This is a genomic window from Pedobacter sp. (genome assembly GCF_037719805.1).
Classification (GTDB): Bacteria; Bacteroidota; Bacteroidia; order Sphingobacteriales; family Sphingobacteriaceae; genus Pedobacter.
In genome coordinates this window covers 57,672-115,342 of the sequence record NZ_JBBJLZ010000005.1, presented here as the reverse complement: position 1 = coordinate 115,342, position 57,671 = coordinate 57,672, and the positions used below count along the sequence as shown (strand labels likewise).

The following is a 57,671-nucleotide window of genomic DNA, read 5'->3' as shown; positions in this document are numbered from 1 at the left end:
TTACCCAGCATCATAAACTTTATTATCATAAGCTCGGTACGCCTCAAAATGATGATGAGCTTGTTTTTGGCGGGAGCCAAACACCGCGACGGTACATTAGTGCTGGGCTGACGGAAGATGAACGCTTCCTGATTATCACTGCTGGTAACTCAAGTTCTGGAAGTGAATTGTATATCAAGGATTTAAGCAAGCCAGGATCAGCAATTATTGCCGTGGTTGATAATTTTGATAAGGATCACTACGTATTGGACAACGTTGGCAGCAAGCTTTATATTTATACTAACCTTCAGGCTCCTAACGGAAAAATTGTTACGGTGGATGCTGCTCAGCCTCAGTCATCGCAGTGGAAAGACTTCATCAAGGAAACTGAGAACGTCTTGACTCCAAGTACTGGTGGAGGAAAAATCTTTGCCAATTACCTGAAGGATGCCGTATCGATCGTTTATCAGTACGATATGAATGGCAAAATGGAAAGGGATATCCAACTTCCCGGACTGGGAACTGCAGCAGGTTTCAGCAGCAAGAAGGCAGAAAAAGAGCTTTTCTATATCTTCACCAGTTACGTGTACCCAACCACCATTTTCAAGTTTGACCCCGTAAGTGGGAAGTCTGAGGTTTACAAGAAACCGGGTGTCGATTTTGATCCTTCCAAATATGAGTCTAAGCAGGTATTTTATCCTTCAAAGGATGGAACTAAAATCCCGATGATCATCACATATAAGAAAGGGATTCAGCTTAATGGCAAGAACCCAACGCTGTTGTACGGATACGGCGGCTTCAATGTAAGTCTCACACCTGCCTTCAGTACTTCCGTTGTGGTGCTTCTAGAACAGGGTGGTGTTTATGCTGTGCCGAACCTCCGTGGTGGCGGGGAGTACGGTGAGAAATGGCACCTGGCTGGAACCAAGTTGCAGAAGCAAAATGTATTTGACGACTTCATCACTGCCTCGGAATACTTGATCAGCAACAAGTACACCTCGAAAGATTATCTTGCCATCATGGGTGGATCTAATGGCGGCTTGTTAGTAGGCGCTACAATGGCACAGCGACCTGAGCTTTTTAAAGTAGCATTTCCTGAGGTTGGCGTTATGGATATGTTGCGTTACCATCAGTTCACTGCAGGGGCGGGCTGGAACTTCGATTATGGAACGGCCGACGAATCCGCGGAAATGTTCCAATACCTTCATCGGTATTCACCGGTACACGCATTAAAGGCTGGCGTTAGCTACCCAGCGACGTTAATTACTACTGCCGATCATGACGACAGGGTAGTGCCGGCACATTCCTTTAAATTTGCTGCAACTTTACAGCAGAAGCAGGGAGGTGCTGCGCCTGTGCTGATAAGAATTGAAACCAATGCAGGACATGGAGCAGGCAAACCTACAGATAAGGCTATAGAGGAAGTCGCTGATAAATGGGCCTTCATGTTACATCAAATGGGTATTGGTTATCGCCCGGTAAATTAATTATGCGACGGATGATTTGGTTCGCCAAGGTTCGGCAGGGATTACAATAATTTATTTTTGTTATGCGTACAAGATAACGTACATTTTAGCGTACATATGACGTGGCTATGAAAGCAGTAACAATTTCCTCCTTAAGAACAAACATGAAAGCCTACTTTGATGAAGTAAGTGAGACAGAAGATATCCTGATTGTTCCACGTAACAATAATGAGGACGATGCCGTTGTGATAATTTCTATTAAGGAATATAACGCCCTTGTAGAAACATCGCACCTGATGTCAACAAAAGCAAATCGTGAACGACTTGAGAATTCTATGGAAAGTCTAAAGAAGGGTGATACAAAGTTGTTTTCTCTTGATGAGAATAGTAATGTGAAAGCATAACTATGAATATTGTATTTACCCCTGAGGCTTGGGAGGATCTTGAATATTGGATGGATAATGATCAAGATCCAGAGAAAAAAGTCAGAGACTTATTGAAAGAAATAAAAAGGACGCCATTTCATGGATTAGGATTGCCCGAAGCGTTGAAGCATAATCTAAGAGGCTTCTGGTCCAGACGTATAATCGGTGAGCATCGCCTGGTTTATCAGGTTTCAGGATCCAAAGGTAAAGACCAACAATTCGCTGTTATTCAATGCAGGTTTCATTATGATGATAAATAATAGATAAGTGTGTAGGTTATCCATGGTCTCAAATGCTACTCTGGAATTCAGAAAACATAACGCCAGTTTATAATTTAACTTTGCTTACGTACAAATTTGGTTAGAATTACAATGAGCTGACCTTCAATCTTGCCTTCTATATGCTCTTTATTATCTTCAACCAGTTTAATGTTTTTTACAACAGTGCCGAGTTTTGCGCTTAGACTTGATCCTTTAACATCCAAAGTTTTAATCAAAACCACTGAATCACCGTTCTCTAAAACATTATTATTACAATCTTTGTGAAATTGAACTTCGGTATCATTCTCATGATCTCCGGTGGCTTTGGCCCAGGCAAGTGTCTGTTCATCAAGATACATCATATCCAGGTTGTCTATTGCCCAGCTTTCCTGCCTTAATCTATTCAATAAGCGCCAACTAACGACCTGTACACCTGGAATCTCACTCCACATACTTGCGCTAAGGCATTGAAGATGTATACTGTCTAAAACTTCTTTCTTCTCAATTTGTAACAAACATTTTCCACAAACCAAAACGCATTCATCTGGTGAATTATTGGTTTTAGCAGGCACCTCATAAACACTTAAGCTGTCTGTTGATCCACATAGTTCACATTTATTTTCGCTTCTCTTCAATAGCGTTTCTTCGACCGTCATATAAGCGCCGAATGTACACATTTAAATACGCCTCCTACCTATAGATGGGTTTTTTGAAATCTAGAGCACTAAGCTGAACACGTTAGTGCTATATTAAACTTTTGATGTAAGCGTTGACTTGTGATATATAGAGATTACTGTCCCTATCTTTGGTCATTTTATAGAAGCACTCAAGATGGTTACAATACCAGGTTACTAGTTTAGATTTTGCATTAAGGTTCATGAATGATGAATAATCTGACGATTTGGTAACCTAGTCAATAAACCTGCAGAGTTTCTTTTTCAATCAAAAAATCTTTGGCGTTTGTTTCTGTTCGGCAAGCGCTACTATTTCCGTAATTCGCTTCAATCTAGTTTCTGATCGTTTGGCAAGTACAACCCATTGTAAAATCCCTTTTCTAGTAGATTTACTTAAATTCAGAAAATAGTCTTTCGCCGCTACGTTGTGTTCAAGTGCAGTTTCCAGATCCAATGGAAGGATCAATTCTTCCACTTCGTCTAAAATTGTCCAAGAACCATTTTGTTTTGCAGTCTCAACGCACTTGTAACCTGCATCTGTCATTAGTCCGGCTTCGGTTAAGTGCTCGACTTTTTGTTTATTAATTTTTGACCAAGTGCTGTTTGGTTTTCTTTTACTAAAAAACTGATGTGATATTTCTTCATCAATATTTATTTTCTTGCTGTCTATCCACCCAAAACAAAGCGCTACATCTACGGATTCGCTCCAGGTAACAGATGGCATGTTGGAGTTTTTTCTATAACAAACAAGCCATACAGACTGCTGTGATAGATGGTTCATGACTAACCATTCACGCCAGGCTGCAGGGCTTGAAGGATAAAATATTGATGTTTCTTTTTTTTGCATCTTACTTTACAACAGTGGCTTCCAGCTCTACTGTTAATGTTGCAAAAAGCGCTTTTACTTCAAGCAAAGTAGTTGCTTGTTGGATGCCGTGTTTGTTAATGAAAGGTACATAAATATCCATACAGCTGGTAAAAAAATCCATTGTGGATGTCGTGTAAACGTTCAGTCTGACAATGTTTTTGCATTCATATCCGGATTCGCTAATTAGTTGTTCCAGGTTTTTAATCGTTTGGATCAGTTGTGAACGCATATCTGCATCACTAGGAATTCCGTTGACATTTAATGCTACTTGACCCGAGCAGTATAGCGTTCCCAATACGTTTTTCACTTCAACAGCTTGTACCGAATTCGTGTTTTTACCCCAAGCCCAAGGGTCAAATGCTTGCTTTTCCATTTCTTATTGTTTTAAGTTTAACAATGCAAATATGGGACGGGCTTGTGACAGCCCTATGTCAGGGGTTTAAAATTAATAATACTTATCAAAATACTCTTGTAAGGTCATCGTATGCTGCTTAAACTTCTCCGTTAGAACATTTGTCTTGGTTATTCTATCTAATCTGAAGTATCTAAACTCTTGCCGCAAACGACACCAGGCTATTAGAAGCCAATTCTCCGTTGTGCTTAATAGGGCAAATGGCTCAATAATTCGACTTGTTTCTTTATTTAGCTCGTTGGTGTAGTTGATTTCTGTTAAATAGAAGTTGGTCAGCGCAAATTGCAGCTAAGGCATAACCTTTTCCGTCTTCTATTAAAATGGGTACGCCTGCATGTTCTAAAGCTTTGATGTCGCGGTATATGGTTCTCACACTAACATTAAACTTGCCAGCTAGATTGGGCGCTGTAATCAGTCGCTTTGTTTGTAACTGTATTAAAATAGCGGTTAGACGCGAAAGTCGTTTTATATCGTTATGGTCCATATTCCTGATAGGCAGTTGCACGCTTGCCGAAAGTATTCAGCAAAAGCTATAAATATAGGTTGTTTTTCAACCTCCGTCAGTTAATTGCCTATCTTAGAATATATATTAAGAAAAAGTTAAGATGCAACATAAAGCCAAATCTATTCGGTCATTTTTAGGGTCTAAAGACTTTGACACTTCACGAAGCTTCTATCGGGATTTGGGTTTCAAAGAAACAGCCCTATCGGCGAACTTATCCGTTTTTAAAACCGGCGACCTGGCGTTCTATTTGCAAGATTATTATGCCAAAGAATGGATAGAAAACACCATGATTTTTTTATAAGTTGAAGATGTTAATATTTTTTGGAATGAACTTGTCGCCTTAGATCTAACCGGTAAATACGAAAACGTAAAACTAACACCTGTTCGCACAGAAGTGTGGGGTAAAGAGTGTTTTGTGCATGACCCAGCCGGCGTACTTTGGCATTTTGGGGAATTTTTTAATTAACTTTTCGTTTTCGCTAAGATTTTCGTTTTTTTAGTATTTCCTGCTACAATACGATTTACTAAGGCGCTCTCAACAATACCCTCACAGCATTCATTACTTGTTTGATAGTGGAATAGCGGAGAAATGTTTTAAATGGATTTTTGACGACTTTGTCTTTTGATGTAAAAGGGGTAAAGTATGCTTGATAGCCGAAAAATGCTTTCCTGGAAAGGCAAGTACCTAGTTGAATCGATATGGCTTTTGCCAATGCTATCCGTTCAGTCGACAGCCTCTTGAAAAACATAAATTAATCGCAATTCAGCAATGCTCCAAATTGTAAATTGATCCCCAAAGCACAGGAGTCCAACTTCTCTTGGCCAAAGAAATGCCGAAAGATTATATTATCTTGAGGATCTCCTAAATTCAAATTATGCAACTCATTTCACGGTCGCTTACGGCACTCTGCTTAGGTTCGTTAATTACTGTTACGAGTTTAAATGCTCAGGTTTTAACCTCAAAGCAAATAGATAGTGTAGCAGAAAAAACACTGAGCACATTTAATGTGCCCGGAATCGCGGTTGCTGTTATTAAAGATGGGAAAGTCATTCATGCTAAAGGTTATGGCGTTCGATCTATAAAAACCAATCAAAAGGTTGATGAACAAACCCTTTTTGGTGTAGCCTCTAACACCAAGGCAATGACTGCTGCGGCACTAGGGATGCTGGTAGATGAGAAGAAAATTACCTGGGATACAAAGGTGACAACTATTATTCCGGACTTTAAGATGTATGATCCTTATGTGACTGCCGAATTTACAGTAAGAGATTTACTTACCCACAGGAGCGGGCTGGGCTTAGGTGCAGGAGACTTAATGATCTGGCCAGATTCGTCAACCGTAACAAAAAGCCAGTTAATTCATAATCTTCGCTATCTAAAACCGGTGTCTTCTTTCCGTACCAAATACGATTATGATAATCTGTTATATATTGTTGCTGGTGATTTGGTATCGCGAGTGTCTGGTATCTCTTATGAAGAATTTATTGAGACCAGGATTTTTAAGCCTTTAGAGATGAATAAAACCGCCGCATCATGGTATCGGCTAAAGGATAAATCTAACGTTATTGACGGGCATGCTCCATTCCAGGGCAAGTTGTTGCCGGTGGGTTTAAGTTTTGGAGAAGTAGCTAATGCCGCAGGCGGAGTTTACAGTAGCATAAACGACATGAGTAAATGGGTGATCGCAATGTTAAATGCAGGAAAGTATGGTGATCAGCTAGATAAACAGTTGTTTAGTACTGCAGTTCATAGGGAACTCTGGACTCCTCAGACTATAATTGCAGGTGGCAACCCTGCCGGCTTTAATAGCTATGGTTTAGGTTGGTTCTTGAGTAATGTGAATGGAAAATTCCAAGCTATGCATACCGGTGGCCTGTCTGGTATCGTAACACAGGTAACGCTATTGCCGGAGTTGAAATTGGGTATCATTGTGCTTACCAACCAACAGTCTGGCGCTGCATTTAGTTCGATTACAAATTCCATCAAAGACGGCTACCTAAACATTACAGGGATGGACAGGATTAAAACTAATAATGAGAACCGATTGAGAAATGAGAAACAGGCTGATGAAATTGTAGCAAAAACCTGGGCAGATATAGGCGAAGCGCAAAAAGCAAATAGCGCGAAGCCGAAACTTGAAAATTTTTATGGGACCTTTAAAGATGCCTGGTTCGGTGAGGTTACCGTAAGCAAAGTAGCTGGAAAGATGCATTTTCAAGCCAAGAATTCACCGAAATTAAGGGGTGATATGACATATTATAAAGGCAATACTTTCATTGTTAAGTGGTACGACAGAAGTTTTGACGCAGATGCTTTTGTCAATTTCAATTTAAATAGTAGTGGCACAGCCGATGGATTTAAAATGGTAGCGATCTCTCCGTTGACGGACTTTAGTTTCGATTTCCAGGATTTAGATTTTAAGGTAATTAAATAAACACGAAGATTTCTCGTATAATAGAACAGCCTACCGACCACTTAAAATAATCCTTTCGAAACAAGCTTTACGCTGGCCCGCAAGTTATCGTAAGCATTTTGCACTATACCGTTAAATAAGGGAGGTCAGAAAGTTCAAAGTTGAAGGCTATTACAATAGCCAGGGAAAGAAAGTTCAGTAGGCAGATCGTTCTCATTATTTCGGATTAGGTTTATAAATTTGATAAGGCAAAGTTAGTTCGGTAACTGAAGCTAGTATTGTAAGAAAACGCAAGGAGTAATGGAACAAAAGGATGTAAACGGTGCATTATTCTCGGTAGAAGCACCATTAGAAGAAGTAATTAACAACTTTTATCATCTGTTCGTACCCTCAGACGGGGTGCCTATAACCAGGCATGTTTGTCCGAATCTGGAAATGATGCTGGTTTTTAACTTTGGGGTTCCTCCTCGTATTTCTTTTCATAATAATGTTCTCAAAACTGAAGTTGTCAGACGTACCGCTGTGATTGGGCCACTCCGCCAGATGCTGAACTATGAATTATTGCCAGGTGCAGACGCACTTCTTATCAACTTTAAGTTCAATGGCTTTCAGCGCTTGTTTAGCATGCCTTTATCAGGACTGACTGGCAAGGACCAGACAGGTGCAGAAATGCTAATAGATAGCGATCGTTATGATAGGCTCTGGGAAGAACTAGCAGCCCTACCTACAGTAGAGGAAAGAGTGAGTTTATTAGCGAAGTCAGCCAAGGGCTTACTAAAAGCAAATGATCAGGTAGTGCAGACGATAATTGGCAACCTGGCCCAGTTTTTCAATCCATGCATTGACCCGGTCAAGGCCATAGCAGCTGATACCCGCCTTTCGGAAAGAAGTATCCAGCTAAAGTTTCAAAAGCATACGGGGTATTCGGTTAAAGAGCTACTACGCTTTTTGCGCTTTAAGGAGGTTATTGCTTATATCCTCTCGCAGAGCAATCAGAAAATTGCTATTTTCGAATTAATTGCAAGGTTCGATTATCATGACCAGAGTCACCTGATTAAAGATTTTCAGTATTTCTTAGGTTTGCCGCCCCAGCAATTTATTAAAAACCTAAACAATGGAAGTTTCTGCGTAGTTTCTGATACTTACCCTGCTCAACGATAAACGCTGAACACCCTTCGTTTTCTTACAATTTCACCTGAGTTTGTCCTTCTACATTTGTATGGTTCATTCATACTAAATAGAGACAAAGATGGAATCACTTATCAGTTTAACTACAACAGAAGTAATCATGCCGGGTATCGTTGAGCCAGATGGATTACTACTCAGAACACGTACATTAAATAGCCCTGGCTTTGGGCAGGTAAGGGTAAAGGTGGAAGCCAGTGGTATATCCTTTGCCGAGCAGTCCATGCGCCGGGGGAAGTATTACGAGCAGCCCAAGTTTCCTTTCGTTCCTGGCTATGACCTGGTTGGTACAGTCGTTGAAACGGGTTCCGGCGTTGATCAAACCTTGGTAGGCAAACGCGTTGCTGCCTTAACCAAAACTGGCGGATGGGCAAGCTATGTGCTACTTTTGGCCAGCGACCTGCTACCTGTCCCTGAAGGTATGGATCCTCTGGAAGCCGAAACGCTAATTGTTAACGGCATTACGGCTTGGCAAATGCTACACTCCCAAGCTCGCATCAAGTCGGGACAAACGATTCTGGTTCATGGTGCAAATGGCGGAGTCGGGACAATCCTGACACAACTGGCTCTTTATGCTGGGGTCCGGGTAATTGGAACTGCTTCACCTCGTCACCATGAAGCCTTACGGGCACAAGGTGTGCAGCCAATCGATTATAATGACATTGACTTAGCCGGCAGCGTACTCAGACTTGCGCCTGAGGGGGTTGATGCGGTTTTTGATCATCTAGGCGGAAAAAGCTTTGCCAGATCTTTCGGTCTTCTTGCCAAAGGTGGCAAACTTATCTGTTATGCAATTGCCTCAGCACTCAACGACAGTGGAAATGTTCTGATTCCCTTTTTAAAAGTAATAGCACAGATAACCTGGTGGAATATACTGCCAAACGGCCGTCAAGCATTTTTCTATAACATATGGTCCGGCAAAGGCAGTGAAACCTTTCAGACTCAGTTAAAAGAAGATTTTACGCAGGTCACCACCTTATTGGGCAGCGGAGTACTCAAACCGCAGATCGCTGCCCGGTTTCCGTTAAGTGAAATCATAGAGGCCATGAAATTTGCTGAATCGCGGACAGCTTATGGCAAGGTTGTTCTTGTGCCTTGATTGGTTCTATTTCTGTTACTTCTTCGCTTTTTTACCAAACTGTCTTGGGTAGTAAGACAGTGTAGTCATGAAGTATTGTCTCAATACATTTTGTGTGCCTACGGTAAAGCTGTTTGAACCCGTGTAATTAATTACACTCGTATTCTGCCTTAACAAATCCAATGCTGCAAACTTAAGTTCGCCATTATTACCCTTTAGGAAACGGTAAACCATGTTCGCATTCCATATCGTATAGACAATATCATCTGCGTTAGATGATGAACTGTTGTTGTTACTGATACTGCTGTTAAGCGTAAGTTTCTTGGTAATGTTGTAGCTGGCAGTTAGCGTGGTGCCTACATTTAAAGCGGTGTATTTCGTGTTAAATGCCTGTTGCGTTGACTTTGAAGTACTCCATGATTGGCTAAGCGCGACTGCTAAGTAACTCTTGTAGGTATAATTGACACCACCCGTAGTGTAGGTGTTAAAATTGCTCGAATAGGTAAACACACTATTGGTATAACCCGGGTTTCTGTTGACGTTAAAGTTGTTGTATACATTCAATTGGAGCTCGGAAGTTTTTAATTTAAATGCTTTCCTTATACTGGCGTTTCCGCTTATATACTGATGGCCATCGGCGTTCACCAAAAAAACGGTACGCCTGTTTTGATCGTCAATAAGTAAACTATCAACAATATTGTCGTCGATTTTCCCTGCCGTAACTGATAGATTATAGTTTAATGTGTTTTTGTTGGTTTGGTCGTAATGGTAAAAGCTAAATGCAATTTCCTGTTGGACAGATTTCTTTAAATTAATGTTTCCGCGCTGCAAGTAATATAAATTGGTACTATCTGTAAGAGGAGCCAATTGTTGTATCGTCGGTATGTTAATCTTTGTATAGTAGTTTATATTATAACTCCTGTAATAATCTCCATACTGACTGTCTGAATAATCAATCCCTGCATCGGGTACTAATTTGCTGTAATTGCGTTTGATATTTTGGAAAGAGCGGTCAGATTTATTGTCTTGTGAAATTAATATCGCCTTTGGATGAAACCTGAATGTTAAAGTTTTATAAAATCGATTTGAAAGACTTTTGGTAATTGATTTTTGAAATCTTAACCCGGGAGTTTCTTGTACAATACCTGTCTGAACCTCATTATCAAGGTAACGGTTTGTGCGGTAGACATTCGTTAAAGTGTCCAGATCTTGAACACGATTTATGTTCTTATCGGTCCTTAATAGCAACTCATTTGTAAACTCAAAGCCAATATTAGCAAGTTTCACATCTCCAAATATTAATCTTTTTAAACCCGGCAAAGTGAGATTAATCTCCTGGTTAAGCCCGTCATTATTTATGTCGTATTTACGGTTAAACTTTCTGTTTTGGCTAGTCCCAGTAAAAGATTTGAATTCCGTTAAGTTTAACCTTTGGCTCTCATTATTATAGCCGTTCACGCGATAATCCAGGTTAAAACCTGCAAAGCGCGTGCGATCGGTAGTAATATACGGGGAATAGCGGTAACCAGCTCTGAGGTTAAAATTCTTATTCGTGTAATTATTTGTATTTAGTGAGTTGTTGGTGCTGGTTAACTCATTTTGCAAGTTCTGCGCAGTGCGGAAAGATTGATCGGTACTTTCTCCATTATTCATGTCAACACTCTGTGAAAACGATACATTGTGCCCCTTTTTTGTCAACTCATAATTAGAATCGAAATGCTGCGTGACAGTGTTGGAAGTATTGTCATTGACGCTATTCTCGATTACTTTATCGGTGCTGCTTATAGATGTGGTTGTAGTTGTTTCAGATGAATTGTCTGTGTCCCTATCCCGTAGAAAGAAATTAGACTTAAGAGTGTTCTTCTTATCGTAGGTAGGTTTTTCGATAAAGTTATAAGTGAAATTTGCTCCCAGTGCGCTGTGTTTATTTATACCAGATTCCCGAAAATCAGGTTGGTACTCCACATTTGTTCCCTGGCCTTTAAACGTGCTATTCTCCAACATGTCATTTACATTGTCCAGCCCCTTGTTAACATTATTTGCAGCGCCTACTATTGCCAGTTGCATTTTCGGGGAAAACATATTTATACTTGCATCAGATTCAAACCGTTTAGTGGTACCATATCCGCCGCCAAACTTACCGAAGTAACCGATGTCCTTTCCTTTTTTTAGCTTCAAATTCATCTCAAGAGTAGAATCAAGAGGATTTGTTGAGCCTTGAGTTTGTTTATAAACCTGAACTTTCTGTAAGGCATTCGCCGCTATGTTTTGAATAGCCACCTTAACATTATCACCAAAAAACGATTTACCGTTTACCTTCAAGCTTTTTACTTCTGCTCCGTTAACGGTAATTTGCCCATCACCCCATAAAGTAATGTTGGGTATCATTTTTAGCATGTCTTCTACGGTGGCATTGGTGTCAACTTTGAACGCAGCAGCATTAAACTCTAGAGTATCACCGTTCATACTCATTGGCGGTACAGATATGACCACATCATCAAGCATAATATCCCTACGGTTAACGATCAATGTCCCTAAGTCAACAGCATTTTTATCCCCCGGTATGGTAAAGGTTTTACTGGTTGGCGCATATCCAACATTGCTTATCTCTAACCTTAATAAGAGGTTTACGGGCAAGTTCTTAAAGCTAAACTCACCGTAATTATTAGTTACCTGGTAGCTTACTATAGTACTATCAACAGCCTTATAAACAGACACGGTGGCTGATTTCAAAACGTATTTTTGTGCAGTATCTCTGGCAATACCTTTCACTGTGCCAATACGTGTAGGATCTACTTTTTGCGAAAAAGCATTAAACGAGAGCATGCATAGCAGAAGGGCTATGGCATAATAGTAAAATTTGAACATGGAGCGTTAATTGTTTTTTGGTTTTAACAGGATGATTACAGGATTACTTTTTCTGTTTTGCGTTTTAAAATATTCAGTTAATAAGGGATCATATTTTCGGTTTTTACCCTCATTTAGCTCTTTGTAACCCAACATTGCCAAAGAAGAGTAACTGGTATAAAAATATCCCTTTTCAAACGTTAGAAAGCCCCTGTTTTCATATTCGTAACCATTACTGGCATCCGTAACTGGCAAAAACTGACTTAGCGTATCAGGCTCGATATCAGCAACAGAGGTCAGCATTCCAGACTTCAGGTTGTATATGAGTGATTCCTTGTCAGCCTTATTCCACTCAAAGTTCTTCATGTTTAAGTAGAGGTTATCCCCGGTCTGATAAACATTGTCCATCCTGTAGAAAGCCTTCTTATTATTGGTAAAGAAATCAGAACGTTTTCCCCTGTATTTCGGATTGGATCCATAATCAGCAGGCAGAGAATTTATTGCTGGAAAAATCAGGCGATATGCTAAGGAAAGCTTTTCCGGTGTTAGTTTATAAATATTGTATTCATAATTTCTGGTGTAAAAAAGCTCATCCGGTACACCATTATTATAAAATCTGCTACTGCCCCAATTCTCATCGTTTTTCGCACTATCCGGATGAAAAGGGAAATAGGCGGCAACTTTCTTTTTGTCTTTTACTAAACCTATATCGTAAAAGGTACTGTCTTTTGAGTCTTTTTCCTTCTTATCAACGTAGTACTCTTTAATAATTATGTCATTACTAAACTTCTTTTCGTTGCCGTAGGAAATACCTGGCTCGTTCCACTTTCCTTTTTTGTAGAGCTGACCCTTCAAATCAAAATAAAAAATGTTTCTGTTAGAAGATATCTGAATGTAATCTTGGTTGTTCTCTGTTTTTAATACATAACCATGAAACTCCGGAGTTACTTTGTCTTTCGGGTCCTTTGCAATTTTGCTTGAATTAACCTTCGCAATGTATTTTCCAGCTTTGTCAAATATCAAAACTGCCTTGGTATCATAGTCATAGATTACATAATTATCCTTAGTAACACTAAACTGACTGATGGAACCAAAAAGACTTTCTTTGGTAGTTTCCAGGGGGATGAACTTCACTTCTTCAAAAACCTGTGATGCTGCAGCACCTCTTGCAGTGGAGGGGTCAAGCCGTAAAGTCTTCATGCCGGCACTGTCTACCTTATTACGTTGGGCTAAAACTTGTGTGCAACAGATTACACAGAGAATGAGTGTGTTGAGAGCGTTTTTAAACATACTTGGTTTCAATTGTTCTTAAATATATAGATTAATCAAATAGCCTTAAAACTTTTAACACTTTTTAGGTTAGTTAAGTGGAAGCAAAATATGAGGTTGATGAAGAAGTAATAATTTTTGCGATATTCAAGCTTATGGAGGAAGAGTATAAATCTATAGACACTGAGCCTAAAGAACTCTCTAACGCGGCACTTTTATGGATTCTGGGCGTTATGGTGATAACCATAGCCCTTATGTTTGCTAGCATCTTGGGTAAAGGCTACTTATTTTATGGGGGAGTGGCTTTCGGCTTTATGACAGCAGTTATTACCCATATGACGGTCTACATTCTTTCAACGACCTCAAGAACAACTTACATATTATTTTTACATGGGATAACCTGGTTGATTGCAATTTCGGTAGCTATATTTCTGCGGTCAAGTCGCGAAGATCGGGAGTTAGCTCGCTTTGGTGTAGTTTACGCTGCGCCTGTTATAGATTTGTATACCGTAAGAGGTAAAAAACACAATCGAGAATCGCGGTTTAAGGCGAGGATCCGGTACGTGGTGCGAGGGAAAGTATACGTGAAAAGTGTTGTAAACAGCGATAGGATTCTCCAGATCTCAGACACGGTCCGGATCGTTTACTCATCAGAAGATCCTGTTTTGTTCGGTGTAACTGCGTTTATCAAACGCAAAATTCCAAGTAGCGCAGATACTGCGAAATTTAAGGGAATGGGCGGAGACAGTGTCTCTGTAACCGACCCACTTGCTAGAAATGGTGATCGGTTTCCTCAGTTTAGGGGTGGGCCTTCAGCATTCTATGAGTATGTTCGCAGCAACTTGATATATCCGGCGACGGGAATTGTGAACCGTCGAGCAGGGGAGGTCCATTTGTCATTCATTGTTGATAAAGATGGTACGGTGAAAGATGTTCGAGTAACCAAATCAATTGATCATTTGTATGATGAGGCAGCCGTTAAGGTGCTCAAAGAATCCCCTAAATGGCTACCTGGAATTAGAAACGGAAAACCTATTAAAGTAAAATACAACATCCCGATTAGATTTTCTTTATAAGTGCTTTGATATCACATACCAGACAATCTAAATTTTCTATCTTTTAGCAACCTGTTGGTTTTTCCGTAATAGTATTTTGGCAATCTCCCCTTCTTTCCAATAATCTAAAATATTCTTTTTCTGCTTTTCGGTAAGTTGTACTTTTTCATTGAGCTGTCTGCCGTATGCATTTGCAGCTAAGATATCGTAATATTGGCCATCTTTAAATCCTACTACATCCGATAAGCTAGCTTTCACAATAACTAACCAGGAAGGAATGTCAAGCTGGGCAATTTCAGGAAGCGCTAACGTGCCATTTTTCAGCATTCCTTTTTGAAAATCGATGAAGTTTGAACAAATCAAATATTGCGGGTTATTGAGGTTAAATTCCTTCAGAAAACCAAAATAAGATCTGTCGATCTTTTGAATTTTAGGCATTCTGGTGCTATCCTTAACGAAGTACTGGAAATTAAATTTCATGGATCTTTCGTAATCAAAGGCCCCAACAGTATACCTCCATAAGGTAAATTCCTTAGCCAAGATCCCTTTGAGTTCTGTAGATAGTAGCGAATCCTTATTTAAGATTTCCGATTTCTCGGATACCCTCGTTTTGATATACCTCAGGTAAGCTTCAGGATTCTTATCATATAAGGGTATTTGTGGTTCAGGTACATTATCGTAAATGCCATGCATTTGATTGATAATAGGCAAGCTTTGCATCATATCATCTTCATTCATTTCAGGCTTAGTCTTAACGTCTTCAATATTAAGGTTCGTGTTGTAAGTGATATCGATATTAGTAACTTCTCCGCTTTTGACTCTGACAAGCAGAGAATTATATGGCTTCAAACTGGTGTATAGGGCAATAAGCGCAATATTTGTTTCAACATCAACGTCAATAGAGAATCTACCAGATTGATTGATGACCGCTTTATATTTTGAAATCTCTCCCGATATTGCATGTGTAACGAACATTTCAACAAAACTATTAGCTTTATGACTGTCATTCGGACTACTCACTTTGCCAGTGATTTTAGCGATACCTGCTTCTATTTTAGGAGTACCTATAACGGTAACAACCGGCTTGGTGCATGATAGCAGTAGAAAGAAGTTGAACAAGCAAATGAGATGGACTTTAAATCTTTTCATAGCGTTTCGTTTTTAGATTGGTTAGTAAACTGTTACCAAACACACAACAGAACAACAAGATAGCAGTATAATGGTAATACTTAGCGCTTTTACCGTGCTCTTTTACAGCTTCGTTGTCCATTTAAAGATCATCATGCATAAGAGGCAACCTTCCCTTGATACAAGACCTTTGGAACTACTTTAAAATAGAGAATTAAAGCCTTAATAACCACGCTTTTCTTCAATCAAGAGTATTATATTAGTGCAACTAAATATAAATATGAAAGCTAAATTGATTTCTTTGACAATAGCTCTGATCTTTCTTTTATGCCTGAATTTGTCGGCTCAAAAAACAAACATTGTCGGTAGCTGGCGTCTGATATCGCAAAAGATCATCAATTCTGAAGGTGGCATTACTACTGCCGACAGTGCTGCCCTCAATTCAATGAAAGTTTATACACATACCATGTTCGTTAATATTGGGGAAAGCAAGATACCTCAGTATGACAATCAAAAATTAGTGACTTCTTGTGCCGGCGGTCATTATACTATAAATGGCGACGTTTATGAAGAGTTTACAGAATTTGCTTCGTGGAAGGACTACAAGGACCTGAAAGTACAGTTTAAGCTGACTATAGAGAATGGAAAGATGCATACCGTAGGAACATTGTCTGGCGCTGATGGTATTAAAACAACTTACGATGAATGGTTTAGTAAAGTGGATGTTCCTGTACAAAGTAAAGAACTCATTGGAACTTGGAGGGTGGTATTACAAAAAGTGAATCAGCCTGATGGAAGCGTTTTCACCGCAGATAGCACCTCTACAAGCATGCGTAAAATTTTTACGCCCGGTATGGTGATAGTTATTCGGGACCAGGTTATTCCGAAAGCTGATAACCAGAGGCTGGTAGTCTCTTGTGCAGGTGGGTTATACACCTTAAAAGATGGTGCTTACAGCGAGCTAATCAGTTTCGCCTCTTATAAGGATTTTAATACCACGAAGGTGAAGTTCAGCCTGAAACTCGAAAAGGGTAAGCTGCATACTTTTGGTACTATAACAGATGCAAATGAGCAGGTAGCAGTTTACGATGAATGGTTTATAAAACAAGAATAGGCTAATCTGCGCAGAATCTTTGCGTTCTGCATATCTGTCTATTTGCTTTGCAAAAGCAATGGCAGGTAGGATAATCGATAAGAATACGATTAAACTGACGTTAAAAAGATTCCTTTAAGAGTCTTTCAATGATGGTAGTAAAATAATTGTCTTTCGATTCCAGTGCTATTGGTTTCCCCTTCTCACTTAATGGGTAGTTGCCCTGTACATATCTCAAGATACCTTTCTTATCAATGAACAGATTCTTAGGGATTGAACTTAGTTTAAGCGTTTTCTTATAAGCTTCGCCGCGGTCAAGCACCTGGTAGTTGAAGTCTTTATCTGCGAGAAAAGCTTTTAAATCATCCATAACGGCGTCGTTTTCGGTTATGGACAGGAAGTTCACCTGATCCTTATATTTTTCCTTCAACCGGCTCATTTCAGGCATCTCTGCAATGCATGGTCCGCAATACGTTGCCCAGAAATTTATAAGGGTAGGCTTGCCGGGTAGGGTGGAAGAGGATACTGTAGTTCCGTTCATGTCCGTGAGCTGGAAGGGCGGGAGCAGCTGATTGAGCAACAAAAACGTGGAGTCTTGCTCATAGGTAAAGACGCTGGCAACCGGTTGATCGGAAGGAGTTTTCTTTGCAACAACGAAGCGAATATAGTTAACAACAGTATCTTTTCTAAATACTTTATGATAGATAATAGGAGTTACCTCTGTCCCTGCTGGAATAGACTTCTTCATTGACTCTATAAATTGGCTCACTTATTTCTTTGGATGTAAGTCCCTGATATTGAAAGTGTAAAGTTCATGTTGGGAATAGCCTTTAACCGCCAATAGCAGAAAAAGCGAGAGGAACGTGATTGTTCTCATGAGATGCCGTTATATTTGAATAACTAAAATAGCTATTTATTCTGATAACTGCAATCGATTCATATAGATTACAGGTGCGTCCAATATGAATAGAACTCCATAGACAACTTCACTAAGTTCAAATTGGTCTTCACTTGTAGAAATTAGGAGTAAGCTGTAAAATACTTTATCTCGAATTTAATTATAGAAAATGAGCGTTGATGTTTTACAATCTTATTTTAGTCAATTCTAATCTGGTTGAGAATGCATCTACTTGTTCAGGTAGAACGGTCATCTTTCCACTAAAACTGATATCTCTTTTTTCGTACCGACTAAGTTCAACTGCTGCCGGCATATTACAAACCTCCAGAAGTAAATAGCCCGGTATATTTATGATATATTTAAATTCGTTCATTTCGGATGGGGCCGATATAGTCGGTGTAAATTAGCATTCCCTGTTTTTGATTAAGTATCTCGTACTTTTCACCGGCCGCTGGTACAGCTATTTAAGTACTACTCCATTAATCCTGAGCTTTGTCCAATTACCTGGGAAGCCTTGACCTTTAATGTAGGTAATTACAAATGGATGCCCTTTGAGATTGGGGTGATAAATAGGATCAAATGAAAAACTCATTTTATTATCAGATTTTTCAGTTACAGTAACTTCTTGATCAGTATCATCACCGTTGCCAGTGGTAAAAAACTTTTCACCTAATTTGGCTTTGAAGTCTGCACGGATGATGCGTGGGGTTGGGTATTCGGGATCACTAGCGATAAGTTTTCCATTATCATCAATCCGCATGTATGAAATGTCGACGGCATCTCCTCCTATTAGAGAATAGAACTTGTAAAAAAGATGGCTACCAATTAAAACGCTGTCCTGGATCTCGGTATAATTCTCTTTGTTTGCGTACCAGAGATTACCTACTTGCATAGGAAGAAAAGAATCATAAATTCGACGCTGAATTACACTGTCTTCCTTTTTACAACTATTAATAAGTGTAAAAAGAAGTATTGCTATGCTAAGTTTAAAAGTGCTGCTGCTCATGTTTGAAGGTTTAATTCTGTTAAACGGAGACAAGTTATATAGTGCTACAATTGATCAAGGAATTTGTTAAGGTAGAATTTTCACTCGTCAATCCAGCAGCGACTTACGCATCATGATGTCAGTCTGGTCATCATCACCCATTTTAAAGATATGTTTATCAAACGCCACGAAACCATTCTTTTCATAAAATTTGATTGCCCTGGGATTCTCTTCCCAGACCCCTAACCAAATTGACGTTTTACCACTCTGTTTTGCTATCTCCAGCGCTTTGTCGTAAAGCAACTGGCCGACTTTTTTCCCATGGTGACTTTCCTTGACGTAGATGCGTTCAATTTCCAGCGATAGGGAATCTTGCAACTCTGTTTGTGCTTGTCCGACTTTAACTTTCAAATATCCTACAGGCTTATTGTTATCGCATGCAATAAAGAAAAGTGATTCATCATTGGCCAGCTCTTGTTTTACTTTGTCATCACTAAAGGTCTTTGAAAGATATTTTTGCATATCGTCTTCAGAATTACTGGAAGCAAAAGTTTCGTAGAACGTTTCCCTGCCGATTGACTGTACTGATTTGTAATCTTTAATAGAGGCAGCAATGATTTTGTAATTATCCATGGTGTAAACTCATTCCTTTGTCGTCAAATCTCTGCATATTAGTGATATTAATTTGTTTCTTCTCAAATATCAAACATGACCCTTTTTAAACGTTTCTCAGTCATTACCTTGTTAAGCCTTTTAATATCACAATCCTGCTCTAAGAAAAATCCTATTGCACCTGAATTACCTCCAGTTTATCATCAGGATGGAGATGTTGCTAAAGTGATGTTCAACAGGCCTGACGGTGTAAATATTGTATTTCTGGGAGATGGCTTCACAAAAGAAGACTTAAAGGAGAATGGAAAGTATGACTCACTGGTAAGAAAGCTTACTAATTTCTTTTTTACTGCTGAACCATTTAAACAATATAAAAATTACTTTAATGTATATCAGGTTTACGCTGAATCTAAAGTCAGGGGAGCTGCTAATACCTACACACCTGACAGAACGAAGTTTGATGCCTATTTTGGAACTGTAAATGGTCGGGACCTGCGCAATGGCAATTTTGATGCGAGTCTCCAGTATGCTGTGAAGGCTGTATCTTTTTATGAAATATCGCTCTTAGTAATGCTGGTAAACGATGATCGATATGGAGGTACCGGGGGATCTATAGCAACAGTCTCCTCTGATCAATGGGCACAGTATACTTTTCTTCATGAGGCTGGACACACATTTGCGGGTCTTGCCGATGAATATGTTGAGGATTCCATTGCTAATAATTATCCAGTAAGTATGCTGCCTTATCTTCCTAATGTAGATAATACGTCAGATTTAGCTAAAATCAAGTGGGCTCACTTACTTGAACACCAAGCTTATCGGCCAGTAGTTGGCGCATATGAAGGTGCTTACTATCGCAAACAAGGTATTTATCGTCCTGAGGTGACCAGTATAATGAAAGATATCAATGTTGCCAGGTTTAATGCACCTAGCAGAGAAGCCATTGTAAGAACTATTCATTCAAGAATGGGTCTCCCTTTCGACCTAAATGCGTTTATAAAGGACGATGCGCGAAATGTGCAATCAATTTCAGCGGCACCCAGTTTACAGATCCCGCCCTTACAGCACGACTTCATTGATTTAAAGCAAAGAGTTACTGATTTACATAACCTGCGGCACCGGGATGCTTCGCGGAAGTAGCTTCCTCTATTACTTCATACTTTTTCATATATTGAAGACATGATAATTAGGACTACTTTAGTCATTATAGTCTTAATGAGACAAGTGACTATACATCCATCCAACAAAGTCAAAATAGTTAAGTAACTTTTCTTGTGAGATCGTCGTATCGATGCCATTCAGGCCTTCTTGCACTTTCTGTGCGAGACGCCGGTTTGAAGCCTTGCTGTTTCTTTTAGTTTCGACAAGCATCACCTCAAACAGAAACTTTTCGAATGGAATAACTTTGCTCTTTCCATGGAAGACACGCTTGTAAGCCCGGAGTTCATATGCGACAAACTCATTGTCACCTACCTCTGCATGTAGCACTAACTGAAACAACCAACAGGCTCTGAATATCAAAAGTTCCATTTGAGATCGGCCCACGTTGATTGCTTTCAAGATGTTTTCTTTAGCAGATTTTAGATTCCCGAGCTTAAAAAATGCGATAGAAACCTCAAGATGGTAAGCAATATATTTTTCTGGACTTATGGTTATCTCATTCAAGCGTCCTGTTTTCTTATTGATATCATGGACTTTTAACGCCTCTGCATATTTATGTTCTCCAATAATAGTGCTCATCTGAAATATGGCCATCGTTTGATCTGCCATATTTAGAAAATGCTCAGGATAAGGCTTGGATAGCAATCCTGCTATTTTACTAATGAAATATTGCATTTCATCAAAATATCTGATCTGGAGCAAACTATTGAGAATTCCTTCCAGCGTGTCCAAATAATCGTAAGGTGGATAATCAAGAATGGATTCATTAAGTTCCATCAAGCTATTGAGTTTCTTGAATAATTCTAATGCTGCGCCATATTCGCTTTTATGAATAAAGAAATATGCCTGAAAGAGGAGGTGGAGCTTCCTGGATTCGAAGCGATGGTTCGAGCCGCGAGTAATAATTCCGAGTTCACTTAGAACAAGATCGTCCAAGTTATCCTCTTCATTTAGCATGACACCTTTGCTCAATAGTTTATGGCTCAATATTTCATACAAGGAATGGTGTTCATGGGTCTGCCTGAGCACTTGCAACGTTTGCCTTCCTCGCATCTGCAAATCGATTAATTCCTGCTGTGTCATGTTAGCAAAACCTACCCTCGCCAACTGCGATAGTTCAATACGAGAACATAGATAGGAGAGCAAATGATCTTCTGAATTCTCGGCCTGCCGCTGCGTTCTCCTAACTTCCTTTAGTGCCCTGTCGGGCATGGAACGCTCAATAAACAGTTTTGCTTTCATTACACTAAAAAGTTGCGCAAACCGGGGGTCCTGCTGGATTCTACCCATTGTAAGCATCTCTGTTAACACTTTAAAAAGGTACGCTGCAGTGTTGTCGAACGAAGAAGTTGGGAACTTTAAGTGGAAACATTCTTCTGCCGGGGAGTTTCCTGATATAGCAGCCAGGTACATTTCAAAGAGCTGGCCATATTTCCCATCTCCATTTTGATTCTTATAATATATCCTAAAGCTTTTCTTTTCAGCAGCTGACAAAGAAAATATAAGTTTCTCCAGTTCAGCTCTCAGCATGATTCATAGCAAATGTAAAAAGTATTTGTATTAATATATTGATAAACAGAAGCATAGTGCTTTATTGATTGAAAATTGACTAATCGTCAATTCATAAATATAATATTATTTGGTAATGAAATGGTAGTAGTCCGTCCTATATTAGCTTGACCAAATTTTAAACTATGTCGGTAGATATTATTGTTACTGGAAGTATGAACATGGATATGGTGGTAAAAACCCATCACATTCCACAGCCCGGAGAGACTGTTCTCGGAGGAACATTCTTTATGAACCCAGGGGGCAAGGGAGCAAATCAAGCAGTCGCTGTAGCGCGTCTCGGCGGAGAGGTAGCATTCATTGGAAAGATTGGAGACGATATTTTTGGACGACAATCCAGTCAGCTTTTTGAGGAAGAGGGTGTAGATATTAGGGGACTGGTAGCGGATACAGATCAGCCGTCGGGAATCGCGATGATCACTGTTGATGAAACAGGTGAGAATAGCATTGTGGTGGCGCCAGGTGCAAATGCAAGACTTTACTCCAGTGATGTAGAAAATTCTTTCAAGCTATATGGAGAGGCGAAGATCTTGTTAGTTCAACTGGAGATCCCATTTGAGGCAGTTCACTTTGCTGCTAAGTTAGCAAAGGAAAATGGCATGAAGGTTATACTGAATCCTGCACCCGCTAACAACTCCATTTCCAGCCTATTTGATTTGGTAGACATTATCACACCTAATTTGACAGAAGCGGAAATGCTAACTGGCGTTAAAATCACTGATCCTGAAACTGCTCAGCTAGCTGCAAGGGCATTACAGTCTTTAGGAATTGCAACGGTGATTATTACACTTGGAAGTGAGGGCGCATTGCTTTTGGATGGAGATACATTTCATCATATTCCGGCTCCAAAGGTTACCACCGTTGATACCACTGCTGCAGGCGATGTCTTTAATGGAGCTTTGGCTGTAGCACTTTCAGAAAATAAATCCCTGATTGAGGCTACCACATTTGCCTGTCAGGCGGCCTCCATTGCCGTTACCAGGCTTGGCGCTCAGGATGCTATCCCTTATAGGAACGAGATTCTAATGACTCTTATTTAAACGGAGTATCACTTAAATTTTAATCTAATTTTTATTGTAGAAAATTATACTACTGCAGTTATTTGCTGCTTTGTTACAATGCTTTGTTGGGGTTCATGGGCTAATACACAAAAACTAACCCAGCAAAAATGGCGTTTTGAACTCTTCTATTGGGATTATGTAATAGGCATATTTCTTTTTTCTCTTCTAGGGGCCTTTACCCTAGGCAGCATGGGAGATAATGGACGTTCATTCCTAACTGACCTCGGCCAGGCAGATCTCAGAAATATCTTGAGTGCTTTGATCGGCGGACTAGTCTTCAACCTGGCAAACATATTACTTACAGCCGCCATTGCGGGTGCTGGAATGGCAGTTGCCTTTCCAATTGGTATCGGCCTTGCCCTGATCATAGGAGTTGTGCTAAATTATGCACTCGCGCAAAAAGGCGATCCCATGTTCATTGCACTGGGAGTCATTGCGGTCACTGTAGCAATCCTGCTAAATGCCCTTGCCTACCGGAGTCACTCCGTCAAAAATACCCCGCAAAAATCTGTTGGCAAGTGGATTGCAATTTCAATCGTCGCAGGGATTCTGATGTCCACTTTCTATCCTTTCATTGCGGCAGGCATGGATCTTGACAATTTCAGTAATCCGGCTCAAGGCAAAATGACCCCATATACGGCTTTCTTTATATTTGCAACAGGAATTCTTATTAGCAATATTATTTTTAATACCGTTCTAATGCGTAGACCTTTAGAAGGCTCCCCTCTTGATTACGCAGCCTATTTTAGCGGTAGAGCGAAATACCATGCCGTAGGCCTACTAGGCGGATGCATCTGGGGACTGGGGAATCTTTTTAATTTGATTGCCGCTGGAAAAGCCGGTCCTGCCGTATCTTATGGACTTGGTCAGGGAGCAACTTTGGTCGCTGCCTTCTGGGGTGTAGTCATTTGGAAAGAGTTCAAAGGAAGCAGTCGGAAGGTCGATCTCTACATTCTACTTATGTTTATCCTCTTCATTATAGGCATCGCCCTAATTATTGTTGGAGGAAAAAACTAACTATTAAATACATACGCCCAAATATGAAAAGACTTAAAATTTCCATTTTTACTACGCTCGCGCTAGCACTGCTCTCTTTGAGCACTTACTCACAGGTCTTACCTTTGTCTACATTAAAAGACAAGATAAAGGGGGGCTGGGCTGGACAGACTATTGGCGTAAGCTTTGGTAGTTACACTGAATTCAAATACAATGGAACCTTTATACAGGATGAGCAGACCATACCGTGGGAAAATGGTTACGTGAAAAAACTGATGATTGAGTGGCCCGATTTGTTTGATGACATTTACATGGACCTCACTTTTGTAGATGTTCTGGAAAAACGAGGCTTAGACGCCCATGTCGATTCTTTTGCAAATGCGTTTGCCCGGGCACCCTATAGCCTTTGGCATGCCAACCAAGCGGCACGTTACAATATTCTCAACGGGATAAAAGCCCCGGCAAGCGGACATTGGTTGAACAATCCTCACTCAGATGACATTGATTACCAGATTGAAGCAGATTTTGCAGGATTGATGAATCCGGGTATGCCTAACTCTGCCAGTAAGATGAGCGACAAAGTGGGTCATATCATGAATTATGGCGACGGGTGGTACGGAGGGGTGTACATTGGTGCGATTTATAGTTTAGCTTTTGGTTCAAATCATATTAACTATCTGGTAAATGAGGCGTTAAAGAGCATTCCTCAAAAAAGTACATTTTATCAGTGTATTTCTGACGTCATCCGATGGCATAAGAAATATCCTACGGATTGGAAACAGACGTGGTTTGAGGTTCAGAAAAAATGGAGTTCTGAAAATAGTTGTCCGGAGGGTATCTTTGCGCCCCTTAACATCGATGCAAAAGTTAATTCAGCTTATGTGGTGATGGGTTTATTATATGGAAAAGGCGACTTTGCCAAATCAATGGAGATAGCAACTCGTTGTGGCCAGGATTCAGACTGTAATCCATCGTCGGTGGCAGGGATTCTAGGTACCATAGTAGGATACAATAATATTCCCGAATACTGGAAGAATGGTCTTAAGGGAGCTGAAGATATGAAGTTTAAGTATACGACTCTGTCATTGAACGATGTTTATGAACTCAGCTATCAGCACGCAATAAAGTCGGTGCTTAAAAACGGAGGAAGAGTAAACGCGCAAGATGTGGTTATTACTACGCAAAAGATTCAACCGGTGGAACTGGAGCAGGGTTTTGAAGGCGTATTTGCTAAAGATAAAGTGGTCCTGAACAAAACAATGGGTGTCACTTACGAATTTGACTTCGAAGGAACAGGTTTTTCTTTACGAGGTGCGGCGAATAAAAATCAGACAATGCTTCCTGAATTTACTTATAATGCTAACGTTTACATTGACGGAAAACTAATAGAAACTGCTCACTTATCGACCTCTTTTCGATATAGGCGTCATGAACTTACCTGGAAATATGGATTGAAAGAGGGAAAGCATAGCGTGAAGATAGAGCTAACAAACCCTGACAACAATTATCACATTCGTTTGGCAGATTGCTTGATTTACAGCTCAAAAAAGCCGAATGGAGTAATAGCTCACATGTAGTAGGCGAACAATGATGATAAATTAGATCGAAGAATGAAGTCACGGAAATTACAAGTGACTATAAATTCGAATATAAAACTCTTCCCTGTGGATGTTATTAAGTTAGCGCTAACCTTAAAGAATATGTTTGATGCCGCTAATAATTTTCTATCATAAAGCTATGTTCAGAAAATGCAGGAAGATTTGCTTCGCCTTCATAGAAGTGCTGCACTTCGTCCTTGCTATCCATTAAACCCAAACTATACAGTACCGGCACAAAATGATCTGGCGTTGGCGCTGCCAGTTTACCCAATACATGGCTGGTGCGGTAATTAATAACGCTGCTAAAGTTCCGTTGGTCAATTTCATTTTTGATCCAATGTTCATAGTCAACTTCCCATCCAAAAGGACTCATATCACCTGTACGGAACCTTTCTCTTACCATCTGTAGATTATGAACTAATGAGCCGCTGCCAATAATCAAAACACCTTTATCCCGTAATGACTTTAGTTGCCTGCCTAATTGAAAGTGATAATCAGGAGCGGCATGGTAATCAATGCTCAACTGAAAAACCGGTATATTGGCCTCCGGGAACAAGTGCATTAGCATTGGCCATGCACCATGGTCCAGTCCCCACTCAGGCGTTTCAGTTACTGAAGGAATGATGTTTTTAATTTCTTTCGCAATATCGGGCGCTCCTTCTGCATGATATTTCACCTTGTAATACTCCTCCGGAAAACCGTAATAATCATAAATCTGCGTTTGTTGTGGAGATATGTTTACAAATGTGCCTTGCGTACACCAATGGGCCGACACGATTAGTGCTGCTTTGATCTCATATTTGTGCTGCAAATTCTTTCCTAATTCAAACAGGCTATTCCAGAAGGGCTTGTCTTCTTTCGACACAGGTATATCCATTGGGCTACCGTGCGAAGTAAATAACACAGGCATCCGTACACTTTGATCCAAAAGTGTGTCTGTAAATTTTTTAAAGTTGTTCAACGTTCCCATAATATTGGACTCAGATAACCATAGTAAATTAATGTAGAAGTTTTAAAAAGGTTTAGTCGATTTTTATACTATTAATCGCTTTCTCCATAGCAAGTTCTTTTACGCCGGGGACTTTTAATCCTTCGGCACGGAAGACCGTTAAATCTGTCATTCCTAAAAAGCCGAGGAAAGCCGTCAGGTAAGGAGCAACAAAGTCATTAGCTTTCCCGGGTCCTTCTGAATAAACACCACCCGAAGACATGGCAATATATATCTTTTTACCAATAACAAGTCCGACAGGTCTACCATCTTCACCGTAACCAAAAGTTATTCTTGGCCTTGTAACATGGTCAATCCAGGCCTTAAGCGAAGTATGGATAGTAAAATTAATTAATGGTGCACCTATAACGATGAAATCCGCTGCCAATAGCTGCTTTACCAGCTCATCAGAAAGGTAATTAGATTTTTTATCCTCATCCGTTAGCAGCTCTATAGGAGTAAATAATGTACGAAGGGTATTTGGGGTAAGGTGCGGAATTGCGCTATTGACCAAGTCTAATTCTTCTACCGTACTGGCCGGATACTTTTCCTGAATTTTACGTACGATCGCATCACCAAGTTTAATACTGTAGGATGCTGCACCTTGCAGACTTGATTTTAAATGAAGGATATGTTTCATAACATTACTTAATTGAATTGTTGGAAGCAAAGCTATGGTTACCAGGTGGTGAAAAGTGAGTACTTACCTAAAGGTAAGCGGTTACGTTGAGGTAAGTGGTTATCTTTGCCCTTATGAAGATCATTAAAAATGAACTGCTTCCAAGCCGTGCAGAATGTGCAGGTTCACTAAAGAACGTCCTTGATGCGCTGTATGTCCTTAATGGAAAATGGAAGCTGGCTCTGATCCTTTCCCTGGTTCAATCATCAAAGCGTTTTAACGAAATTCAGCAGGAACTTACCGGCATATCCTCGAAAGTACTAGCTAAAGAACTGAAAGATCTAGAATTCAATGACTTTATCAAACGTAACGTTTATCCAAGCACACCTGTCAGTATTATTTACGAAGCGACCGAATACAGCCGGACATTAAAAAATGTATTAGCTGAACTAAATACCTGGGGTGAACAGCACAGGGAAAAAATTAAACAAAGCATGCGGAGACAATCTTAAGATAAGTTCTCATTCTAACAGTTTTTTGATGTAATCGGAATACCCAGCTTGATTCACTCCTATAACTGAATGTAAGCGATTAAAGTAACTATTAGAGTCATTAAGCTCATAAAGTTTCTTTATGCCTTCGAATCCTACTTTGGTTTCTATATCTCTGCACACAAGCCCTCCAAAGATATAGGTTAATGATGTTCCTTCAGGTAAATAACTATTGAAGTCCAAAGCACTCGCCGTTATGTCAATATTTGGGTGAGCAGCCAAATATATCCTCGCTTTAGTCTTCAATTGATCTAATGTCAATCCGCCGGAACCGCCTAGGAATGTCGCATAACCTTCGTCCACCACCTTAATACAGTTAGGATAGGCTTTACGGCTATAAATATGAACAAATTCATGCTCGTACATCTCAGAATTATTACCAGAATAAATTGTGTTGTTCCAATACTTGGCCAATCCACCTACGGTAGAATTATACATTTCATCAATATAGTCAAGTCCAAGAATCTTAAAAACCTGTACCGGATCTTCACACATAAAATAAGTAACATTTGTTTCAGGCTGATTAAATCGCATGGCTATGCGCTTACTTTTCCGAGCCATTAGTTTGGCCTTTTTCAAATTGAGTTTGTTTGGAAATACATACTTAATAAAGCCAACCTGCCGTGTGGTCCAATTTCGCGTTGCATACTTCTCCATATTATAGAAATAGTATTTGTCCGCTATCCTTCTTACCATGAGTCCACCTAGTCGATCGAAATACGCTTTTTCTGATCCTTTCCGTGTACCTAACCAAGCTAGTTTGATGATCCACGAAGCGGAGTCCACTTGCAGCAATGCTAGTACTCTTGCTTTAAACAAGAAGCTTCCATCCGGCTCTTTATACTCGTTGTTTAAGAAGTGTTGAAAGGCTCAGCATCTTCCTTAAGATAATCAGGATGTATATATGGATTATATAAGGAACCTGCATTCTTAGCTTTTAGAAACCCTCTTAACGATTTCACAAGATCTCCATAAACAGTGGTATCAATGGCATAATAGGATGATTTATCCAGCACCGAAGTTGTATCGGATCCTATAGCATTTTGCTGAGCTTTGAGCGTAAGCGTAAATAACAATGAGCAGATAACTAATATAAGTATTCGAGTAGTAAGAAGCGGAAAATTGATCATTAACATGATTAGTAATTTTTTCATTCCAATAAGAGCGTTAGGTAATGAGAGTCTGGTGATCGCGTAAATATGATTTCAAGTTACTATATCTATCTTCCAAGTTGCTTTATCTATCTCGTATACAAAGTTTAGCTTAGGTGCTTCTCCAAAATACGTCACCTCTTGTTCAGCAACCTTTACAGCTCCTAAGCGGCCAATAGCAATTTGAGAACGAATATTGTCTGCACCAATATGGAAGCAAACTGTACTCACGAACTGAAAAACGTAATCAAGCATCATTGTCTTCACCGCAGGATTGATTCCTTTCCCCCAACTAGATACCGTGTAAAAAGTATAGCCAATAAAAATGCTGCTTTCGTTCTGGTTATAGTCATAAAAGCGGGTACTACCGATTACTTCACCCGTTGCCTTGTCTACTATCCTAAATGCACCCTTGCTTTGCATCGCCCCATCGAAAAAAGTTTGAAACACCTCTTTTTTCCAGCGGTCCTTATTAGGGTGTTGCTCCCATATCTTTGGGTCGGAAGCTGAGGCATAAAGAGCTTCAAAATCGTCTTCTTTTAGCGGGTAAAGGACTACGCTGTCATTTTGTAATAGTGGTTGCGTGTTCAGGCCATTAGTCAAGTCAGCAATTTCTTCTTTCATCAAAATAGTAGTTTGTTATTTATTGCCTAATTAAAGTGATGTTGGCCTAAAATTAACAAATTCATTTGTTATAAGAAGCAGATAGTCGTTGCTGTCAACCTTTACTTGTGTTTTGGGTGAGGCTGCCTTGAATGCAAGGTGCTTGCACGGTGAGGCCGCCTTTTCTCTAGCAAAAGGCGGCCTCACCGTGGCCTCACCGCGGCCGCATGGTGGCCTCACCCAAAGCGGAACCCGGGCAATACCAGACTAAGACTTAAGTTTTTTTGTAGCAGGTTCTAGTTATGACATCCCTTACAATCGAGCGTTTTCAGGTGGATTCGTAATGGAAGGAAAATGATATCTTAGAAATATGAACTCCGCTCTAAAATTAATTAGCTTTCTCCTTATTATTTCGTCGTTCTTTTTAAAAGCACAGACTGCTAAAGAGCTATTTGAAGATAGACTAAGCCCAGCTTTACTTTTGAAAGATGTGGATCAGGTTAAACCTTAATATAGGCGTGACTAAGGAGGTGATCCCATCTAATAGTGCTTATAAAGGAAAGATTTATATGCTTGTTAACGGCGGTACTTTCTCTGCTGCTGCAATTCTAGCGGCTAATTTACAGTCCGTGAACAACGATGTGACTGTTGTAGGTGAGGAGAGTGGCGGTGGGAGTGAGGGTTGCACTGGTGGAACCTTTAAGCATTTTACTCTTGACAACTCCACACTAACGCTGAGTCATGGTGAAATCCCACTTAGAACCCTCGGCAATTACCCGGTTAAAGGCCGCGGAATAATACCTGGCATCAACATCAAGTATACAATCAATGACCATTTAGCCAAACGCGATTTGGAAATGGAATGGGTAATTAATGATATCAAGAGTAAATAGCTTGATGAGTGTTTTATTCATGGACAGTTGAGATAAACGTTAGATCGGCTAATGTTTTTCGTTCAAATTGATCTGGCTGTTAATGCGTCTGATAGCAGAGTCAAGCTCTGCTGCTGTAGTCTCCAGGTGTTCAATAATTTCCCGATTTTCCTCATCAAAAACTGATTTATCGAGTAATTCTACCAGGCCTAGAATTGTTGCCACCGGCCGTCGAAGCTGATGAGAGTTGATCAGGGCAACTTCTGTCAGCTGTTTATTCTGCCTTAATATCTTTTGTTCTTTTTCCCGTCCTTCAGTCCGGTCGTGCATCGCGCCTACCATACGAACTGCTTTTTGATCCAGGTTCCTGATGATATAACCATGATCGCTGATAAAAGCGATGGTATGATCTGCTTTTAAAAAACGGTAATCTTCATGCCAATACTTTTTCTCCGGATCAGCTATGGCTTCCTTAATACTTTTTATTACCCGGTCTTTGTCCTCCGGAAAAATATAATCTTCCCAGGCACCGTTACTAGTGTCAGTTTCTTGTGTAGCGGTATAACCCAAGAGCTTTTCGAATGATATATCACGGGTTAACCTTTGCGTTTCCAGGTTCCAGTCCCATATTACATCTTTGGTGGCTTCAATCACTAAACGGTAACGCTCGTTTGTAAGGCTTAACTGCTCGGAGATAATCCGTTTATCCTGCTCCTCATTTATTTTACTGGTTACATTTTTCGCATTAATCACAATTCCCGCAATAGCAGGATCATTCAATCTGTTTGTAGCAATCGTCTCGATCCAGGCCCAATCGCCAGACACCATTTGGAAACGAAAAGGGGCAATATAAACAGGCTTTTCCGTTTCTAATACAGCCTGAAATTCAGCTCCTACCCATTCAAGATCGTCCGGATGAATAAATTGAAAAGTAACTTTACCTAAATAATACTCCGGGTCTGAGTTAAGAATTGTTTTAACAGAAGGGCTAACAAACTTATACACGCCTTCCGCATTTAAAATAAGAATAATATCATTGCCGCTTTCAATCAGGGAGATAAGCCTATGTTCTTTTAGCCGGAGCTGCTCTTTCTGTTTTTCGCTTTCGGTTGCATCCCGGGCGATTGCAAACATCAACTGCTCACCGGGAAGCCAGGTTAATGACCATATAACCGGCAGATAAGCTCCGTTTTTACATAATATCCTGTTTTCAAAATTGCTCTGGTTGTTACCATTTCTAATTTCTGACCTAATGTGCCTGCTTTTCTCCAGGTCATCAGGATGTACCAGGTCAGAACAAAGTTTACCTATCAGTTCCTTTTCTTCATACCCCCATAACATCAGGGATGCCTCGTTTACCTTGGTAAAACGCCCCGTCTTATCAAGCATGCAAAGGACGTCTAAAGAGCGGTTGAAAATCAGCTGATTATCACTGGTTGCTTTTGCTGATGTTTCCAGGGCAACTTTATAAAGCGTTATGTCCCTCGCAGATGCAAAACAGGTCTTGTCGGGTAGCTGGAAGGCGTTCCAGGAAAACCATTTATACGACCCATCCAAGCAGTGATAGCGATTCTCAAATTGGGAGACAGACTTGTCTCGGGCCAGGGCAGTAATTTGTTGGTTCGTTGCCTGCCAGTTATCAGGATCTACGAAATTAATAAAAGGCGTTGATAGCAGCTCTTTCTTAGTATAACCTAACGCATCTTGGAAGGCTTTATTTACCTTGATGAAATAGCCCTTTGAATCGATGAAGCAAAGTAAGTCTGGAGAAAGATCAAATAGCGCTTCTATATCGGTAACGTGTCCTGGTAGTTTCATTATACCAATAATTTGATGGGCGGTTTAAATTATAAGCAGAATGTGATGACATTAATAACAATGCCTTATAAATTTATTAAAATAAAGCAAACAATTGTTTCTGCGATGAATTTATACCTGCCAACGAACCTTTGTAACAGTTAAACTTTTATATAGTCAATCAACTTTAATGTGTAGAAATCGGTGATTTAATTCACAGATATTACCGGAAGACAATTGTTCACGAATAAATAGAAATAGCATTATAACATAGATATGAAATTATTTTACGAAGAGCTATTTCAATATAGTCACTACTTCAATCAAAAGTTAGGTGATGTATTTGTTGAAACTGCAGACAGAGTATCTGAAAAGGCAATTAAAATATATAATCACATACTTACCTTGTCACAATCCAGCTAAAAGAAAAGGTTCATTAGGGTATGCTCTAGCTAGATTCTAAGCGTTGCCTGTCGATTATATAGCGTAATATCTTCCAGGCACCGAAAGGAATTCTTTATCTACGCTCCTTTTTCAACCAGGCTTGATAGGCAGCTTTTCCACGTTCAAATTCTGCAGCCGTAGCATAAAATCTATGAGATTTATCTTGTTTCTCTACGTCTAAAACGTAATAAATATAGTTTGTGGTGGCAGGATGAAGAGCGGCTTTAATGGAGTTTTCAGAAACCGATGAAATAGGGCCTGGCGGAAGACCAACAACCTTTCTAGTATTGTACGAAGAGTTTGACTCCAAGTCGCTTTTGTTTATTATCCCATCCCAACGATTTTCCATTTTTGCTATATAGACAGCAGTCTGATCTATTCCAAGCGGCATTCCTTTATTCAGGCGATTATAGATTACTGAGGCTACAATGGGCCGCTCCTTGTTCAGTCGCGACTCCGTTTCAATAAGAGAAGCAATAGTGATTACCTTGTGTGGTGTAAGTTTCAATTCTAATGCCCGAGATGCATATTCCGGCTTCCAAACCTTTCTAAACTCCCCGACCATTTCATTTATGATGGCCTGAGTGGTAACAGAGCGTGGGAAATTATAAGTGTTTGGATACATATAACCTTCAAGATTGTTAGCTTCCGGAGCTATATCTTTAATAAGTGAAATATCCTCCATAAGTTTCAATACAGCATCTTCGCTTGTAAGTTGATTTTGAGGGAACTGCTTGGCTATTCTTTTAGCAATATCAAAGCGGGTAAATCCTTCGGGGATAATTAATTTCACAGTTCGTAGTCTTCCGCTACTCAGCTCGCCTAGTACCTCAAGCGGTGTAATTGGTGAATCGAACAGATAATCACCCGCCTGCATCTTACTGCCAGTACCGGTGATTTTCATATATATTTTCAGCGGGATTCTGGAAGAAAGGATTCCTTCAGAAGTAAGTTTATCCAGTATTTGGCTGGGAGATGAGCCATGTGCAATTTGTAGATATTGTTTATTTTTATGGTGCACATGGGGCGAATGCAAAGTTCTATAAATCCAATAGGAGAAAACGATGATTGCAAGAATCACTAAAACACCAAGTAATTTTAAAACTTTCATGGAATGAGTCTCTTTTACAAATCAGTGGTTACCTTATTTTTGTAAAGGCCTAAAATTATTTTGCAGCTTTTTTGAACCTCATCATCGGTACTTCACCAACATTCAAATTCAGCTTACCGTCATTGTCAATGGAATAATTGTCAACTTTTTTTATCATTTGTAAAAAAGTCTGTTCACCTCCACCATCACAAAACATCATTGTTGTTGGTCCAGGCTCTCCAAATGAAATTGTTTTACCATTAGAGGTATATTTCGCACTATATCCGTTACAACTTGATGTTCCACTAACTTCCTTTGTTGCTGTATTAAACTTAATTTGAGGTTTCTTATTTGGATACAGACCTTCAAAAGTAATTCGTGGCCCAGAAATAAACTCTAGTTCCCAGGTTGCATTAGAAAGACTATCCCCGGCTTTATTGTTCTTTGCAGTGGAACAAGCACTAATAAACAGTGCTAGAAAGGAAAAATATATTATTGCATTTTTTTTCATCGGTCGATTATTTAAAGATTATTATTTGTTTAATTTATGTTTAGAGAAGTTAAAGCACCCCATACTGGTAAAAAGCGTCACTTACTTCCCTTGCGAAGGTATAAACTTCTAATCATCTAATAGCAGATAGACTAAGATTGTCGAAAGTTATTAAACAAATATCTATTCTAGAACATTCCATCTTGGTTGTGGTGTCATAAAAACTCCTTGCTGCTGCCAAGCTAAGAAGCCTCCATGAATTGGTGATCAAAGAATTGACCAACATCAGATATAGTGAATCGCTTAATATACTAAACCCAATTCCCGCTTTGCATTTTTCAAGGTTTCTGATGGACCAAATCTGAGCCGGTGCATAAATAATAACTTTAGCGATAACGCAAGCTACCCAGAAGGTGGATGGCGTTACGTGCAAACCAATCTTTAGTTGGTTAATTCTTGTGTTAAAACGTTTGTCAGCTCCGCTTTTACGTAGTCAAAAGAAAAATCTTTTGAAGCATATGCTGCCACAGCATTACTGTAGGTTTGATAACTTTTATCATCTAAGCTTAGAACCCTGTTTATTGTTGCATCTAAGGAAGCTGTAGTAAGTTCCTCCATTTCAAATATGAACTCTTTCACGGGAAACCCACAGTAGCGGCTAACGATTGGAATAAGGCCAGCAGACATTGGCTCGATCGTTCCTCCGGGAAAGCCATCAACATAGCTAGGAGCGACGCTATAAGTACATTTCTCTATTATTTCTTGCATTTCAGCTGAATCCATGCTTAAGTTTTTGTGAAGAAAAACGTTAGGGCTTTGCAAGACATCTCGATAATAGTCTTCAAATTCAACAGCCATGAAAGGTACGACAATATAGAAATTCAGGTCTGTTCTAGCTTTTGCTACTTTGAGAAAATGAGACAGACCTTTTTGAATGACACATCTGCCGCTTAGAAAAAGAAAATTTTTATTACGGTCACTTATAGTTTTTTTCTTGAAACCTGTAAATGACCCCAATATATTATTATTTAAAGAATAGAGGCGTCCGTTATAACGGGATCTGTAATCATCATATATAAAACCACTTGCTAAAATAATTGAGGCATCAGAATCAAAACTACTAAAATAGGAATTAAGGGGCAAAACACTAGCTTCAGCAGGCAGCCATAATTCACTCAACTTGTAAAACCGATTTAAACTTCTCAATGCCATTTTGTTATGAAGATCCTGATGGGCTCCTGTTATAAAAGCAATATGTGGACGCTTCTTATCGCCTTCAACAAAAGACTTTTCAAATGGAATCCCCATTCCAAAAAATACATCATACTTGTCGAAATCAATGACACTATAGCTGTCCAGGTATTCAACGACATCTACGTTATAGCCAAGCTCAGAAAAACTCTCCGCAACGATATGAGAAGTGATAAAGTTCTGGTGCATAAAGTGATTGTCGTTTCGGAATGGAAGAGTGATATAGGATACTAATACCGTCTTATCGTAGCTTGTATTATATAGATTTAAAATTGGCGCTATTGCGGGATCTACTTCATTTCTCTTAAATATTTTATTTACTCTCTTCGCAATACTCCGTTTTAAGTTCATGAATGATGGTATCCTGTTAATGGCGCAAAGTTAGATTTTTAATTAAATTTTAGAGCCAGTAGCATCACGATTCGTTCGTTATCATTTCCTCAACCGGAAATCGTAGCCATGACGGCCAATGCCATGCTAGGCGACAAGGAGATATGCCTTGACGCTGGAATGAATAACTACTGCTATTTAAGGAAGATCCATATCTAGTGTAATCAGCTTTAAGCTAAATCCCTGTTTTAACTTAACGCTTTAATAATACCGAATACAATTCCAATAAGAACAGACAGTAACACGTAAGATATAGGTATCATCACTGCCCTGAAAATAGATGCTTTTTTTGAATAGGCATAATTTTTAAAGAATTGGCTATAGAACCAGACACTGTAAACAAATCCTCCGAAAACAACCATAATGTAATAGATTATAAGTAGGTGGAAAGTGTTGGTATAGATAATAGTAATAATGCTAAATAACAGACCAATAATAAGTTCTGCGGAGGTTTTATAGGAGTTTAAAACAAGATGTTCACTGTAATTGAGTTTCGCTTTCCTAAACCATAACCAGCTAAAGAGAGAATAGATAGGGATGAGTATCACAATAACCAACTTTGGGTATTTAGTGGAGAGTGCTTCCACTTCATTCATTGTTTCTTTAACCCCTAATGGTAGTATGTCGGCTAAACGAATATGTATATAGGGTGCAAGTAGAGCAGACACTCCAAGGATAAGAATGATCAGCGTAACGAAATTAAATAAACGGGCACGCTCGCCCTGAATGAATTCCCTTACAGCATAGCCCGGCCTAGTGAAAAGTTGCTTAACGGTGTAGAGCACACCTTTGTCGACATGCCATACCCCATGTATAATATCATGTTCTACGAAGTGCTTAAATGAATAGCGATGTATACTTGCCTTTTGTCCGCAGTTTTGGCAATAGTTACCGGATACCTCATAATGACAGTTTAAACAATTATGATCCGGTTGATGAAGGTTTGCTATCACTATTTGGCTTTCTAGAGTTAATTTCAGTATTTATTTGTCCAGACCTGATGAGTATAGGGATTAGCGTTAACATGCTCCCTGGTAAGATGGCCATTAATCCATAGTTGTGCTTTTTGATTGCTACGTACATGATAATGCAAAAAGCCACAAGTAATATAATTCCTAAACCAATAGCAGCACCTTTCAACAGTTGTCTTTGTTTTACTAATGACTCGAGACTTTGTTCAGATAAATTGTTCTTCATAATCTTATTTGGAAGTACTTTCTGTTTAATGGATTGATGCAGCCCTTTCTTAACTCAAGGACAATTTACAAAAAAGTTTAATTTTAAGGTCATTCCTCTAAATTTTCATATCGTTGACAGAAGATTTCAGCTTTAAAGTTAATCATAGGCCATTCTCTAACTCCCTCGGTCTTTTGTTTGATTACCCTATTCCTGCTTCACAATCGCTGTTAGTGCAAGATCTGTAAAGTAGGGAGCGTAATACGTAAACGGTTTCCATTGCCTTTTCAAATTCAAACTCCAGATGTTCAATTGATTTCCACGTTTATCTAAGATTCCAATGGCCGGTCTAAAATTAACAGATTGCTTCACTGAATACGTTTTTCGATCGAACACATTTGAAAAACCCTGGTTAACAAAATCTTTGATCCATTCTACTGCAATGAAGAAAGACTTACCAGGAACCATAATATGATACTTTTCTACATCAACGCTAATTTGCTGATTATCTCGATCTGATACTTCCACTATCTCCGTACAGATTTCTCTCCCAGGCCCTGGTTGTAATGAATCTGCCGCATAAAATCTCAGTCTAAACTTCGCGTAATCTATCCCTTTGTAACTAAGCGTATTTGAATAGTCAATATTACTGAATGCCAGTCGCCTAATTCTGACTTTTGTTAGTTGAGCACCCGGTTTTATCAGATAAAATTGTTGAGCTAGTTGCAGGTATTCAAATGGAGTAGTAGCTGTATTAATGCCTGTAAATCGGACCACATCTTTGACTTTAAATGGGTTAAGGATAGATTCCTGCTTTCCGGTCAAATCAGTTGTATCCAGCTTAAATTGTTGCTTAGCTAATTTAATAGAATCCATTCCATCCATCCTGTTTAATAGTGTTCTAAAAACGCCGTAACCCTGTGAATAAATGATAACAGAATCATTTAACAACTTCAGATTTCCCGGGATAATAAATATGCCATCGCTTTCTGTACTCATACTTAATTTTGCTCTCATTAAAGTGACTGATGCTGACCGGATAGGCTTCTTCGAGATGCTATCGACTACATGAAAGGTATTTAGTTTTTCTTGAGCCTGAACATCGCAAGCAAACACGATGATCAAGGAAATTAGAATTCTGTACATCAGCTTAATATTTATACGTTACTGATAACGCAAGCTCTTGCCCACCATATTTTAAATCAACTTTATTCTTTTGCCACTTACCACCAATTGTTTTGGTATAAGAAACTGCTGGCTTACTACGGTAGTATCCCGTAAAAATTGGTTGATAGCTTATCCTATATTCAGAAACTTCTTCTAAACGCTGTTTACCATTTGACTTGACTTTATAAAGTCGATTTACGAAGCCTAGATTAACCATTTCATTCATTGGGATTTGCTGCCATTCTAAGCTTATGAAAAAACGATTGGTAGGAATGACAATATTGTCTTTTGACAGATCGATAGTTACCCAATAGGACTTGTCCTCCAAATGTATCTGCTTCGTATATATGATTTTCCCCGGACTATTGGTTTTCGAATCAACATCCATAATATGGAGGAGGAAAAGTGTCTGAACCGGAATTCTTGGAATTGCATATGCAATGTACCTGCCGAGGTCTATTTGCTTTAATAATAAATTGGAACGTTTTGACTCAAAAAGTTTAGCGTAGGCATATTGAAGCTGATGCTTACTTTGAGGATTTCCGGGTCCGGTACCAATATCACCGTTATTAAAATCCCGCAACCTTTCTATCTTCAACTTCCTGTTTGTAATGTTTACTTCTTCCAAAGTGGTATTACTTGGTGTTAGTAAAACAAACAGATTTGCTGTGTAATCAGCTACTGCCAACCTTTTCGTGACATATCCAATAGAACTAAAAACCAAGGTGTCAGATGGCGATACCAAATTGGCTTCAATATTAAAATAGCCCTGTTGATTTGTTAAAGTAACAATCTTTGTCTTTACTAATGCCACTGTCACTGATGGGACAGGCTTTTCATAGAATTGATCTAATACTTGTCCTTCAAAGATAGTTTGCGCGCCAGCACCTTTAAAGCCGAACAATAACAAAATGAAGACACCTGACTTGAGAGAGAAAGCGTTAAACATAATTTAAGTTACTCAAAATTAGTTTAATAGTAAAATCAGTGTTCAGTGAGGCTCGGGAAGATGGTTCAAGCGCAGGTCACTGGGGTGACCATTGGAATTTAATTGAACGAAGTTCTATATTCCATTGGTGTTTGATTCGTTTTGCTTTTAAACAATTTACTGAATGATTGTGAATATTCAAATCCTAATTGATAGGCTATTTCACTCACAGAAAGTTCTGTTGTAATAAGCTTATCCTTGGCGTGCGCTATTAATCTATCATGAATAAGGTGTTGTGTGGTTTGGCCCGTAAGCTGTTTCAGGCAATCACTTAGGTATTTGGGTGATAAATTTAATTCTGCGGCCAAATAGCGGGCAGTTGGCAGGCCTATGGTCTTTTGTTTATCAAACCAATTTCTTAGCAGGTCTTCAATTTTATCCAGCATCTTGCCGTTATTAATTTTTCTGGTAATGAACTGCCGGTTGTAGTAACGGTTACAGTACGATAACACTACGTCAAGATGAGCAATAATAACGTCCTGACTAAAGTTATCTATAGGTAAATGGTATTCTTTCTCGATATGCTCAAAAATACTTTCAAAGGACCTTTGCTCATCGTCCGAAAGTATCAAAGCTTCATTAATCTTATAATCGAAAAAGCCAAGCTTGCTGATTATTTGGCCTAAGGGATACGTCCTTAGAAAGTCGGGATGGATGGATAACTGCCAGCCTGATGTTGCCGGTTCAAAGTTCTTGTCAATAATATTAACCTGCTTAGGTGCAAAGCATGAAATGACCCCTTCATCAAAGTCAAATGTGTTTTGCCCGTACTGAATTTTACAGGGGCATTCTTTCTTCAGGGTGATCTGATAAAAATCGGATATCAGCCTGATCCGTTGTTCATTCTTAAATTCCGGGAAATCTTCAAAACGGATGATGCTGAAGAGCGGGTGCCGGGGCTTTGCAATTCCAACAGCCTCGTGTAATTTCGATATGGTTTCAAGGTGGATGTTAAGGGTTTGATCGCTCATATCAAATGTAAGTTTGATCAAATTTACACATTAAACTTTCATCTTTTTACGATACGACCTTGCGAACATTCGCGTTATGAAAGCATTGGGAACCAGCGCAATCAGGTTGGCGGCTATCCTGTTCATCGTCCCGGACACTGCAACCAGCTTATTTTTGTCCAGCGCCTTCATTACCTCATTTGCTACTTCCTCGGGTGTTTGTGTTGGAGCATTTTGATAATCGGAGCTAAGACCTTTCCCGATCTCATTATCAATACCTGCTGCACTGTTAAAGTTCGTCTTCGTCAAACCTGGGCAAAACAACATTACATTGACGTTATGAGGCACGCATTCCTGGGTAAGGGCCTGCGTAAATGACCCTACGAACGCCTTACTGGCAGCATAAGTGGCCATATATGGAATAGGCATAAAGGCAGCCATTGAAGCCACATTGACTATGTTGCCTTCCTTCCGCTTTTGCATATCCGGTAGAAATAAATGAGTAAGCGCTATTAGAGATGAGATGTTTAATTGGATCAGCGCTGATTCCGACTGCAATGTAAGTGTCGAAAATTCACCACCAGAGCCAATACCTGCATTGTTAATCAGCATAATAACTTTCAACCCACGCTTTTGCGTTTCTTCAAAAATCCGTTGAGCATTACCCGCTTTTGACAGATCAGCAGCAATAAACTCTGCATGTATACCAAAATCTTTTTTGAGTTTTACGCATTGTTCTTCTAATTTCTGGGCATTCCGAGCAACCAGCAACAGGCCATGTTTTCTTTCTGCAAGTTTATTTACAACTGCCTCTCCAATTCAACCTGTGGCACCGGTGATTAATATTACATCCATTGTGATCCTTTTATTGAGATGCAAAACTGACGAAAGGCAATCTAATTTAAGTATTCTAATGTCGGACAATTGTGTTCAAAAGTCGGTTGCTCGGCGTTACAGATTATAAATCGTACTCATGCTTAACATTAATCCAGATTTAAGACTTCCATGCATGGAGTAAACGCCTGATCACGACAATCTCGGCCACATGGTAAGCATTATGGTCGGCGATCTGCAAAGCTTCCCGTAAAAGTGTTTGCCCATCTCCATGCGGGAATGGTGTATATAAATCACTTTTACGCATCAACTCAATAAAGGCTTCCAAGTCTGCCTGGAACGCCTGCACACTTGCGTCAAAAGCGTCCTTGTCTTTCGGGGCAAGTTCTTTTGGCCAATAGTCGTCCGGCCAGTTTAGCGACTGATAATTGGAGTTCTGGCAGAAATCCAGCATGTCGGCCTGGGCAATTCTTAGATGCTCGATCAATTGCCAAATGCTGTACGGTAAGTCGTCTGGCCTTTTGCCTAGCAGGTTTTCAGGCAAATTAGCTATCACTTCATTAAATCCAACATGTGCACCGCCGCCTCTTAAGAGTTTTTCTAATTCTTTGATTAGAATGTTATTTCCGTTTTCCATAACTGTTTTGAGTTACCCATTAAGGGAGTTGTAAATTTCTTAGCTGTTATCACCTACTGAATCTGAAGAACTCATAGGTGAACTTATTATATTTACTTAACAATCGGAATGCTTTTTTGATAGATTTAAGCCAAATAAGACCGACTTCCCTAGGCTTCACGGATTACGGATACTTAGACTGATCATCCTATAACCGTCATCTGTTCTGAGAAAATCAAAATGGTCTTGCTTGTGTTGCGGCGTCATCTCATCATAGTCAAAGATGAGCGAAAGTACCGGATATTTTGTCTTACTTTCATTTCTTCCGTCATAGTAGGGGCCAAAATCAGGTGAGTTAAAAATCAATCCATTCAGACCGTCAATAGCAATACTGTATCTGCTATCGGTTGCATTTACTTGCAAAAGCTTCTTAATAATGAGCTCATAATTTTGTGAAAGATAGGTGTCTTTGGGTTCACTAACCCAACCAGAATCGGGTTTGAAATAGGCAAGGTTGTCGTAAAAAGCCGAGCCTAGTTTTTCCTTGCTGTGATTATTTAACACGTTTGTTTTTAGCCAAGACAGAAATTCCTTTTTGTAGTCGATAAAAGAATAGTATGTTCCGTTTTTAGCTTTAAAATTTTTTCTGATAACATCAGGATGCGGGTTTTTGGTGATGCTAAGAGAAAAAAGGTTTAGGCTTCGATAGGAATTGAAATCTTCCATCAGTACTTTGTTACTAGTGTCTATCAGTATTAATTTACCATTTCTCCAGGAACTGTGTTCCCCATCTTCTGATCTTACTTTTTCTGCTCCTGAAAGAGCTATAATTAATCCATTGTTGACCCTAGTCAAATCATTATAAATAGCAGGTATGACTATGTCGCCAAACTTATTGAACAGTCCAACTTTGTCGGTTTTATGGTCGCGGAACCTGATATATCCTTCCTCTTCATAGTCTTGTCCATTGTCGAAATAGTGAACACTGTCCAGCCCGACTTCCCTTCCAGATTTCGTAAGGTAAAAATTTAAGTATTGTCCATCTCGCTTCTCCTGAACAGCTATGATATTTTGAAATGCACCCCAGGCTGACTGTGGCTGGAACCTGGGTGCAACTGATACTTTCCCTTCGGCATTTTTGAATCCTATCAGTGTACTGTCCCGGTTGTAAAAACGATACCAGCGCTCCGAGAGCTGTGCTTGGGTTTCCACACAAAGCAGTAAGACAACACAAATAACAGCGAATGTTTTCATATTGGAAGTTAGTGTTTACACTCGGATGTCTAGGTATGCAGAAAGAAGGAAGACCATACTAATTTTCAGTCGTGCAAATTACGTTTAAGTGGCCATTTAATGGGCTTAGCTCGTAATTTTGTTCTGGACTATAGTTGAAATAGCACGCATGATATTGACTCATTTTTTAAGAAGAATTTGTCCACAGGGAAATAATTCAGAATCCAGCTGCCCTGCTATACTAACCTTATAAAAAAGGTCTCCTTCTTTTGAGACAAGTTCTGCTCGTATGATGTATAATGTAAAAAACAAACTGCCTTGCCAGTTAAAAATTATTAAATACTCATCATCAAAAATCATAATTCTGTTATAAATATTGCAATGGGTTTATGATAACTATCAACTCGTTCAAGTAATAACCATAAGGCAACTGGCAACGGTATGACGCTTGGTTTATTCAAGCGTAACTCAGAATAGAAAGCAGTTGGTCTGTGGGTCATTACTACTGTTCGTCGAGAAATTACAGGCGTTGGTCTAGAGGTTACTCATGATGGTATATTACAGGGTTTTTACGTGCAACGTTTCGGTGCTGATAGCGTCTTAATAACAGAAAACGGAACAAAATCTTAAAAACATAAGGACATGAAAACTCTAACAAAAACATTATTCGCAGCAGCATTAACAGCAGTAGTATTAACCTCATCAGCAATGTCAACTTTCGCAGTCGAACCAGTTGCAACAGAATTAGCAGTGCCTTCAGTTGAAGGTTTTAACAAGATCTGGGTAAGCGGTAACGTGAAGATCGTTTTGACTCAAGGTGACAAGCAAAGCGTGGTAGGGACCAGCAATTATGATTCGACCAAGACTTCAGTGTTAAGCAAGGGACAGACGCTTTACATCAACTCGATGGAATCAGGTCAGGTAACTCTTAACATCACTGTAAAGGATTTGCAAAGGGTAGAAGCATACGGGCAATCCGTAGTGGTAACAAGCAACAACTTTAATGTTAAAAACCTTCAATTGTTCATGAATCAAAACGCAACTGCCAAGATCAAAACAACAGCTGGAAGTTTATACACAGTAGTAAAAGATAATGCAGTGCTTAAACTAAATGGTACTGCTGATAAAAGCACCATGGTGGCGAGCAACATGAAAAATGTAAAGTTAGGTGACTTTGCAAGTCTAAGATCAGAATCATATGCTTCTGAAGCCATGATGGCCACCCAATTTGCGGTTAGCATTTTGTCGAAATAGTAACATAAGCGAGGCTAGTTTTAAGAAGCATCGGGTTTAGTTACCTGATGCTTCTTTGAATATAATAACCCCCGGACCGCTATCTAACACCGCCCGTATACATACAGGTACCCTGCCATTTTATCTTTTCCATTTAATAACATTCGCCGTTGTGGAGAAAGGATTCGTAATCAGTGACTATCGATAATGGCCCGATTGTTATATATTGATCTGATTAAGCTATCAATTTGTTTGTAGTTAGACGTACCTTCTTTGAACTGGCCTATTTCTGGGCAGTTGCCATTAGGGCATAGTGTCCAGTCTAGTTCCACATAAGTTGAGTCGTCCTCATATTTAATAACTTTAAAAGCGTCTTGTAATCTTGCTTCATATCCCTGTCGAGTCTTCTTATATTTACCGGTCAAGGGCATTAGTATTGTTACGAAAAGCTGTTGACTGGTCAAAATCTCACGAACTACTGGCTCGCTTTGGAAAGTCAATCGCGTAGCAATGGGAATAATAAGTGTTAGCCAAATAGTAGAATACAATTTCATATTGCGAGCATTTAGTAATTCTCCAGCAATATACAAAGATCCATAATTCAATACGCTAACGCGGTTGGCATATATAACGGTGCATGATTGTAGGCGGTAAAACTTTATGGTGCGTTTATAATTTATGTAGTTGTTTATTTCACATATTAGTGATTTTTAATCTTAAACAGCAAGTCTATTTCAATCCAATCAGTGTATTAGCTAAATTGTCGTAAACCCGAACAAATAGCCTCTACGCGATACTAACAATAAAACTTAACCATCCCCACTGGATATGGATTTTAAATTTCTACTTACCTTGCCTTACTATCACTATCCTTCGTCAGCTTCGCCCAACAAGGTGAAACAGCTTAGAACTAACATCAACTTTCAAAAACAGAGATTATAAGATATATTCCACTATTGTGAACTGTCAGATGGAAACTGAGGCTAAACGGATATTGCTTGTCATTGGATTAGCTCATATCGGATCCTTAAAAAGTATCTTACGTGACGATGACGACTTTACCCTGATCCTCATTATTTCTACAAGAAGCGAAGAATATAAAAACATGTGCTTTATTATGTTTTCATTCAGGTGAGTTCCTAAACAATTAATTACTAGAATCGATGCCATTGAAACAAATTCTAAACTGTTTGGTTAATATTTACAACATCATAAAATTATGAAAGCGAGCTGGAACGATCAAATCATAGCAGAAAGTAACGATACAATTGTAATTGAAAATAATCATTATTTTCCTGCAACATCTATAAATAAAAACTTTTTTCATGCTTCAAGCAAACATACCTCTTGCCCTTGGAAAGGCGAAGCATCTTACTATACTTTGGTAGTGGATGGTCAAAAAAATGAGGATGCTGCCTGGTATTATCCAAACCCAAAGGACGCTGCTAGTGAGATCAAAGATTATGTTGCTTTTTGGAAGGGCGTTAAGGTCCTGTAAACTAAATTTCTATTTAGTCCTTTCGTTCATTAAGACAATATACATGTAGTTTGATTGTCTATGCATCCAATTCCTAATATTGAATAATGTACTAATCACATGCCTGCACTGGCACACAGAGTGCAAATTATCACAAGTTTCGGCCTTAGACGATTTTCTATTAGTCTTTTGAAAGCTGTATTGCTTGGATTTTATTAACTACTGCAATGCCTTCCAGGAAATCTGGCGTTGAATTAGCAAAATACCGTTTGGTTGAAGCTGTTACACTTTCTACCACATGATTCCGGATTAATTTGTGCGCCTCCTTACGGGAACATATTCCTTGAATTTTAATGTCGCCCTCTATTTTAAGACCGCCTGAAAGTGATGCCTTTGAATACCCCAATAAAAATGCTGAATTTTTGCTTTCGCCATTAGGTAACTGGTACGATGATACTGCAGAAAACTTCGCAGATTTATAAAGTGGCATCCAGGTCGGCCCGGATGTCAAGGAATCAATCCTAACAATAATTGGCTCCAGTTTATTCATTTCCTTGTACACAGTATCCTTTCCAAGTAGAATAATAAAAGAAAGGTCATTAGGTCTTAATGTAGACTTTGGTGCTGGCTTCTGCCCATCATACGTAAAAGTGGTGGTCTCGGTATTTAACCTGGTATTCAACGAACTTTTGTATTCCGCTTTATAGTAATTGATATCGAGTAACTCGGTTTCTCGAAGTACTAATACCAATATTAACAGTCCGGTTGTAACGAGTAATACTTTCTTGAGAGGCGTCATGTCTAAATATTTACGGGAATCTACATATTTTATCGGAACTAGCTTCACATCTTTAAACAGAAAATAAGGGCAAACAAGGTATATGTAAATCAGGCAAATTCTATATTAGTAAAATGTGCTGTTTCCAGATCAAATTATTGCTGGCAGTTTATGGCTTCAGTTGTAGTGCTTACAAGATATAAGAATTCAAAAGTAGATATTAAGCGCAGGTTTCAGCTGTAGCAAAACTGCAACTTATGAAAACACTTCTAGTTACACTCCCATTATGCCTGATAATTGCAATCGGGAAAAAGTCAAATATCTTTCCGGTTATATGCGGGAAATAATAATAATAATAATTCCACCTGGACAGTATAAGAAAACTAGGAAAGGACTTATTTGTTCTTTCTTAACCAAGAGATAGCTTTTTTGACTTTTTCGTCCTTAGCAAGAATTTCAAAATTATCGCCGTTGGCAACTAAGATATCTGGATTAATATTCTTAGGATAAACCTTGCCATTTCTATCAGAGGCATAATCTACAGCCAAATTAAGACCTGAGTATTCATTTAATTTGAAACCCAAATTAGTGGTGGTATAGCCTGCGGTTGGCTCGCCAATTAGTATCGAGTTATTCCTGCCAATGGTAGTGATTGCGGTCATCTCTCCGGAACTTGCGGTATTACCACTAATTAGAATTGCAATAGGAACGTCTTTCCTTATTGGATAGCCTTCATACTTCACGGGTGTTACTTTCACGGAGTCTACATAGAACGTCTCGTTTTTAATTATCCAATCCCCATCAGGTTGATGAGTAGAGGTGATGAATCCGCCTACTCTCCCTTCACCTAGAAACTCAGTTAATCCAGCAATCATAGGATACATATTTCCACCGGTATTGACTCTAAGGTCAATAATCCAACCCTTAATCTTAGAGTCGTTAATATTGGCAACAGCATTTTTTATATCTCTGCTAATGCTATCCATAAGATGACCCCTAAAATCATTGTTTCCCGGGATCAAAATGTAACCAATGTCTTTTCCAATCTTCTCTGAACGAACAAATGAATATTTTTTGGTAGCTACTTTTATAGTTTCGTTTACTTTGACCCTAACTGGTTTGTTCCAGCTGTATGTTGTGTTTTTATATTTTAAGCTGCCATGATGATCATCAATTTGCTCGAATATATAAGGGTATAAGGGTAAAATGTCTTCATAATGTTTTGCTTGCGAAGCCTTTTTATAAATGTTCTCGCGTAGTTCTTTCCAATCAATATTTTTACTATTTAATGCATTAGCCTCAATAATATGCAAACTTTTGTCTAAGTAAGCCTTGACACTGTCAGCGATCACTGGCGAGTTACTTTGCGCTTTTAAAACACATGGAAAAAGAAAGAGCGCTATTGGAAAAAATCTGTTCATGTAAGGAAGACGTAAGATTTTACAAAAGGTTACACAACAGATAGGGCGCCGAGCCTATCGTTTGCAATTTAATTAGTGAAAGATTCAATTTGATGCTTGACGCTGACATTAATCTACAATTAATATCATTAAACGGTGGAATAATTTGAGAAGAGGCGGAACTTCTTCACTTTTCACTTCGTTGTGTTTCAAGTAAACCTAAGCATTTTGATAAATTGAAAGAGTCATTGTTTCAAATCAAGAAATTGCATTCCATCAAAAATACCTTTCACAGTTATATTTTTTGCCCCGGAGTGCTTTGTTTGCTAACGTTATTCCTACAGTTATAAAAATAATAGAAGAAACAGCCCCTAATAACCAAGCAAAGGATTGGATTGTTACTGAGGAAGAATGAACCAATAGGAGGTTAAGAATAATTACAGAAATAGCTATAAAAAATAGTGATGTAGCCCATAAAGTCCATTTTTTCATTTAAGAGTTTGCTTTAGGTGTTTAAGCATTGAAACGACAAACTAGTCTTGTTTGCTACATAGTTGAATGTCATAATTACTTATCAGCTTCTTATGAACTTTTGTCAAAGGATAATTATAAGTCTAAAGAGTCGTCTCAAAAAAGGAAGATAAATCTCCATCTTGAATTAAGTCTAATATATTATATCAGCATATATTTATATTATGATATACTGATACCATGATATAAAACTTTATAACTAGGGGCTGGTAAAGTTTTGTAGACTTGAAGACCACATCTTTATTTCTTGTAACGTTCTTCATAAGAACAGCTGCCTATCCAGGCAGCTGTAACTTTATCTAAAAACTAAACTAACTTACTATTTTGATAGCGTCATGGCATTTTTATCCGCTGTCATAATCTCCTCGGAAGCAAATGATTCAGATTTTAAACTAGCAAAGTCTGCCAACTTTACGTTTTTCATGTTGACAGCTATCATTGTACTTTTATCTGCTGAACCATTAAGTTTTAACGATGCATTGTCTTTTACTACCGTATATAAACTTTCTGCTGTTGTTTTAATTTTTGCAGTTGCACTTTGATTTAAGAATAATTGAAGGTTTTTAAGGTCGAAATTATTATTTGTTACCACTACTGATTGTCCGTACGCTTCTACCCTTTGCAAATCCCTTACAGTGATGTTAAGAGTTACCTGACTGGATTCCATCGAGTTGATGTACAACGTTTGTCCTTTGCTTAACACTGACGTCTTGGTTGAGTCATAATTGCTGGTGCCTATCACGCTTTGCTTGTTGCCTTGAATCAATACGATTTTCACGTTACCGCTCACCCAGATCTTATTAAAACCTTCTACTGAGGATGCTGTCAATTCTGTTGCAACTGGCTCAGTGGCGAAGCTAGTCATAGCTGATGATGATAATACTACTGCTGTTAATGCTGCTGCAAATAATGTTTTGGATAGATTTTTCATGTCTTTATGTTTTTAAGATTTTCTTTGTTTTCTGTTATTAAGACGCCATCAGCACAGAAACGTTGCAAGCAAAAACGGCGTAATATACCAGCATGAGTAACCTCTAGACAAACGCCTGTAATTACTCGACGAACTGGATTAAAATAACAAACGCCGATAGTCTCTGCATTAACACTTAGAAACTATGTCGGCATATCGCCTTCTACGTTCAGAAGAAAGGGTTTTAGAAAAAAGACGATAAGGAAACATGAAGAGAGAGCATCCTAAATTTTTTTCTTTAGCGGTGAACTAAAGATCCAGTACGGCAAGAATAAAACAAGTGTCGTAATAAACGAAGATTTCTCTTTTGCCGTAAAGCTAATATCCTGGCTGACTGATTTAGCCCTCTTAGATAATGAGGGAAAAGCGATAAACTAGTTGGGAGATAGGAAAGATTTTTGAGCAAAATAAACTACAGAAGGGAGATCCCTGACTACATTAACCTGACAAAAATGATTTTCGCCGTCTTCACTGAAAGGCGCTGAGATTTAATATTTGCTTATATAGTTCGGAGAGACAAATTCGAAAATGTCAGGTAAGGGATCCTATGTAAGATTATACTTACATAGCCTATATTGCGTTATATATTTATATCTTGAGATTAATACTTGCGGGTAAATTCAAATGATAAATAATCTCCCACTTATAATAAAGGTTTTGACTTATGTTTCGCAACATAAAAAAGTTAAACTAGATGAAACTCTTATTGGCAGTCAGTCTGGTTTTCAACGATTAGCGAAGGAGGGCCTAATCGAAATTAAGAAAATAGATAATGAATATATTGCTTCTCTAACATACAAGGGGTTACAAATATTGAACAGTTAAAGGTATCGTTTAAGGTTGTGCAACTCAATTGCTAAACCAATCCTATCGATTAAATGACTTTTGTTTCCTACATCGGTTCCCCAATGGAATACTAAATTTTACCAACAGTAACTTTAAACTTTAGTACTTCAATTCCTTTTTATTACAAGAGAATAACCATTGTCGTTTTGCTTGACTGTATACGAAATGTCATCTACTCTCATTTTAAAGATTTTCATTTTAAACCAACATTATATCTTAAATAGGCTTTAGTGATAGATACCTAATTAAGCTTTGTATAATACTGTTTCATATAGGCATATGTTCACCTTGTTTTCCCTTTCCAGAACAAGTGCGCCGGTTAATCTTCATCAGCATTTAATCAGCTCCATCTAACTCCATTTTCATCTAAGTAAATATGACAACATAAGCCTCTACTTCATAATCTTAATTAAATAAGATTCATCTTCTTGTATTGTTACTGAAAGGTTATGATTATACTACACTACCGAGTTAACAACCGATAATATAAGCTACATTAACTGCCGAACAAAAAACTTCAAAGAAGTGGTAACAAAACGTGAACGGTTTAATTAACATTGTATATGGAATTTACAGACCAGTATCAGTTTAAAACCGAAAAAGAATTTCAGGTGATCATGGACCCATTGCCGATTATGGTGCGGGCAAACTTTATAGCTACTGAACTGTGCTACTTTAATTCGGAATGGAGGCGTTTTTCCAGCGACCTTAATGTCTATTCAGCGGGGATTCATCAAGAATTCCGTTTAGAATTTGATCGTTTGTTTGCATCCTACAGTGAATCTAGGACTGCTTTTAAAACTAAGTATAAATATAAAGATGGGGTTGGAGTTTACCGCTGGCTGGCTGAGCAGTCGGTACCATGGTATTCCACCGAAGGAAGTTTTATAGGGTTCATCTGCTATGCGCTGGACATTGAGGAACTCATTGATACAGCCGATGACTATAATCGTACTGAAGCACTGCAGCGTGAACAGACATTGAACGAAGAGCTTGAAACATCTAACGAAGGGCTGAACGTTATTAATGAGGAACTGCAGCGTTCACAGGAAGATCTAAGTCAGGCGAATAATAAACTTGAGCAGGTTCTCAACATGCTGCCGGCATCGGTAGTCATTATCCGAGGTTATGATCTAGTCGTCGAAATGATCAATAATAGTAATCTTGCATATTGGGAAAGGACCAAAGACCAGGTACTGGGAAAGCCATTCCTGCAAATTTTGCCAGATCTTACCGACCAGCCGTTTGCCAGCCAGTTGCGCAGGGTGATAGAGACTGGCGAAACAATTGACGTTAGAGAAAGCCCGGTGCTCTTTACAAGTCCGGATGGTAGCACGCGGGAAACTTATGTTGATTATACCTATCAACCCCTTTCAGATCTTGAAGGTAAGCGCACCGGTGTGCTGGTAATGTCATTTGAGATTACAGACCGGGTTTTGTCACGAAAATTACTTGAAAAATACGCCGAAGACCTAATCTCAGCAAATGCACAGTTGCTACTCAGCAATGACGAGCTAGCCATCAGCGAGGCTCGCTTTAAATACTTGATTCAAGAGGCTCCGGTTGCTATAGGTATACTGCATCAAAGGGACCTTATAATTGAGTCTGCAAATGCTAAAATTTTAGAAGTCTGGGGTAAAACCAGCGAAATCGTGGGCAAGTCATTAAGTGCTGCGCTTCCGGAGTTGCAGGGACAACCTTTCCTCGGTATCCTCGATCAGGTCTATACTACCGGGCAAGCTTTCTACGCAAATGAGATCCGGTCGCTGTTGGAACATGATGGTGAATTAAAAGAAATCTTTTTTTAATGTGACCTATCAACCTATATCTGATTCTTCAGGAGCCACTGCCGATATTTTGGTGGTGGCGGTAGATGTGACCAAGCAAGTTAATTCCCGTAAACAGGTTGAGCAAAGTGAACAGCATTTCCGATCGCTTGCCGACCTGGTTCCGGCTAAGATTTCCAATGCGCTACCAAGCGGAGAAGTGACATTTTTTAATAAACATTGGTTGGAATTTGCCGGGATGGGATTTGAGGATCTTAGAGACTTTGGTTATCATAAAATGATGCATCCTGATGAGATTTCTACCTTTCAGGCGGGGCTAGCCGATGCAGCCGAGAGTGGCGTTTCGTACGTATCTGAAATGCGTTTTAAGGATACTCAGGGAAAATACATCTGGCATCTAAACATTGCATCACCTATTTTAGATGATAATAAGCAGATTACGATGTGGGTGGGATCGACAACAGATATCCAGACATTGAAAGTTGAGGAGCAGCGCAAAAGCGATTTCGTAACTATGCTTAGCCATGAACTTAAAACACCAGTAACTTCAATCAAGGGTCATGTACAGTTGCTGTTGAGGGTATTAGAAAAGGAAACGGCCTCAGCGCTGACTAGTAGACTCAAGCCATCTTTAAACAGGATCGATCAACTTTTAGTGCAGTTAACGGGGCTCATTGCCGACATGCTCGATATGACTAGGATCGAGGCCGGCAGGCTGGATTTAAGGAAAGAATCTTTATTGCTTGATGTGCTTGTAACCGAAGTAATAGAAGATTTTATGCTTACCCATCAACAACATCATTTTAATTTAAATGTGGAGAGGGACATTGAGGTTAACGTTGATCGGCATAAAATCAGTCAGGTGCTGATCAATCTGATTTCCAATGCAATAAAATATGCACCAGACAGCAAGGTGATAGACATATCTCTGACAACTGCAGATAAAGTAGCAAATATTCGAATTAGGGACTACGGAATAGGAATTGATGAAAAAGATCAAAAAAATATCTTTGAACGTTTCTATCGGGTAGAGGGACAAAACGAATCTCATTACAGCGGATTAGGTATTGGTCTATACCTAGCTAAATCAATAATTGGCTTTCATGAAGGAAGAATTTCGCTGGAAAGTAGCAAGGGTAAAGGATCAACATTTACTATATCGCTTCCGCGATGAACTGAGCACCACTGTAAATGTCTTTTTCTCAGATGTGTAGAAATGGCAACTTTTCACTAACAGTCATAAAACGAGTTATTATCCTAAATCGGGGGAATAATGGCGGATATAAGGACCAGGCAGAAGCTAGGAATTAACTCAAAATAAGATTTATCATTTGCCATTAAGCTGGTACAGACAAATTGATAAGTACTCTCTAAAGAAAGGAGGGTTTAATGAGGTTGGTAGATAAATACATTTACATGGCGCACCGGTTGGCATAACAATGACTTTGATTTTAACCTCATCTGGCTTACAAACCTAAGCCCGGAAAATATAAACTGCATATTCGCCACAGCGTACGACAAATGCATGTTTTTAGTTATCCGTTTACTTAATGCGGATGCATCATAAGCGAAGTCAGCAGTTTATCTAAGAGGCAGTTCAAACGAAAAGGTGGAACCAAGCCCAAGCGTGCTCGTGACAGTGAGATTGCCCTTGTGTCTAGAAATGATTTCCTTGCTGATGTATAGGCCAATCCCTAGTCCTGACATAAACGCGGCAAGATCTTCTACCCTGTAAAAGCGGGAGAATATTCGCTCGAGCTGCTCTTCTCTGATGCCAATCCCAAAATCCTGCACAGCTAGGACCGCATTATCTTTTATTTTAGAAACGCTGACCTTTACCAAAGTCGCGTTTGGAGAATACTTAACAGCGTTTGAAACTAAATTGATAATAACCTGTTCAATCCGTTGCTTGTCTGCGGAGACCAAAAGTGTATCAACGTCACCACTTATTTCAATACGGTGGCTGTTCATACCATATTGCATCAATTCTATTACTTCTTTAACCAGTGTAACCAAATCAAAGGCTGTAAGAGAAAGAGGAAGTTGTCCTGCTTCAATCTTTGAAACATCAAGAAGGTCTGAGATTAGTCCCGTAAGCTTTTGTACTTGTTTAAGCGCTCTTTGGAGATAATTCTTATTCTTGTTGTCATTGGGTATCCCTTTCTCCACAATTTGCAAGTACCCGTTTAGGGTAGTAACAGGCGTTTTCAGTTCATGACTTGCCATTGCAATGAATTCGTCCTTCTTCAAATTTAGCGTGCGTATCTCCTCATATAGTTTAGCGTTATCTAATGCAATGGCAGCATGAGCGGCGATAGCAGAAACCAAGGTTTCATGTTCTGGTTTAAACCGTCCGGCTTCCGGATGACCATAGTACAAGGTGCCTATAACAGAACCCGCTTTTGATAGAACAGGAACTAATAGGTAACTTACCACAGGTAGGTGTACAAAAGGCATACTATTTTGCAAATGGTTTTTATCAAACCTTGGATCTTTAGTGATATCATTAATCCTTATGATGCCTCCTCCGACGGTAAAAGGAAGCGCAGCATCGATACACGCCGGGACAAGCTTCCCGAAAGCATCTTTAGGTGCCCCCGACAGGGTAAAAAGCGTGTGCGCTTTGCCATCATTCAATTTTTTATAGAAAAAAGCACCGAAACTCGCACCTGTAAGGGAGGTAGTCGCATCAATCACTTTTTGTAAGATATCTTCAATATCCAAACTCTCCGAAATTTCCTTTGCAATTAAGTTTAAGGTCTCCAAATTTTTGGCATGTTGTTTAAGACTCCTGTCTGCCTTTCTTTTTTCAGTTATATCAACCAAGGTATTAATCGCGCCTGTTAGCTCGCCATTGTCATCAAAAACAGGAACAGGGTAAGGCAACACGTTTAGCCTGTTGCCATCAGGACGCTCAACAATGATTTCTTCTCCTGTAATAGCAACCTTCTCTTTCAATGCTCTGGCCATTGGGCAGGAATCTAATAGAAGTGGCTCACCATTAGTCTGAAATATTTTCCAGGAACCACACCATAGGTCGGCACTTATTACAGGAGTTCTGCCCCATAATCCAACTGCAGCTTTATTAAAAGAAGTAATATAACCGAATTTGTCACAAGTGTAAATGGCAATCGGCAAATTATCAAAAAGATCGCCTCGAAGCGAATTGCTTTCCTTCTCTTGAACAAAGAAGTTTTGATGAGCATATACAGGGTTTTGCATGTTTTTGATTTACAAGAAGTTCATGGCTAGAAGTGCCTGGATCAACGTTTATCAAATGTACGATTAAATAATTATGATCCGTTGGTGAATCACCATGCATAAGCATTATGCAAATGTTATTACTACCCTTAGGTATATTGACGATCAACTTGTAAAAGGTCAAATTTACAGTGAGCTTTAAATGTTAATCGAACAATTGTAGGCTTGATTTTAAAAGAAAAACATTTATTGTTGTGGCAAAATGTGAGAAGAATGGATTGTAAAAGAAATACTCATGAAGAAAGGACTTGCCTGCGCTTTAATGGTTTTGCAACCAACATTTCGAGTGCGCTAAAGTGGACGTATCATTAAAGGATACATCGCTATCATGCATATGGGCCGCCTGTTTCACAAGAATACGGTTTGCGTCCACCGTAGGATGTGGGTGAACCGGTTTTAGATTTTGCAGAAGGTGTTTCTGTAGCGCTTCCTAAGGAAGAAAACATAGCGAACATTTTGAAAATCTGTTCATGTAAGGAAGACGTAAGATTGTTAATAAGGTTGCACAACAGATAGGCGACCGAGCTTATCGTTTGCAATTTAATTATTAAAACTCAAGTCGATGCTTAAAACTAACCTACAATGAATACCATTAAACGATGGAATAATAACGCTGCAAGCAAGGTCGATAAATTGGGCCCACTTAAACAAACGAGGTTTGATAAATATGTATCGCCAAGTAAGTATCAGATTCAAATATTTTTACCGATGTTAATGAGTGATGGTATTACTCCTTTATATAAAACAAACGCCAGTAAATTAATATTACATCGAATAAAAGTGTTAACCTTACAAAAAAAATCATCGTGATAATAAGTATGAAGAAGCTGTCGGTTTTATTGTTGCTGTTATTTTGCTTAGTCAATTTAACCTACTCTCAGAAAGCTAATAAATGGCATTATCTATTTAATGGAAAAACGGTCAATAGATTAAGAGGTTACAAAATGGCCACTTTCCCATCTGATGCCTGGAAAATAGAACATGGCGCACTGGTTACCCAAACGGATGTGCCGAATGTGGATATTCTAACAAAAGAGACCTATATTAATTTTGATTTGACACTGGAATGGGCAGTATCTAAAGCCGGCAACAGTGGTATTTTTTATAATGTTCAGGAAAACTCAGATCACGAATCCGGCAATGGAAATAGCCCAAATTGGTTAGATAATTTTGAATTCCAATTGCTGGATGACATTAATTTTAATGATAAAGCCCCAATACGTTCCGCAGGATCTCTGTATGACCTAATTTCGCCGGTAAATAAGCAATTGAAAGTAGTTGGGGAATTTAATACCGCGAGGTTATTAGTAGATCATGGTCACGTTACACAATGGATCAACGGGGTCAAAGTTGTTGAATATACATTGGGATCAAAAGAATTAAAAGACCTCATCCGTAAAAGCAAATATAATGACAACCCTAATTTTGCTACATCTACCAGTGGCCACATTATGTTTCAACATCATGGGCAAAAAGTTTGGCTTAAAAATATTAAAATAAAGCGGCTGTAATATCATCGTGACCATACCATTTTAGGCTTCAAGAAAACAAAGTGGACTTTTTTAGTTGCTGTGTAACAGCAGCGTTAATGAACTAGGCGAAACAATATTTTGTCTCAGAAAACGAAGGGTAGCCTCCTATAGCACATCGCTCACAAGTTCGGTAAGATCACTCAATAAGGTTTCTTCGCGGAAGGATCTGTGGTCCATGTTATTCCAGTTTACAGTTTTCACTCCCTTAAGGTCGGTACGATGTCTCCGTATAAAAACGTTGCCATCAATTTTCTTGTCATATTCACGAACGCCTATTATAACCGCACAAGGATAGCCTTCTTGACAGGTTAAAAACAGAAGTCGTCTACCAGACACAAGCCGTCTAAAGACTTGAGATGGTTGATATGCCCTCGATAGGACGCCTAAGATTCGGAGATCCATGTGTATCAGTGTTATTATTATCTTAGTAATGGAGTATATACGGTAAAAGTATAAGTAAAACCTGACGGAATATTACGCGTTTAAAAAGTGATATACGTACTGCGTATCTCGTGTTTAGATTTAATAGACGTTCTTCACTGGGTTCCTACAACTGAGTCCTGATTCCTCTAGGCTCATGTAAGATAAAATTAGCATATCGGTTGTTCTTTGAAGAGCTTCAAAATCATAGGGTTTTAACACCGATAGAAATCTTTTCGAAAATGTAAACAAGACCTTTAATATGCGTTATTTCTATAATTTCGAAGCTTCATTGACTTCTAATGCAATGGAATACACCATAAATCTTGGGTCATCTGATAACAATAGCACTTAAGAACTAGAAAAAGTTACATTTTTAAATTGCCCAAAGAAATTTCTATAAAGAAAATTGTGCCTTTCTTTAACTCTGTTTCAAACCATACTTTGCCTCCATGAGCCTCAGTCAAGGTTTTCACAATCCACATACCGAGTCCTACTGATTGTTCTCCCTCTAAACCCGTTCTTCCAGCCTTAGTATACTTTTGAAAAAGAATGGGTTGAAGATTATTCGGTATGCCAATTCCATCATCTTTAACTGTAACCAGAAAAGAATTATCCAGTTTCTCGACGTGGACTAGGATTTTGCCATCATCACCGGTGAATTTTATGGCATTAGACACTAGGTTAT

At 39.0% G+C, this 57,671-nt stretch carries 57 protein-coding genes and 1 pseudogene (2 of these 58 cut by a window edge); 22 read left to right on the top strand and 36 right to left on the bottom strand.

What is annotated here, in order from left to right; translation table 11 throughout:
• The 3 genes from WKF66_RS16915 to WKF66_RS16905 all read left to right on the top strand — a co-directional run.
• Positions 1-1,466, top strand: partial view of a prolyl oligopeptidase family serine peptidase gene (locus WKF66_RS16915; protein WP_489675669.1) — the 3' portion only. Its footprint begins 667 nt before the window's first position; only the last 1,466 of its 2,133 coding nucleotides appear in the window; its start codon lies off the left edge, out of view; its stop codon occupies positions 1,464-1,466.
• Between the two features lie 107 nt (positions 1,467-1,573).
• Positions 1,574-1,849 (top strand): type II toxin-antitoxin system Phd/YefM family antitoxin, encoded by a 276-nt coding sequence (locus WKF66_RS16910; RefSeq protein ID WP_489675668.1) that lies wholly within the window; start codon positions 1,574-1,576, stop codon positions 1,847-1,849.
• Positions 1,850-1,851: 2 nt separating this feature from the next.
• Complete coding sequence (locus WKF66_RS16905) at positions 1,852-2,130, top strand: Txe/YoeB family addiction module toxin (protein WP_489675667.1); 279 nt, start codon at positions 1,852-1,854, stop codon at positions 2,128-2,130.
• Positions 2,131-2,204: 74 nt separating this feature from the next.
• On the opposite strand, the gene WKF66_RS16900 is transcribed toward WKF66_RS16905, so the two are convergent.
• From WKF66_RS16900 to WKF66_RS16880, 5 genes are all read right to left on the bottom strand, one after another.
• Positions 2,205-2,786 (bottom strand): PhnA domain-containing protein, encoded by a 582-nt coding sequence (locus tag WKF66_RS16900; RefSeq protein ID WP_489675666.1) that lies wholly within the window; start codon positions 2,784-2,786, stop codon positions 2,205-2,207.
• A 286-nt stretch (positions 2,787-3,072) separates the two neighbouring features.
• Positions 3,073-3,651 carry a YdeI/OmpD-associated family protein gene (locus tag WKF66_RS16895; protein ID WP_489675665.1) on the bottom strand — a complete coding sequence of 193 codons (579 nt, stop codon included), beginning with the start codon at positions 3,649-3,651 and terminating at the stop codon, positions 3,073-3,075.
• Between the two features lies 1 nt (position 3,652).
• Complete coding sequence (locus WKF66_RS16890; protein ID WP_489675664.1) at positions 3,653-4,045, bottom strand: RidA family protein; 393 nt, start codon at positions 4,043-4,045, stop codon at positions 3,653-3,655.
• A 72-nt stretch (positions 4,046-4,117) separates the two neighbouring features.
• On the bottom strand, positions 4,118-4,294 hold the full coding sequence (locus WKF66_RS16885; RefSeq protein WP_489676154.1) for a WYL domain-containing protein: 177 nt from the start codon (positions 4,292-4,294) through the stop codon (positions 4,118-4,120).
• Between the two features lie 16 nt (positions 4,295-4,310).
• Positions 4,311-4,568 carry a helix-turn-helix transcriptional regulator gene (locus tag WKF66_RS16880; RefSeq protein ID WP_489675663.1) on the bottom strand — a complete coding sequence of 86 codons (258 nt, stop codon included), beginning with the start codon at positions 4,566-4,568 and terminating at the stop codon, positions 4,311-4,313.
• A 121-nt stretch (positions 4,569-4,689) separates the two neighbouring features.
• On the opposite strand from WKF66_RS16880, the gene WKF66_RS16875 reads away from it, so the two are divergent.
• The 4 genes from WKF66_RS16875 to WKF66_RS16860 all read left to right on the top strand — a co-directional run bounded on the left by WKF66_RS16875 (position 4,690) and on the right by WKF66_RS16860 (position 9,287).
• Positions 4,690-4,890 carry a VOC family protein gene (locus tag WKF66_RS16875; protein WP_489675662.1) on the top strand — a complete coding sequence of 67 codons (201 nt, stop codon included), beginning with the start codon at positions 4,690-4,692 and terminating at the stop codon, positions 4,888-4,890.
• Between the two features lie 574 nt (positions 4,891-5,464).
• The gene (locus WKF66_RS16870) at positions 5,465-7,024 is read left to right on the top strand and encodes a serine hydrolase (protein ID WP_489675661.1); all 1,560 of its coding nucleotides are present in this window, start codon (positions 5,465-5,467) and stop codon (positions 7,022-7,024) included.
• Between the two features lie 279 nt (positions 7,025-7,303).
• Positions 7,304-8,164: a helix-turn-helix domain-containing protein gene (locus WKF66_RS16865; protein ID WP_489675660.1), complete on the top strand. Its 861-nt coding sequence runs from the start codon at positions 7,304-7,306 to the stop codon at positions 8,162-8,164.
• A gap of 88 nt (positions 8,165-8,252) precedes the next feature.
• Complete coding sequence (locus WKF66_RS16860; protein ID WP_489675659.1) at positions 8,253-9,287, top strand: medium chain dehydrogenase/reductase family protein; 1,035 nt, start codon at positions 8,253-8,255, stop codon at positions 9,285-9,287.
• Between the two features lie 15 nt (positions 9,288-9,302).
• On the opposite strand, the gene WKF66_RS16855 is transcribed toward WKF66_RS16860, so the two are convergent.
• Both WKF66_RS16855 and WKF66_RS16850 read right to left on the bottom strand, forming a co-directional pair.
• Positions 9,303-12,134, bottom strand: coding sequence for an outer membrane beta-barrel protein (locus tag WKF66_RS16855; RefSeq protein ID WP_489675658.1), 2,832 nt, complete (start codon positions 12,132-12,134; stop codon positions 9,303-9,305).
• Between the two features lie 6 nt (positions 12,135-12,140).
• On the bottom strand, positions 12,141-13,313 hold the full coding sequence (locus tag WKF66_RS16850; RefSeq protein ID WP_489675657.1) for a DUF4934 domain-containing protein: 1,173 nt from the start codon (positions 13,311-13,313) through the stop codon (positions 12,141-12,143).
• Between the two features lie 167 nt (positions 13,314-13,480).
• Between WKF66_RS16850 and WKF66_RS16845 the strand changes: the two genes are divergently transcribed.
• On the top strand, positions 13,481-14,458 hold the full coding sequence (locus tag WKF66_RS16845; RefSeq protein ID WP_489675656.1) for an energy transducer TonB: 978 nt from the start codon (positions 13,481-13,483) through the stop codon (positions 14,456-14,458).
• Positions 14,459-14,494: 36 nt separating this feature from the next.
• Here WKF66_RS16845 and WKF66_RS16840 read toward each other — a convergent pair whose 3' ends face one another.
• Positions 14,495-15,586 carry a hypothetical protein gene (locus WKF66_RS16840; protein WP_489675655.1) on the bottom strand — a complete coding sequence of 364 codons (1,092 nt, stop codon included), beginning with the start codon at positions 15,584-15,586 and terminating at the stop codon, positions 14,495-14,497.
• A gap of 259 nt (positions 15,587-15,845) precedes the next feature.
• On the opposite strand from WKF66_RS16840, the gene WKF66_RS16835 reads away from it, so the two are divergent.
• The gene (locus tag WKF66_RS16835; RefSeq protein ID WP_489675654.1) at positions 15,846-16,679 is read left to right on the top strand and encodes a hypothetical protein; all 834 of its coding nucleotides are present in this window, start codon (positions 15,846-15,848) and stop codon (positions 16,677-16,679) included.
• A gap of 100 nt (positions 16,680-16,779) precedes the next feature.
• On the opposite strand, the gene WKF66_RS16830 is transcribed toward WKF66_RS16835, so the two are convergent.
• From WKF66_RS16830 to WKF66_RS16815, 4 genes are all read right to left on the bottom strand, one after another.
• Complete coding sequence (locus tag WKF66_RS16830) at positions 16,780-17,406, bottom strand: TlpA disulfide reductase family protein (protein ID WP_489675653.1); 627 nt, start codon at positions 17,404-17,406, stop codon at positions 16,780-16,782.
• 334 nt (positions 17,407-17,740) lie between these two features.
• Positions 17,741-17,929, bottom strand: a complete 189-nt coding sequence (locus WKF66_RS16825; RefSeq protein WP_489675652.1) for a hypothetical protein — start codon at positions 17,927-17,929, stop codon at positions 17,741-17,743.
• A gap of 87 nt (positions 17,930-18,016) precedes the next feature.
• Positions 18,017-18,562 (bottom strand): hypothetical protein, encoded by a 546-nt coding sequence (locus tag WKF66_RS16820; protein WP_489675651.1) that lies wholly within the window; start codon positions 18,560-18,562, stop codon positions 18,017-18,019.
• Positions 18,563-18,649: 87 nt separating this feature from the next.
• A complete protein-coding gene (locus WKF66_RS16815; RefSeq protein WP_489675650.1) occupies positions 18,650-19,174 on the bottom strand; it encodes a GNAT family N-acetyltransferase in 525 nt (174 codons plus the stop codon).
• Positions 19,175-19,249: 75 nt separating this feature from the next.
• Between WKF66_RS16815 and WKF66_RS16810 the strand changes: the two genes are divergently transcribed.
• Positions 19,250-20,293 carry a M64 family metallopeptidase gene (locus WKF66_RS16810; RefSeq protein ID WP_489675649.1) on the top strand — a complete coding sequence of 348 codons (1,044 nt, stop codon included), beginning with the start codon at positions 19,250-19,252 and terminating at the stop codon, positions 20,291-20,293.
• Between the two features lie 72 nt (positions 20,294-20,365).
• Here WKF66_RS16810 and WKF66_RS16805 read toward each other — a convergent pair whose 3' ends face one another.
• Positions 20,366-21,844 carry a hypothetical protein gene (locus WKF66_RS16805; RefSeq protein WP_489675648.1) on the bottom strand — a complete coding sequence of 493 codons (1,479 nt, stop codon included), beginning with the start codon at positions 21,842-21,844 and terminating at the stop codon, positions 20,366-20,368.
• A 164-nt stretch (positions 21,845-22,008) separates the two neighbouring features.
• Here WKF66_RS16805 and rbsK point away from each other — a divergent pair, with 164 nt between their 5' ends.
• The 3 genes from rbsK (at position 22,009) to WKF66_RS16790 (ending at position 25,517) form a co-directional block, all read left to right on the top strand.
• Entirely contained in the window at positions 22,009-22,923 is a 915-nt protein-coding gene (gene rbsK / locus WKF66_RS16800) for a ribokinase (RefSeq protein ID WP_489675647.1), read from the top strand.
• Between the two features lie 78 nt (positions 22,924-23,001).
• Positions 23,002-23,961, top strand: coding sequence for a GRP family sugar transporter (locus WKF66_RS16795; RefSeq protein WP_489675646.1), 960 nt, complete (start codon positions 23,002-23,004; stop codon positions 23,959-23,961).
• A 23-nt stretch (positions 23,962-23,984) separates the two neighbouring features.
• Positions 23,985-25,517 carry an ADP-ribosylglycohydrolase family protein gene (locus WKF66_RS16790; protein WP_489675645.1) on the top strand — a complete coding sequence of 511 codons (1,533 nt, stop codon included), beginning with the start codon at positions 23,985-23,987 and terminating at the stop codon, positions 25,515-25,517.
• A 136-nt stretch (positions 25,518-25,653) separates the two neighbouring features.
• Here WKF66_RS16790 and WKF66_RS16785 read toward each other — a convergent pair whose 3' ends face one another.
• Both WKF66_RS16785 and WKF66_RS16780 read right to left on the bottom strand, forming a co-directional pair.
• Positions 25,654-26,508, bottom strand: a complete 855-nt coding sequence (locus WKF66_RS16785) for a dioxygenase family protein (RefSeq protein ID WP_489675644.1) — start codon at positions 26,506-26,508, stop codon at positions 25,654-25,656.
• A gap of 52 nt (positions 26,509-26,560) precedes the next feature.
• A complete protein-coding gene (locus WKF66_RS16780) occupies positions 26,561-27,166 on the bottom strand; it encodes an FMN-dependent NADH-azoreductase (protein ID WP_489675643.1) in 606 nt (201 codons plus the stop codon).
• A gap of 113 nt (positions 27,167-27,279) precedes the next feature.
• Between WKF66_RS16780 and WKF66_RS16775 the strand changes: the two genes are divergently transcribed.
• Complete coding sequence (locus WKF66_RS16775) at positions 27,280-27,657, top strand: winged helix-turn-helix transcriptional regulator (RefSeq protein ID WP_489675642.1); 378 nt, start codon at positions 27,280-27,282, stop codon at positions 27,655-27,657.
• 9 nt (positions 27,658-27,666) lie between these two features.
• Here the strand turns inward: WKF66_RS16775 and WKF66_RS16770 are convergent, their stop codons facing one another.
• Genes WKF66_RS16770 through WKF66_RS16760 form a run of 3 tightly spaced genes read right to left on the bottom strand, consistent with a single transcriptional unit; the run spans position 27,667 to position 29,471 of the window.
• A complete protein-coding gene (locus tag WKF66_RS16770; RefSeq protein WP_489675641.1) occupies positions 27,667-28,515 on the bottom strand; it encodes a hypothetical protein in 849 nt (282 codons plus the stop codon).
• Between the two features lie 32 nt (positions 28,516-28,547).
• Positions 28,548-28,850 carry a hypothetical protein gene (locus WKF66_RS16765; RefSeq protein ID WP_489675640.1) on the bottom strand — a complete coding sequence of 101 codons (303 nt, stop codon included), beginning with the start codon at positions 28,848-28,850 and terminating at the stop codon, positions 28,548-28,550.
• Between the two features lie 51 nt (positions 28,851-28,901).
• The gene (locus WKF66_RS16760) at positions 28,902-29,471 is read right to left on the bottom strand and encodes a GNAT family N-acetyltransferase (RefSeq protein WP_489675639.1); all 570 of its coding nucleotides are present in this window, start codon (positions 29,469-29,471) and stop codon (positions 28,902-28,904) included.
• Positions 29,472-29,938: 467 nt separating this feature from the next.
• Between WKF66_RS16760 and WKF66_RS16755 the strand changes: the two genes are divergently transcribed.
• Entirely contained in the window at positions 29,939-30,343 is a 405-nt protein-coding gene (locus tag WKF66_RS16755) for a S41 family peptidase (protein WP_489675638.1), read from the top strand.
• Between the two features lie 48 nt (positions 30,344-30,391).
• Here the strand turns inward: WKF66_RS16755 and WKF66_RS16750 are convergent, their stop codons facing one another.
• Positions 30,392-32,140 (bottom strand): PAS domain-containing protein, encoded by a 1,749-nt coding sequence (locus tag WKF66_RS16750; RefSeq protein ID WP_489675637.1) that lies wholly within the window; start codon positions 32,138-32,140, stop codon positions 30,392-30,394.
• A 255-nt stretch (positions 32,141-32,395) separates the two neighbouring features.
• Between WKF66_RS16750 and WKF66_RS16745 the strand changes: the two genes are divergently transcribed.
• Positions 32,396-32,542, top strand: a complete 147-nt coding sequence (locus WKF66_RS16745) for a hypothetical protein (RefSeq protein WP_489675636.1) — start codon at positions 32,396-32,398, stop codon at positions 32,540-32,542.
• A 94-nt stretch (positions 32,543-32,636) separates the two neighbouring features.
• Here WKF66_RS16745 and mltG read toward each other — a convergent pair whose 3' ends face one another.
• From mltG to WKF66_RS16690, 11 genes are all read right to left on the bottom strand, one after another.
• Positions 32,637-33,674 (bottom strand): endolytic transglycosylase MltG, encoded by a 1,038-nt coding sequence (gene mltG / locus WKF66_RS16740; protein WP_489675635.1) that lies wholly within the window; start codon positions 33,672-33,674, stop codon positions 32,637-32,639.
• Between the two features lie 55 nt (positions 33,675-33,729).
• A complete protein-coding gene (locus tag WKF66_RS16735; protein ID WP_489675634.1) occupies positions 33,730-34,164 on the bottom strand; it encodes an META domain-containing protein in 435 nt (144 codons plus the stop codon).
• A gap of 420 nt (positions 34,165-34,584) precedes the next feature.
• Positions 34,585-35,745: a glycosyltransferase gene (locus WKF66_RS16730; protein ID WP_489675633.1), complete on the bottom strand. Its 1,161-nt coding sequence runs from the start codon at positions 35,743-35,745 to the stop codon at positions 34,585-34,587.
• A 227-nt stretch (positions 35,746-35,972) separates the two neighbouring features.
• Positions 35,973-36,737, bottom strand: a complete 765-nt coding sequence (locus WKF66_RS16725) for a DUF3667 domain-containing protein (protein ID WP_489675632.1) — start codon at positions 36,735-36,737, stop codon at positions 35,973-35,975.
• Entirely contained in the window at positions 36,706-36,981 is a 276-nt protein-coding gene (locus WKF66_RS16720; protein ID WP_489675631.1) for a hypothetical protein, read from the bottom strand. Before WKF66_RS16720 ends, WKF66_RS16725 begins: the two co-directional genes overlap by 32 nt.
• A gap of 186 nt (positions 36,982-37,167) precedes the next feature.
• A complete protein-coding gene (locus WKF66_RS16715) occupies positions 37,168-38,106 on the bottom strand; it encodes a hypothetical protein (RefSeq protein WP_489675630.1) in 939 nt (312 codons plus the stop codon).
• Positions 38,107-38,110: 4 nt separating this feature from the next.
• On the bottom strand, positions 38,111-39,076 hold the full coding sequence (locus WKF66_RS16710; protein ID WP_489675629.1) for a carboxypeptidase-like regulatory domain-containing protein: 966 nt from the start codon (positions 39,074-39,076) through the stop codon (positions 38,111-38,113).
• Between the two features lie 98 nt (positions 39,077-39,174).
• Positions 39,175-40,086, bottom strand: a complete 912-nt coding sequence (locus WKF66_RS16705) for a helix-turn-helix domain-containing protein (protein ID WP_489675628.1) — start codon at positions 40,084-40,086, stop codon at positions 39,175-39,177.
• A gap of 30 nt (positions 40,087-40,116) precedes the next feature.
• Positions 40,117-40,884, bottom strand: a complete 768-nt coding sequence (locus WKF66_RS16700; protein ID WP_489676153.1) for an SDR family NAD(P)-dependent oxidoreductase — start codon at positions 40,882-40,884, stop codon at positions 40,117-40,119.
• Positions 40,885-41,059: 175 nt separating this feature from the next.
• Complete coding sequence (locus WKF66_RS16695) at positions 41,060-41,536, bottom strand: DinB family protein (RefSeq protein WP_489675627.1); 477 nt, start codon at positions 41,534-41,536, stop codon at positions 41,060-41,062.
• Between the two features lie 156 nt (positions 41,537-41,692).
• A complete protein-coding gene (locus WKF66_RS16690; RefSeq protein WP_489675626.1) occupies positions 41,693-42,769 on the bottom strand; it encodes a hypothetical protein in 1,077 nt (358 codons plus the stop codon).
• A gap of 621 nt (positions 42,770-43,390) precedes the next feature.
• Here WKF66_RS16690 and WKF66_RS16685 point away from each other — a divergent pair.
• Entirely contained in the window at positions 43,391-44,002 is a 612-nt protein-coding gene (locus WKF66_RS16685; RefSeq protein ID WP_489675625.1) for a GIN domain-containing protein, read from the top strand.
• A gap of 170 nt (positions 44,003-44,172) precedes the next feature.
• Here WKF66_RS16685 and WKF66_RS16680 read toward each other — a convergent pair whose 3' ends face one another.
• The gene (locus WKF66_RS16680) at positions 44,173-44,535 is read right to left on the bottom strand and encodes a hypothetical protein (RefSeq protein WP_489675624.1); all 363 of its coding nucleotides are present in this window, start codon (positions 44,533-44,535) and stop codon (positions 44,173-44,175) included.
• A gap of 365 nt (positions 44,536-44,900) precedes the next feature.
• On the opposite strand from WKF66_RS16680, the pseudogene WKF66_RS16675 reads away from it, so the two are divergent.
• Together WKF66_RS16675 and WKF66_RS16670 are read left to right on the top strand one after the other, a co-directional pair.
• Positions 44,901-45,116 (top strand): annotated as a pseudogene (locus tag WKF66_RS16675) (DUF5694 domain-containing protein); the annotation flags it as partial.
• A gap of 84 nt (positions 45,117-45,200) precedes the next feature.
• Positions 45,201-45,479 (top strand): DUF427 domain-containing protein, encoded by a 279-nt coding sequence (locus WKF66_RS16670; RefSeq protein WP_489675623.1) that lies wholly within the window; start codon positions 45,201-45,203, stop codon positions 45,477-45,479.
• Between the two features lie 160 nt (positions 45,480-45,639).
• On the opposite strand, the gene WKF66_RS16665 is transcribed toward WKF66_RS16670, so the two are convergent.
• The 3 genes from WKF66_RS16665 to WKF66_RS16655 form a co-directional block, all read right to left on the bottom strand.
• On the bottom strand, positions 45,640-46,257 hold the full coding sequence (locus WKF66_RS16665; RefSeq protein ID WP_489675622.1) for a hypothetical protein: 618 nt from the start codon (positions 46,255-46,257) through the stop codon (positions 45,640-45,642).
• Between the two features lie 374 nt (positions 46,258-46,631).
• The gene (locus WKF66_RS16660) at positions 46,632-47,657 is read right to left on the bottom strand and encodes a S41 family peptidase (protein WP_489675621.1); all 1,026 of its coding nucleotides are present in this window, start codon (positions 47,655-47,657) and stop codon (positions 46,632-46,634) included.
• Between the two features lie 829 nt (positions 47,658-48,486).
• Positions 48,487-49,098, bottom strand: a complete 612-nt coding sequence (locus WKF66_RS16655; RefSeq protein ID WP_489675620.1) for a GIN domain-containing protein — start codon at positions 49,096-49,098, stop codon at positions 48,487-48,489.
• Positions 49,099-50,546: 1,448 nt separating this feature from the next.
• Here WKF66_RS16655 and WKF66_RS16650 point away from each other — a divergent pair.
• Together WKF66_RS16650 and WKF66_RS16645 are read left to right on the top strand one after the other, a co-directional pair.
• Complete coding sequence (locus tag WKF66_RS16650; RefSeq protein ID WP_489675619.1) at positions 50,547-51,791, top strand: PAS domain-containing protein; 1,245 nt, start codon at positions 50,547-50,549, stop codon at positions 51,789-51,791.
• Between the two features lies 1 nt (position 51,792).
• Complete coding sequence (locus tag WKF66_RS16645) at positions 51,793-52,944, top strand: PAS domain-containing sensor histidine kinase (protein ID WP_489675618.1); 1,152 nt, start codon at positions 51,793-51,795, stop codon at positions 52,942-52,944.
• Between the two features lie 407 nt (positions 52,945-53,351).
• On the opposite strand, the gene WKF66_RS16640 is transcribed toward WKF66_RS16645, so the two are convergent.
• Entirely contained in the window at positions 53,352-54,992 is a 1,641-nt protein-coding gene (locus WKF66_RS16640; RefSeq protein WP_489675617.1) for an ATP-binding protein, read from the bottom strand.
• A gap of 857 nt (positions 54,993-55,849) precedes the next feature.
• Between WKF66_RS16640 and WKF66_RS16635 the strand changes: the two genes are divergently transcribed.
• On the top strand, positions 55,850-56,542 hold the full coding sequence (locus WKF66_RS16635; RefSeq protein ID WP_489675605.1) for a 3-keto-disaccharide hydrolase: 693 nt from the start codon (positions 55,850-55,852) through the stop codon (positions 56,540-56,542).
• Positions 56,543-57,351: 809 nt separating this feature from the next.
• Here the strand turns inward: WKF66_RS16635 and WKF66_RS16630 are convergent.
• A protein-coding gene (locus tag WKF66_RS16630; RefSeq protein ID WP_489675616.1) for a PAS domain-containing sensor histidine kinase crosses the window boundary here: on the bottom strand, positions 57,352-57,671 show its 3' portion. 772 nt of this gene lie beyond the right edge of the window; 320 of the gene's 1,092 nt are visible here — the last part of the coding sequence; its start codon lies beyond the right edge, outside the window — the gene reads right to left on this strand; it ends in the stop codon at positions 57,352-57,354.

Coding starts and splice junctions, on each gene's coding strand:
- WKF66_RS16910 (WP_489675668.1), top strand. CDS start 1,574: ATGAAAGCAGTAACAATTTCCTCCTTAAGAACAAACATGAAAGCCTAC.
- WKF66_RS16905 (WP_489675667.1), top strand. CDS start 1,852: ATGAATATTGTATTTACCCCTGAGGCTTGGGAGGATCTTGAATATTGG.
- WKF66_RS16900 (WP_489675666.1), bottom strand. CDS start 2,786: ATGACGGTCGAAGAAACGCTATTGAAGAGAAGCGAAAATAAATGTGAA.
- WKF66_RS16895 (WP_489675665.1), bottom strand. CDS start 3,651: ATGCAAAAAAAAGAAACATCAATATTTTATCCTTCAAGCCCTGCAGCC.
- WKF66_RS16890 (WP_489675664.1), bottom strand. CDS start 4,045: ATGGAAAAGCAAGCATTTGACCCTTGGGCTTGGGGTAAAAACACGAAT.
- WKF66_RS16880 (WP_489675663.1), bottom strand. CDS start 4,568: ATGGACCATAACGATATAAAACGACTTTCGCGTCTAACCGCTATTTTA.
- WKF66_RS16875 (WP_489675662.1), top strand. CDS start 4,690: ATGCAACATAAAGCCAAATCTATTCGGTCATTTTTAGGGTCTAAAGAC.
- WKF66_RS16870 (WP_489675661.1), top strand. CDS start 5,465: ATGCAACTCATTTCACGGTCGCTTACGGCACTCTGCTTAGGTTCGTTA.
- WKF66_RS16865 (WP_489675660.1), top strand. CDS start 7,304: ATGGAACAAAAGGATGTAAACGGTGCATTATTCTCGGTAGAAGCACCA.
- WKF66_RS16860 (WP_489675659.1), top strand. CDS start 8,253: ATGGAATCACTTATCAGTTTAACTACAACAGAAGTAATCATGCCGGGT.
- WKF66_RS16855 (WP_489675658.1), bottom strand. CDS start 12,134: ATGTTCAAATTTTACTATTATGCCATAGCCCTTCTGCTATGCATGCTC.
- WKF66_RS16850 (WP_489675657.1), bottom strand. CDS start 13,313: ATGAAGACTTTACGGCTTGACCCCTCCACTGCAAGAGGTGCTGCAGCA.
- WKF66_RS16840 (WP_489675655.1), bottom strand. CDS start 15,586: ATGAAAAGATTTAAAGTCCATCTCATTTGCTTGTTCAACTTCTTTCTA.
- WKF66_RS16835 (WP_489675654.1), top strand. CDS start 15,846: ATGAAAGCTAAATTGATTTCTTTGACAATAGCTCTGATCTTTCTTTTA.
- WKF66_RS16830 (WP_489675653.1), bottom strand. CDS start 17,406: ATGAAGAAGTCTATTCCAGCAGGGACAGAGGTAACTCCTATTATCTAT.
- WKF66_RS16825 (WP_489675652.1), bottom strand. CDS start 17,929: ATGAACGAATTTAAATATATCATAAATATACCGGGCTATTTACTTCTG.
- WKF66_RS16820 (WP_489675651.1), bottom strand. CDS start 18,562: ATGAGCAGCAGCACTTTTAAACTTAGCATAGCAATACTTCTTTTTACA.
- WKF66_RS16815 (WP_489675650.1), bottom strand. CDS start 19,174: ATGGATAATTACAAAATCATTGCTGCCTCTATTAAAGATTACAAATCA.
- WKF66_RS16810 (WP_489675649.1), top strand. CDS start 19,250: ATGACCCTTTTTAAACGTTTCTCAGTCATTACCTTGTTAAGCCTTTTA.
- WKF66_RS16805 (WP_489675648.1), bottom strand. CDS start 21,844: ATGCTGAGAGCTGAACTGGAGAAACTTATATTTTCTTTGTCAGCTGCT.
- rbsK (WP_489675647.1), top strand. CDS start 22,009: ATGTCGGTAGATATTATTGTTACTGGAAGTATGAACATGGATATGGTG.
- WKF66_RS16795 (WP_489675646.1), top strand. CDS start 23,002: ATGCTTTGTTGGGGTTCATGGGCTAATACACAAAAACTAACCCAGCAA.
- WKF66_RS16790 (WP_489675645.1), top strand. CDS start 23,985: ATGAAAAGACTTAAAATTTCCATTTTTACTACGCTCGCGCTAGCACTG.
- WKF66_RS16785 (WP_489675644.1), bottom strand. CDS start 26,508: ATGGGAACGTTGAACAACTTTAAAAAATTTACAGACACACTTTTGGAT.
- WKF66_RS16780 (WP_489675643.1), bottom strand. CDS start 27,166: ATGAAACATATCCTTCATTTAAAATCAAGTCTGCAAGGTGCAGCATCC.
- WKF66_RS16775 (WP_489675642.1), top strand. CDS start 27,280: ATGAAGATCATTAAAAATGAACTGCTTCCAAGCCGTGCAGAATGTGCA.
- WKF66_RS16765 (WP_489675640.1), bottom strand. CDS start 28,850: ATGAAAAAATTACTAATCATGTTAATGATCAATTTTCCGCTTCTTACT.
- WKF66_RS16760 (WP_489675639.1), bottom strand. CDS start 29,471: ATGAAAGAAGAAATTGCTGACTTGACTAATGGCCTGAACACGCAACCA.
- WKF66_RS16755 (WP_489675638.1), top strand. CDS start 29,939: ATGTGGATCAGGTTAAACCTTAATATAGGCGTGACTAAGGAGGTGATC.
- WKF66_RS16750 (WP_489675637.1), bottom strand. CDS start 32,140: ATGAAACTACCAGGACACGTTACCGATATAGAAGCGCTATTTGATCTT.
- WKF66_RS16745 (WP_489675636.1), top strand. CDS start 32,396: ATGAAATTATTTTACGAAGAGCTATTTCAATATAGTCACTACTTCAAT.
- mltG (WP_489675635.1), bottom strand. CDS start 33,674: ATGAAAGTTTTAAAATTACTTGGTGTTTTAGTGATTCTTGCAATCATC.
- WKF66_RS16735 (WP_489675634.1), bottom strand. CDS start 34,164: ATGAAAAAAAATGCAATAATATATTTTTCCTTTCTAGCACTGTTTATT.
- WKF66_RS16730 (WP_489675633.1), bottom strand. CDS start 35,745: ATGAACTTAAAACGGAGTATTGCGAAGAGAGTAAATAAAATATTTAAG.
- WKF66_RS16720 (WP_489675631.1), bottom strand. CDS start 36,981: ATGAAGAACAATTTATCTGAACAAAGTCTCGAGTCATTAGTAAAACAA.
- WKF66_RS16715 (WP_489675630.1), bottom strand. CDS start 38,106: ATGTACAGAATTCTAATTTCCTTGATCATCGTGTTTGCTTGCGATGTT.
- WKF66_RS16710 (WP_489675629.1), bottom strand. CDS start 39,076: ATGTTTAACGCTTTCTCTCTCAAGTCAGGTGTCTTCATTTTGTTATTG.
- WKF66_RS16705 (WP_489675628.1), bottom strand. CDS start 40,086: ATGAGCGATCAAACCCTTAACATCCACCTTGAAACCATATCGAAATTA.
- WKF66_RS16695 (WP_489675627.1), bottom strand. CDS start 41,536: ATGGAAAACGGAAATAACATTCTAATCAAAGAATTAGAAAAACTCTTA.
- WKF66_RS16690 (WP_489675626.1), bottom strand. CDS start 42,769: ATGAAAACATTCGCTGTTATTTGTGTTGTCTTACTGCTTTGTGTGGAA.
- WKF66_RS16685 (WP_489675625.1), top strand. CDS start 43,391: ATGAAAACTCTAACAAAAACATTATTCGCAGCAGCATTAACAGCAGTA.
- WKF66_RS16680 (WP_489675624.1), bottom strand. CDS start 44,535: ATGAAATTGTATTCTACTATTTGGCTAACACTTATTATTCCCATTGCT.
- WKF66_RS16670 (WP_489675623.1), top strand. CDS start 45,201: ATGAAAGCGAGCTGGAACGATCAAATCATAGCAGAAAGTAACGATACA.
- WKF66_RS16665 (WP_489675622.1), bottom strand. CDS start 46,257: ATGACGCCTCTCAAGAAAGTATTACTCGTTACAACCGGACTGTTAATA.
- WKF66_RS16660 (WP_489675621.1), bottom strand. CDS start 47,657: ATGAACAGATTTTTTCCAATAGCGCTCTTTCTTTTTCCATGTGTTTTA.
- WKF66_RS16655 (WP_489675620.1), bottom strand. CDS start 49,098: ATGAAAAATCTATCCAAAACATTATTTGCAGCAGCATTAACAGCAGTA.
- WKF66_RS16650 (WP_489675619.1), top strand. CDS start 50,547: ATGGAATTTACAGACCAGTATCAGTTTAAAACCGAAAAAGAATTTCAG.
- WKF66_RS16640 (WP_489675617.1), bottom strand. CDS start 54,992: ATGCAAAACCCTGTATATGCTCATCAAAACTTCTTTGTTCAAGAGAAG.
- WKF66_RS16635 (WP_489675605.1), top strand. CDS start 55,850: ATGAAGAAGCTGTCGGTTTTATTGTTGCTGTTATTTTGCTTAGTCAAT.